At 70.8% G+C, this 40,384-nt stretch carries 37 protein-coding genes (1 of these 37 cut by a window edge); 31 read left to right on the forward strand and 6 right to left on the reverse strand.

Annotation, left to right across the window (positions count from 1 at the left end; all coding sequences use genetic code 11):
• Together ABZ078_RS22600 and ABZ078_RS22605 are read left to right on the forward strand one after the other, a co-directional pair.
• On the forward strand, positions 1-168 hold the 3' portion of the coding sequence (locus ABZ078_RS22600) for a hypothetical protein (RefSeq protein ID WP_356577763.1). 828 nt of this gene lie to the left of the window's left edge; 168 of the gene's 996 nt are visible here — the last part of the coding sequence; its start codon lies beyond the left edge, outside the window; the stop codon is at positions 166-168.
• Complete coding sequence (locus ABZ078_RS22605) at positions 161-433, forward strand: hypothetical protein (RefSeq protein WP_356577764.1); 273 nt, start codon at positions 161-163, stop codon at positions 431-433. The genes ABZ078_RS22600 and ABZ078_RS22605 overlap by 8 nt, the downstream gene beginning before the upstream one ends.
• A gap of 211 nt (positions 434-644) precedes the next feature.
• Here the strand turns inward: ABZ078_RS22605 and ABZ078_RS22610 are convergent, their stop codons facing one another.
• The 3 genes from ABZ078_RS22610 to ABZ078_RS22620 form a co-directional block, all read right to left on the reverse strand.
• Positions 645-1,889: a hypothetical protein gene (locus tag ABZ078_RS22610; RefSeq protein ID WP_356577766.1), complete on the reverse strand. Its 1,245-nt coding sequence runs from the start codon at positions 1,887-1,889 to the stop codon at positions 645-647.
• 285 nt (positions 1,890-2,174) lie between these two features.
• Entirely contained in the window at positions 2,175-2,879 is a 705-nt protein-coding gene (locus tag ABZ078_RS22615) for a beta-ketoacyl-ACP reductase (protein ID WP_356577767.1), read from the reverse strand.
• A gap of 44 nt (positions 2,880-2,923) precedes the next feature.
• The gene (locus tag ABZ078_RS22620; RefSeq protein ID WP_356577769.1) at positions 2,924-3,769 is read right to left on the reverse strand and encodes a helix-turn-helix domain-containing protein; all 846 of its coding nucleotides are present in this window, start codon (positions 3,767-3,769) and stop codon (positions 2,924-2,926) included.
• A gap of 130 nt (positions 3,770-3,899) precedes the next feature.
• Between ABZ078_RS22620 and ABZ078_RS22625 the strand changes: the two genes are divergently transcribed.
• The 18 genes from ABZ078_RS22625 to ABZ078_RS22710 all read left to right on the forward strand — a co-directional run bounded on the left by ABZ078_RS22625 (position 3,900) and on the right by ABZ078_RS22710 (position 21,979).
• Positions 3,900-4,772 carry a helix-turn-helix domain-containing protein gene (locus tag ABZ078_RS22625; protein WP_030381004.1) on the forward strand — a complete coding sequence of 291 codons (873 nt, stop codon included), beginning with the start codon at positions 3,900-3,902 and terminating at the stop codon, positions 4,770-4,772.
• Positions 4,773-4,841: 69 nt separating this feature from the next.
• Positions 4,842-5,813 (forward strand): MBL fold metallo-hydrolase, encoded by a 972-nt coding sequence (locus tag ABZ078_RS22630; RefSeq protein ID WP_356577770.1) that lies wholly within the window; start codon positions 4,842-4,844, stop codon positions 5,811-5,813.
• 306 nt (positions 5,814-6,119) lie between these two features.
• A complete protein-coding gene (locus ABZ078_RS22635) occupies positions 6,120-6,650 on the forward strand; it encodes a hypothetical protein (RefSeq protein ID WP_356577772.1) in 531 nt (176 codons plus the stop codon).
• 169 nt (positions 6,651-6,819) lie between these two features.
• The gene (locus tag ABZ078_RS22640) at positions 6,820-7,041 is read left to right on the forward strand and encodes a hypothetical protein (protein WP_356577774.1); all 222 of its coding nucleotides are present in this window, start codon (positions 6,820-6,822) and stop codon (positions 7,039-7,041) included.
• Positions 7,042-7,102: 61 nt separating this feature from the next.
• Positions 7,103-7,684 (forward strand): hypothetical protein, encoded by a 582-nt coding sequence (locus tag ABZ078_RS22645; RefSeq protein WP_030381008.1) that lies wholly within the window; start codon positions 7,103-7,105, stop codon positions 7,682-7,684.
• A complete protein-coding gene (locus tag ABZ078_RS22650) occupies positions 7,678-8,646 on the forward strand; it encodes a hypothetical protein (RefSeq protein ID WP_030819445.1) in 969 nt (322 codons plus the stop codon). Before ABZ078_RS22645 ends, ABZ078_RS22650 begins: the two co-directional genes overlap by 7 nt.
• A 17-nt stretch (positions 8,647-8,663) precedes the next feature.
• Positions 8,664-9,353: an SAF domain-containing protein gene (locus ABZ078_RS22655; protein ID WP_030819446.1), complete on the forward strand. Its 690-nt coding sequence runs from the start codon at positions 8,664-8,666 to the stop codon at positions 9,351-9,353.
• Positions 9,353-10,174, forward strand: a complete 822-nt coding sequence (locus ABZ078_RS22660; protein WP_030381011.1) for a hypothetical protein — start codon at positions 9,353-9,355, stop codon at positions 10,172-10,174. Before ABZ078_RS22655 ends, ABZ078_RS22660 begins: the two co-directional genes overlap by 1 nt.
• Positions 10,171-11,736: a CpaF/VirB11 family protein gene (locus tag ABZ078_RS22665; protein ID WP_030381012.1), complete on the forward strand. Its 1,566-nt coding sequence runs from the start codon at positions 10,171-10,173 to the stop codon at positions 11,734-11,736. Before ABZ078_RS22660 ends, ABZ078_RS22665 begins: the two co-directional genes overlap by 4 nt.
• Before the next feature lie 8 nt (positions 11,737-11,744).
• Positions 11,745-12,662: a type II secretion system F family protein gene (locus ABZ078_RS22670; protein ID WP_356577777.1), complete on the forward strand. Its 918-nt coding sequence runs from the start codon at positions 11,745-11,747 to the stop codon at positions 12,660-12,662.
• On the forward strand, positions 12,659-13,558 hold the full coding sequence (locus ABZ078_RS22675; protein ID WP_051707810.1) for a type II secretion system F family protein: 900 nt from the start codon (positions 12,659-12,661) through the stop codon (positions 13,556-13,558). Before ABZ078_RS22670 ends, ABZ078_RS22675 begins: the two co-directional genes overlap by 4 nt.
• A 27-nt stretch (positions 13,559-13,585) precedes the next feature.
• Entirely contained in the window at positions 13,586-13,783 is a 198-nt protein-coding gene (locus tag ABZ078_RS22680) for a hypothetical protein (RefSeq protein WP_030381015.1), read from the forward strand.
• Positions 13,780-14,202 (forward strand): TadE/TadG family type IV pilus assembly protein, encoded by a 423-nt coding sequence (locus ABZ078_RS22685; RefSeq protein ID WP_030381016.1) that lies wholly within the window; start codon positions 13,780-13,782, stop codon positions 14,200-14,202. Before ABZ078_RS22680 ends, ABZ078_RS22685 begins: the two co-directional genes overlap by 4 nt.
• Positions 14,199-14,636 carry a TadE family protein gene (locus tag ABZ078_RS22690; protein WP_355272681.1) on the forward strand — a complete coding sequence of 146 codons (438 nt, stop codon included), beginning with the start codon at positions 14,199-14,201 and terminating at the stop codon, positions 14,634-14,636. The genes ABZ078_RS22685 and ABZ078_RS22690 overlap by 4 nt, the downstream gene beginning before the upstream one ends.
• Positions 14,637-14,648: 12 nt before the next feature.
• On the forward strand, positions 14,649-15,086 hold the full coding sequence (locus tag ABZ078_RS22695; RefSeq protein WP_356577780.1) for a hypothetical protein: 438 nt from the start codon (positions 14,649-14,651) through the stop codon (positions 15,084-15,086).
• Positions 15,087-15,091: 5 nt separating this feature from the next.
• Positions 15,092-18,934, forward strand: a complete 3,843-nt coding sequence (locus tag ABZ078_RS22700; RefSeq protein WP_356577782.1) for a LysM peptidoglycan-binding domain-containing protein — start codon at positions 15,092-15,094, stop codon at positions 18,932-18,934.
• Positions 18,935-19,130: 196 nt separating this feature from the next.
• The gene (locus tag ABZ078_RS22705) at positions 19,131-20,579 is read left to right on the forward strand and encodes a DUF2637 domain-containing protein (RefSeq protein ID WP_356577784.1); all 1,449 of its coding nucleotides are present in this window, start codon (positions 19,131-19,133) and stop codon (positions 20,577-20,579) included.
• 116 nt (positions 20,580-20,695) lie between these two features.
• Positions 20,696-21,979, forward strand: coding sequence for a hypothetical protein (locus ABZ078_RS22710; RefSeq protein ID WP_356577785.1), 1,284 nt, complete (start codon positions 20,696-20,698; stop codon positions 21,977-21,979).
• Positions 21,980-22,001: 22 nt separating this feature from the next.
• Here the strand turns inward: ABZ078_RS22710 and ABZ078_RS22715 are convergent, their stop codons facing one another.
• The 3 genes from ABZ078_RS22715 to ABZ078_RS22725 all read right to left on the reverse strand — a co-directional run bounded on the left by ABZ078_RS22715 (position 22,002) and on the right by ABZ078_RS22725 (position 28,432).
• Positions 22,002-23,021 carry a helix-hairpin-helix domain-containing protein gene (locus ABZ078_RS22715; RefSeq protein ID WP_356577787.1) on the reverse strand — a complete coding sequence of 340 codons (1,020 nt, stop codon included), beginning with the start codon at positions 23,019-23,021 and terminating at the stop codon, positions 22,002-22,004.
• Positions 23,018-26,464, reverse strand: coding sequence for a DNA polymerase III subunit alpha (dnaE, locus tag ABZ078_RS22720; RefSeq protein ID WP_356577789.1), 3,447 nt, complete (start codon positions 26,462-26,464; stop codon positions 23,018-23,020). Before dnaE ends, ABZ078_RS22715 begins: the two co-directional genes overlap by 4 nt.
• A 585-nt stretch (positions 26,465-27,049) precedes the next feature.
• Positions 27,050-28,432: an IS110 family transposase gene (locus tag ABZ078_RS22725; RefSeq protein ID WP_356577790.1), complete on the reverse strand. Its 1,383-nt coding sequence runs from the start codon at positions 28,430-28,432 to the stop codon at positions 27,050-27,052.
• Positions 28,433-28,564: 132 nt separating this feature from the next.
• Between ABZ078_RS22725 and ABZ078_RS22730 the strand changes: the two genes are divergently transcribed.
• The 11 genes from ABZ078_RS22730 to ABZ078_RS22780 all read left to right on the forward strand — a co-directional run bounded on the left by ABZ078_RS22730 (position 28,565) and on the right by ABZ078_RS22780 (position 40,036).
• Positions 28,565-28,882 (forward strand): hypothetical protein, encoded by a 318-nt coding sequence (locus tag ABZ078_RS22730; RefSeq protein WP_356577792.1) that lies wholly within the window; start codon positions 28,565-28,567, stop codon positions 28,880-28,882.
• Between the two features lie 170 nt (positions 28,883-29,052).
• Positions 29,053-30,021 (forward strand): ATP-dependent DNA ligase, encoded by a 969-nt coding sequence (locus ABZ078_RS22735; protein WP_356577794.1) that lies wholly within the window; start codon positions 29,053-29,055, stop codon positions 30,019-30,021.
• A 155-nt stretch (positions 30,022-30,176) separates the two neighbouring features.
• Positions 30,177-30,863, forward strand: a complete 687-nt coding sequence (locus tag ABZ078_RS22740) for a hypothetical protein (protein WP_356577796.1) — start codon at positions 30,177-30,179, stop codon at positions 30,861-30,863.
• A gap of 155 nt (positions 30,864-31,018) precedes the next feature.
• Complete coding sequence (locus ABZ078_RS22745) at positions 31,019-31,501, forward strand: hypothetical protein (protein WP_356577797.1); 483 nt, start codon at positions 31,019-31,021, stop codon at positions 31,499-31,501.
• Between the two features lie 132 nt (positions 31,502-31,633).
• A complete protein-coding gene (locus tag ABZ078_RS22750) occupies positions 31,634-32,350 on the forward strand; it encodes an A24 family peptidase (protein WP_355272656.1) in 717 nt (238 codons plus the stop codon).
• 278 nt (positions 32,351-32,628) lie between these two features.
• Positions 32,629-32,988 carry an SH3 domain-containing protein gene (locus ABZ078_RS22755; RefSeq protein WP_355272654.1) on the forward strand — a complete coding sequence of 120 codons (360 nt, stop codon included), beginning with the start codon at positions 32,629-32,631 and terminating at the stop codon, positions 32,986-32,988.
• A gap of 232 nt (positions 32,989-33,220) precedes the next feature.
• A complete protein-coding gene (locus ABZ078_RS22760) occupies positions 33,221-33,616 on the forward strand; it encodes a tryptophan synthase subunit alpha (protein WP_356577799.1) in 396 nt (131 codons plus the stop codon).
• A gap of 78 nt (positions 33,617-33,694) precedes the next feature.
• Entirely contained in the window at positions 33,695-35,152 is a 1,458-nt protein-coding gene (locus ABZ078_RS22765; protein ID WP_356577801.1) for a recombinase XerD, read from the forward strand.
• Positions 35,152-37,110, forward strand: coding sequence for a hypothetical protein (locus ABZ078_RS22770; protein ID WP_356577803.1), 1,959 nt, complete (start codon positions 35,152-35,154; stop codon positions 37,108-37,110). The genes ABZ078_RS22765 and ABZ078_RS22770 overlap by 1 nt, the downstream gene beginning before the upstream one ends.
• Positions 37,107-39,635 carry a hypothetical protein gene (locus ABZ078_RS22775; protein WP_356577804.1) on the forward strand — a complete coding sequence of 843 codons (2,529 nt, stop codon included), beginning with the start codon at positions 37,107-37,109 and terminating at the stop codon, positions 39,633-39,635. The genes ABZ078_RS22770 and ABZ078_RS22775 overlap by 4 nt, the downstream gene beginning before the upstream one ends.
• A complete protein-coding gene (locus ABZ078_RS22780; RefSeq protein ID WP_189906304.1) occupies positions 39,635-40,036 on the forward strand; it encodes a hypothetical protein in 402 nt (133 codons plus the stop codon). Before ABZ078_RS22775 ends, ABZ078_RS22780 begins: the two co-directional genes overlap by 1 nt.
• Positions 40,037-40,384 lie beyond the last annotated feature (348 nt).

A 40,384-nucleotide genomic window follows, 5' to 3' on the forward strand; every position in this document is an offset into this window, starting at 1 on the left:
CCGGTCAGGCCCGCGCTGCCCGAAGGGCTGCTGCCCCAACATCTGCTGGATGAAGTGCGGCTGGAGCTGGAGGAGCTGGGAGAGGGGCTGCGCCATGCCCGGGAAGTTCTGGGTGGGGCTCACAACGACGGAACTCGGCATGCGACGAGCGGAGAGAGCAATGCGTGAGCACGAGCGGACCGGTCGACGTGTTTCCTGGCGGAAGGCGAATCCGGAGGCCTACGCCGAGCTGAAGCGCACCTGGGGGGTGATCGGGCACAGCAGTGTCCTGATGGTGCTCAGCCTGAGCCTGATCGGTACGTCGCTGACGTTGGGCTACCTGCACTGGCCGGGGTGGCTGGAGACTTCCGCGCGCCTGGGCGCCAGCACGGCGGCGGTCGGCTGCGCAGCTGTCGGTCTGTGGCGGCTGTGCGTGCCCTGTTCCGGTCGGTGAGGGCGGTCGTCCGCACGCGCCGGCGCGACGCTGAGGGCAAGGCTCAGGGGGAGACCGTCGAGGAGTCCGTTGAGTCCGCCGCCACAGCGGCGGGGTCGCCCTGAACGGGAAGAGGATGTCGTGTTCCGGTTCGAGAGCTTCACGGTCGGGTTCGTCATCGGTGCCGTGGCTTGGTGCGTGCCGTACGTGCGTGGCCTGGGTCGGCGCGGGGTCACCAGGGGGCTCGTTCTCTGGCGTCGCAGACGGATTCCCACTCGGCGAAGGTGAGGCACTGCTCGGCGGTGCGTGCGCGGCGGGCCCGGTCTGCCTGTGCGAGGGAGGCAAGGATCCTGTCGCGGATGACGAAGCCGGGCGGATCGGGTTCCGGCTCGACGGGCGGCGACACCCTGGTGAGGCGGGCACGGACCGCGTCCATGGCCGCCAGGAAGGCCGCGTTGGGCGGGACCGCGGAAGCCCTGTCCTCGCGGCTATCGGGGTCGGCAGCGCGCTTGTTCCGGCCCTCGGTCTCGCTCCAGCGGGCCATGATCAAGCTGGCTGGGGAGGCCGGCCGTCGGGGCACGCGCCAGACCGACAGGTCGGCGGCGATGTCAGCTGCGGAACGGCCGGTGGCGATCCAGGGGCGCAGGGCGAAGGCGAGGCGGCGCAGGCCCTCGCCCTGGGTCCAGGGCACCCGGGGGCGTACCCAGGCGGCGACCGAGACGGCGTGTGCGGCCTGGTCTGGGCTGGCCCGGTAGGGCTCCGGGATCTCGTGCCGGCGGCGGGGGCGCGGCCGCGCTCCGCGGGGCGCGCTGGTGTTGTTCTTCTTCCCTCTCATCTCAGCTGTAGGACGTGGGTGGTTGGTCTTACAGGAAGGGGTGTCACGGCATCGCGTCGGGCGGGCGCGGCGACGGGCGTCGGCGATGGCCAGCTGCCGTCCGTGTTCGGTGAACCCGATGTGCCGGGCGTGGTAGCCGTGGCCGCTGACACGGTGGCCGAGGGCGTCGTCCCAGGCACGGGGGACGACGGCGGCGTAGATGGTGGCGGTGCCTGCCCACTCGCCGCTTCCGGCAGGCCGGGTGTTGGTCCGGGTTCCGTGGACAGCCCAGACGAGCAGGCCGAGCTCGCGCAGGACGGCGATGTGCCGCTCCAAGGTGCGTCGGCTGATACCCAGGCGACGCCACATCGCGTCGCGGCAGTAGGCGACGTGCCCGTCCGCGTTCAGGCGGGCGGCGAGATCGCGGGCGACGCGCAGCGTGGTGTCGCCGGCCTTGGGGTGCAGGCGATGGGTAATGGCCCAGGTGGCCGCGCGCAGGAAGTCCCCGCGCCGGGTACGTCGGGACGCGGTTGTGTCGACCTCCTGGTCTGCATGCTCATAGACGAGGTCGAATCGGTTGTTCAGGGATATTCGGTTTTCTCCGCGCGTAGGGCACGGCGGAGCGGCGGCTGCGTGGACCGGCGCGTGGGCATGCTGCATCATGGGCAGGGCACGCCCTCCTTTCGGGCATGCGCGAGCCCCTCTTCGGTGGGGCTGGGTTCTTCGGGAACCAAGGTGATCCGCCCTGGCAGGGGCGGTGTTGCCCGGTCTTCGGACCGGGTTCTTCACCGGGCGGGCTGGACACTCGCCGGGTGGTGGCAGAGATGCGGCGCGCAGGCCGAGGTGCTGGACACACCAGGGTTTGCTGCCGCGGGGCAGCCCACGGGGGACTGCCTGCTGTCAGGTCATGCGCTCATGGGGCTCCAAGGTGGCGGGCGGTCGCGGTGGTCAGTGGCCCATGCCGGCGCCGCCGTCGACGGGCACCACGGCACCGGTGATGTAGGCGGCTTGCTCGGAGGCGAGGAAGGCGACGGTCGCGGCGATCTCCTCGGGGCGGGCGAGGCGGCCGAGGGGGATCTGGGTCTTGAGGTTCTCGAGCTGCTCCGCGGTCAACTGCTCGCTCATGGGCGTCTCGGTGAGGCCGGGGGCGACGACGTTGAAGGTGATGCCGCGGGAGCCGAGTTCGCGGGCCATGGAGCGGGCGAAGCCGACGAGGCCGGCCTTGGAGGCGGCGTAGTTGGCCTGGCCGCTCTCGCCGCGCAGGGCGACGGCGGAGGAGATGAAGACGACGCGGCCCTTCTTCGCGCGGAGCATGCCGCGGGAGGCGCGCTTGGTGACGCGGAAGGCGCCGGTGAGGTTGGTGTCGAGGACGGAGGTGAAGTCGTCCTCACTCATGCGCATCAGGAGCTGGTCCCTGGTGATGCCGGCGTTCGCGATGAGGACCTCGACGGGGCCGTGCTGCGCCTCGACCTCCTTGAAGGCGGCGTCGACCTGGTCGGTGTCGGTGATGTCGCAGCGGACGGCGAGCAGACCCTCGGGGGGCTCGCCCGAACGGTAGGTGGCGGCGACGCGGTCGCCGGACTCGGCGAGGTGACGGGCGATGGCGAGGCCTATGCCGCGGTTGCCGCCGGTGACCAGGACTGAACGGGACACGGGATGGCGCCTTTCTGTAGTGCTTTGCGGGTATCTGTCGTGAATTAACTGGCCCGGCGAGTGCCGGAACGGGTGAGGTGTCCACTCATCGCCGCGGCGGTGTCCATGACGGCGGTCACGTAGCGGGCTCGGGTGGCGGCCCGGCGCATGGGCACCTCCTTGGCCAGTAGCGCGACGGATCCGGCGACGGCCGAGCCGTACCAAATGGGCGCCGCGATCATGGTGCGACCCGCCAGCGGGGACGGACCGATGGCGTGACCTTCCTCACGGATCTGTGCGACGTCGATCTTGTTACCGCCGACGGAGCCGAGACAGGCGAAGATCGCCAGGCCGGCGGCGTCATCCTCCAGGGGCGCAGATTCAAGAGAGCGCAAGGCGGTCTGAGGCGAAGTAAGGACCTCGTCAGCGTGTGGCCCGTATGCCCGTTCCGCGCAGATCCTCATCGGAGTGCCGATCAGGTGGGGTCGGTAAACAAATGCGAGCTGGCCGGTTCGCGACTGTAGTGTGACGATCTCGGCCCTCACAGCAGGAGAGGGCGGGCCAGCCTGGAGGGGCTGGGCGGGTGTCGACGAGGGGGGACCGTGCAGCGCGTCAGTCAGCGCGTAGCCAGCGCGCGGCCCAAGCTGCTCCACGGCGCCCTCCCGCATCAAGGCCTGCAGATACCGGTGGGCAGTCGCCGCGGGAAGGTCCGCGGACTCGGCGACCGCGGCCAGGGGATGTTCACCCGGCCCAAGGCTGATCAGTGCTCTGAGCACCGCCATGGTGCGTCCCACGGCTCCACCGACGCCGCCGGCGCGGTCGGGCGGGGTGGCAACAGGCTGCAGCAACGCGAACTCCCCCTCGCGGTTGTGGAGGACCCTCGCGTCTCCCACAACGCGGATGCGATCCATGGCCGATTCTTCCCGGCCAAGATCTCGCCCACCAGGCTCTGAATTTTCCGGTCCCTGAATTTCAGGAGCGCGCACTTCCGGTATATCGCGTGGCCGGTACGGGGATGGCACCACGGGGAAGGGTTGAAAGTTGAATCAGAAGGAGGCCTTGCAGCAGCTGCTGCAATGGAAGCGGGGACAGATAGACCCGGTCGAGCTCGGCTGGCCCAAGCGCGTCGGCCGGGGCCGGCGCTCGCGCGGACTGTCGCAGGCGCAGGTGGCGCAGGCGCTGTTCGTGACCGAGAGGACCTACGCCGAGTTCGAGCGCGGGAACACACCCCAGCCGAGCACCGAGTTCCTCGACAACGTGGCCACGGTACTCAAGATGAATGAGCGCGAGAGGAACGTGCTCTACGTCTACGCGCTCGGCTACGAGCCCCCGTTCCCCATGGATCCGTGCGCGGGGACGAACGTCGACCCGGCATGGCAGCTGGCCGTAAACGGCGTCTCCGGGCAGCCCTGCTACATCAACGACGTCGCCTGGAACGTGCTGGCGGCAAACGACGACTTCAAGCGGATGTTCCCGCAGGTCGAGGGCAAGGCCCCGGAACTGCCCGAGCGCAACCTGATCCGGTGGATGCTCCTACGGGAGGACGCGCGCGAGCACCACCTGGTCGACTGGGACACGCGATGGGCCCCACAGGTCGCGGCCCAGCTGCGCACGGCGGTCGCCGCGCACCCAGAGAACGAAGATCTCCAGCTGCTCGACAAGGAGGTCAACGACGACCCGGTGGCGGGGCCCATCTACCGTGACCACAGCCTCGCGTACATCCACCCCGACGGCGACGCCCGGCCGATGCGGCACGCCGGCTACACGCCGCCGCGCGACGGCGAGGACCACCGCAGCCGCTGCTGCGAGCGCCACGCACCGTCTCAGCTGGGCACGGTCACCATGTGCGCCGCCCAGCCGTTCGGCAGCCCGGGCGCCCGGTTCTTCCTCCTGCCGTTCGCACCCCACCACTGAGGTCGCGCCCGCGGCTGCCCTGGCGGAGGGATTTCCTCGGGGCGGCCGCGGCACGCACAATGCATGCCCATGGCAACCACTGACCTGAAGCAGATCGCCCCCGGCGTCTTCGCCTGGCAGCCGGGAAACAAGGCGACCTGGGGCATGGCCAACTGCGGTCTCGTCGTCTCCGAGGGCCAGGCCCTCGTCATCGACACGCCCTACACCCCCGCCCTGACCGACGCCTTCCTCACTGCAGCCCGCACGGCCGCAGGGCCGGATGCCCTACTGGACCGGGTCGCCGTCACCCACGCCAATGGCGACCACACCTGGGGCCTCCAGCAACTGCCCGGCGCCGACATCTTCGCCACTCGCGCCGCTCTTGAGCACCAGTGCCTCGAGCCGAAGCCTCAGCAGCTTCAGGCACTCATCCACGACACCGACCCCGGCCAACCGCTCGGCTGGTACTTCCGGGAGCACTTCGGCAACTTCGACTTCACCGGCATACAGGTACTGCCGCCGACCACGACGTTCACCGGACGCCACGACCTCACGGTCGGCCAGATGCCCATCGAGCTTCACGAGGTCGGCCCCGCCCATACGGTCGGCGACCTCATCGTCCATCTGCCCCAGCAGCGCGTGGTCTTCGCCGGCGACATCGTCTTCGCCGGAGACCACCCCTCGCACTGGGCCGGTCCGCTGGAACACGTCTCCGCCGCCTGCGCCCGGATCCTGGACCTCGCCCCCGAGTGGATCGTCCCCGGCCACGGCCCGCTCATGACCCCGGCCGACCTCCAGGACTACGTGGCCTACCTCGACGACCTCGCGGACCAGGCCTACGTGATGCACGGCCAGGGCCGGACCGCCGTCGAGGCGGCACGCATCCTGATCAAGGAGGACCGCTACCCTGGCCTCGGTCTCCCCGAGCGGCTCGCCATCACCCTCAGCACCGAGTACCGCCACCTCGACCAGGACTCCACCGCCCCGGACCTGCTAGAGCTGATGAATCACGCGGCACACATCGCCTGGGACCGCTCCTCCACCGGCCCGACCACGCTCTGAGCCCTGCCCGGCAGCCGCACCTCGCCTATTCCAGCAGGTGAAACAGCGCGGCCCCAGCGTTCCGGTCATTGAAATATGAACCGCTTGCGCGGCGTGCGGGCTTGCACTGCGCTCCCCGGGGCCGGTCAACTACCGACGTCGGCGCGCCGTGCACGCACGGGGGAGCGCCGCCCAGGCACCGAGGGCACTCCCACGCCCGTTGACGTGCGCGGTCGAGCAGCACGCGTTGCTGGACTCGATTCCGGATGCCGCCGCTGGCCCCCCGGCGGCGGCATCCGCTCGCAGCCGCCTCGACCAGGGAGAGTTATGACGCCCGCCGCCAGCACCTTGCCGGTCCCCGCCGCCGTCCCCGAGTTCCTCGCGCCCCGCATCCAGAACCTCCGCCACACCCTCCTCGCCGGTGGGCGCGAGGAAGCCCTCACTCTCGCGCGGATCCTCAGCGAGGAACTCGCCGAGAGCCATGGCCCCCTGCACAACTACACGCTCCACGCCCTCGAGCTCGTCGCCTTCTGCGCCCAGCTCGCCGGGCACCCCACCATGGCTACCGAGGTGTCGGTCTACACCGCCGCAGCCTGGCAGCGGGTCCTGGAACCCAAGCACCGCCAGATCCGCCGGCAGGCCCGCAACGGCGCCGCCTCCTGGCTCACCATCACCCACGCGCCCGACGCCGTCAGGACCGGCACGGCTCTTCTGGCGCTGCTGCAGTCGGTTTACGGCAAGGACCACCCCTCCACCCCCTTCGTCGAACGTCGACTTAACGCCATCACCGGCTCAGACCGCGAGGCCGCCGAAAGGGCCCTTAGGGCTTCCGGTCCGGCCCTCATGATCAAACCCTGAGGCCCTGATCAAGGCGTTCCCAAACCACCTACGCCGGAGGCATATACCGGAAGTGCGGCTACAGGAAAAAACGGGACCTGGCTGCATCTGATCTTTCTGGCCAGAATCAGGCTCGGACTGATCGCGTTGTGGGAGACGCCCAGTCCCGGACCGCGAGGGGGATTTCGCGTTGAACCAGACCACCGTCGGCTTCACGACCTGGAACGTCAGCTACGCAGAGACGGCTGGCGCCATTCCTGTCGTGCCCTTCGGCGTGCCCGAAAACGGCCCCCCGCCCGCAGCGCCGCGGCACCTCGCCGGCCTGCCGATCGGCGCCCAGTGGCCGGCGAAGTCCAGCCTCGCCGTACGCGCTGCAGGTGCCGCGACCGGCTCCGGCCGCGCCCTGGCCTGAGGCAGCTCCTCCGTTTCCTACGATCCAAGCCGTCACCACTACTCACAAGGGGGATACGCCAGTGTCGATCTCAACCGCTCACGACACGACTCGCTGGCTGCGCCGAGCGGTGGTTGCTGCCACGGCTCTCAGCGTCGCGGTCACGGCTACTGGCTGCGGAGGCGGCGGCGAGGAGAAGAAGCCGAAGGCCTCCGCCAGCCCCAGCGCCACCAAGAGCTCCGACCCACAGGCCACGGCCAAGGCCGAGGTGTTGGCGGTCTACCGCAACTACTGGGAGGCGCAGGTCAAGGCATACGCGAAAGCCAGCCCCGTCGACACGGGCCTGGACAAGTACGCCTTCGACAAGGCCCTCGGCAAGGCCGAGTCCGAACTCGTCGCGCTCAAGTTGAACGGCAACGTCATCAAGGGTGAACCGAAGCTCTCCCCGGAGGTCACCGCGGTCAGCCTTGACGAGACGCCGAAGAAGGCCACCATCACCGACTGCGTCGACGTGAGCAACTGGAAGCTGGTCAAGGAGAAGACCGGCGAAGAGGTGAAGCTGCCCAAGGAGCGGCTCACCCGGTTCGTCACCACCATCAACGCCCGGACTGTCGGCGACAAGTGGATGATCACCGAGACGCAGCAGCAGGACCGCACATGCTGACCCGCAAGACCGCAGCCGTCATATCCGCGCTCGCCGGCATCATCTACCTGCTCCTCCCCTCCCAGGCCTGGGCAGATGGAGGTGACACGGACGTCGGCTCCTGCAACAGCGCCTGGATCTGCGCCGGTGTGGAAGTCCCCGGTGGAAACGGCGGAGGCAACGGTGGCGGTGGCGGTGGCGGCCACAACGGCGGCGGAGGTGGCGGCGGCGGCAAGGGCGACGGCAAGACCTGCGAGACCGGCGCGAAGGAGCGCCCGGGAAGCCCGGGCTGGGAGTGCTACATCCCTGGCGTCGGCACCTGGAGCGAATCCTACGGTTGCTACATCCGCAAGCTCGACCCGCAGCCGCCGAAGTCCGACCCCATCTGGGAAGGCCACACAACCGGCGCGATCTACGCCTTCGCATGCATGTCTCAGATCCACGCCCGCCCCACTCCCACCGACGGATTCGCCCGCTGGTCCGAGACGGACCCGCTCGGGCAGACCGGTCCGTCGGCAGCCGAGCTGGCCCAGCGCGCGCTGAGCATGATGCGCCTGGACGGCGCCAAGATCGGCAGCGCTCCCCCGGCCGGCTCCAAGGGTCTTATCGGCATGCCTGTGTGGCTGTGGACCGAGCAGACGCCCAACACGTGGGGACCGCTCTCGACCACCGCGTCGGCCGGCGGCCTGTCGGTGACGGCGACCGCACGCGTCAAGTCCATCACCTGGGCCATGGGTGACGGCACGTCCGTGACCTGCACGAAGCCCGGAACGCCGTACGAGAAGTCCTACGGGAAGCAGGAGTCCCCGGACTGCGGCCACACCTACACCAAGGTGCCCGACGGCGGCTCCTACAAGATCACCGCGACGAGCACGTGGGTGATCGACTGGACCGCCACCAACGGTGAGACGGGCACGCTGCCGAACGAGACACGCACCGCCGGAACCGCGATCAACATCGGCGAGCTCCAGGTCGTCAACTAACGAGGAAAACAGCAACCATGGCGACGACGTTCGCGAACAAGAAGCCAGCCGAGAAGGCGCCCGCAGCAGCCCCCGGGCCGCTCCCGATATCCCAGGACGCCCCCCGCCGCCGGCGACGGCCGGTCGTCGTCGGCGCCGGCCTGGCGCTGGCCGCGGTCGGCGCGCTCCTCGCCGTGTGGCAGGTCGACGAGGCCGGGAACCGGGTTCCCGTGATCGCGTTGGCCCACGACGTCAAGGCGGGCCAGACCGTCAAGAAGAGTGACCTGGTCGTGGCGCAGATCGCTCCCGACGCCGCGCTCGCACCGGTGCCGGTCAGCCGCAGCGGCGACATCGTCGGCAAGACCGCGGCCGCCGACCTGCCCAAGGGAAGCCTCGTCACCGACGCCTCGGTCCACGAGGGCACCCCTGTCGCCAAGGGCCGTGACACCGTGGGCATCCTGGCCAAGCCCGGACAGCTCCCTGCGCAGCGGCTGCGCACCGGCGACGCGGTCGCGCTCGTCCACACCCCGCAGGACGACGCCGAGGCGGCGAAGTCGGGCACACAGAAGGCTCCGGACAGCATCAACGCGGTGGTCGTCGGCCTTTCGTCCCCCGACGCGAACGGGGCCGTCGTCGTGGACGTCGCCGTTGCGGGAACGGACAGCCCGTCCCTGGCCACCTGGGCGGCCAGAGGCGCGGTCACCGTCGTGCTGAAGGCGGCCGGCTGATGTCGGTCATCGCGCTGGTCTCCGGCAAGTCCGCCGGCGTCACCTGCTCCGCACTCGCCCTCGCGCTCTCCTCGCCGAAGCCCTCCCTGCTGGTGGAGGCCGACCCGGCGGGCGGCACGATCCGGGCCGGCTACCTCGGTGGCGAAGGCAACGCGTCCACCGGCCTGCACCGCTTGGCGGCCGCGGACCGACAGGGCACGCTCGCCCGCGAGTTCAGCCAGCACTTCGTGAGCCTGGACCGAGATAACACCGGGCAGCGGCTGCTCCTGCCGGGCCTGACCGACCCCACCCAGGCCGCCTCGCTCAGCCGCACCTGGGAGCCGATCTCCCGGCTGCTCGGCGTGATGGACCAGACCGGCCACGACGTCATCATCGACGCCGGACGCATCCTGACGGAGTCGGAGACCCGGCTGTCCACGACCCGCTACCCGACACCGCTGCTCCACCGTGCCGACGCCGTGCTCATGGTGGTGCGCACCACCCAGGCCTCCATCACGGCGGCGGCGCCGGCCATGCGGGTCCTCAGGGAAGAGCTGGCGCACCACGGAACGGGCTCCGATGCACTGGGCCTCCTGCTGATCGAGGAAGGGCCCTTCAACAGCAGTCAAGTCCAGCAGTACCTTCAGGCCCCCGTGGTCGGCATGCTCGCGTGGGATCCCGACAGCGCCGACGTCTTCACCCACGGGGCTTACAAGAAGCTGCCGCGCACGCTGCTGCGCTCAGCCCGTACGGCCCACCAAACGATCAATGAGCTGGTGACCAGGCGCCGCGTTCAGCTGCAGCCGGCCGCAGTGCCGACGCTCGCCGGGAGGGCATCATGACCGACACCCGGCCGGAATCCCCGGCCACCGACTACACCGCCCTCTTCACCCAGGCCCTCAGCGAGCACTCCGCGCAGGGCGCGCCGGTCCTTCGGCCGGTTCCCGCACAGGTGTCCCCAGCTGGCCTGCCCCAGAGCGTCGCCGCCCTCGCCGACGCCTCTGCCCCGGCCACGCTCCCGGTCGGGCACGAGGTGCTGGCCGAGCTGCGCTCTCGCGCCAGCGTGAAGATCGGCGAGGCCGCAGGCGCCGATGCGTCCATGACCGAGCAGGACCGCCGGCAGCGCGGACAGTCGATCATCAGGCAGGTCGTCTCGGAATGGGCGACGAAGTACGCCGCCAGCGGCCAGGACCTGACGCCCCAGCAGGAGCGTGCCGTTCGTGAGGCCGTGTTCGACGAGCTGTTCCGCGCCGGCCGTCTCCAGCCGCTCCTGGACGACCCGAACGTCGAGAACATCATCATCTACGGCGACAAGGTCCGGGTCGACTATGCGGACCGTCCAACGCGCACCTGGGACCCGATCGCGAAGACCGACCGGGACCTCATCAACCTCATCAACCACCTCGCGCGTATGCAGGGGCAGGGCGAGCGTGCGCTGACGCCCGCCACGCCGAACCTGAACCTCCGGCTGGCCGACGGCTCCCGCCTGGCGGCCTCGGCGTATGTCACGCCGCGGCCGAGCATCGTCATCCGCCGCCACCGCACCCGCGGCCAGGGCCTGGACGACCTGGTGCGGTGGGGCACGATCGACGCCTCGCTCGCCCACTTCCTGCGGGCTGCGGTCAAGGGCCGCAAGAACATCATCGTGGTCGGCTCCCAGGGCGTAGGGAAGACGTCCCTGTTGCGTGCCATGGCCCGGGAGATCCCGCGCAACGAGCGGGTGGGCACGCTGGAGTCGGAGTACGAGCTCCACCTCCACGAGGACCCCGAGGGCCCGGAGGTTGTCGCCTACGAGGGCCGCGAGTCCAACGGCGAACGCGGGGCGGACGGCAAGCTCCAGGGTGAGCTGACCCTGTCCGACCTCTTCCCGCAGCTGCTGCGTATGTCGCTGCGGCGTGTGATCGTCGGCGAGGTCCGCTCCAAGGAAGTCGTCCCGATGCTGCACGCGATGAACGAGGGCGAAGGCGGGTCGATGGCCACGCTCCATGCCCGCAGCCCCCAGCTGTCGATCGAGCGTCTGGCCACCCTGTGTCTGGAGGCGGGCATCGGCATGACCGAGGCCTTGGCCTACCGGCTCATCGCGCAGGCCGTTGACTTCGTCGTCTACGTACGTCTGGTCGACGAGACCGAACTCGTCGGCCCGGACGGCAAGCCGGGACGCAAGCATCGCTTCGTGTCGCACGTCATGGAGATCACCGGCATCGGTGAGGGCGGCCGCCCCTCGTACCAGATGGTCTTCGCCCCGCGTGAGCAGGACGGCCGCCGTGAGCCGCGGGCCGTGCCGCACGGGAACATCTCCCAGGCCTGCCTGGAGGACCTGGTGCGGGCCGGGCTGGACCGCAGCGTCCTGCAGCGGCCGTGGGGAAGCTGGGGTGCTCCGTTGGAGACGGTGGTGCCGCTGTGACGCTCACCTTGAGCTCTCTGATCGCCGCGCTCGGCGGACTGGCCGCCGTCGGCGGCCTCGTCCTGGCTGTGGCCGGTGGCGTCGGCTGGGCACCCTCGACCACCGTGCGCCGCCGCAGTCGCCTGGAGCGCAAGGTCCGTGCCTTCTTCGTCAAGGACGCCCGCACGCCCACCTCTTGGTGGGCCCGCGGCCAGGCCCGGTTGGCCGGCGCCGTCCTGGCGGGCCTGGGAGTGTGGCTGTTCACCGGCTGGCTGACCGGTGGGCTCGTCACCCTCGCCGTCGTGCTGGGTCTGCCCTGGCTGCTGAACACCTCCGGCAGCGGCAAGTCGCAGATCGACAAGCTCGAAGCGATCGAGGAGTGGGTGCGGCGCATGTCCGACATCCACACCGTCGGCGTGAGCCTGGAGGCCACCATCCAGCGCAGTCTGGAAACCGTCCCCAAGGCGATCCGCGAGGACGTACGGCTGCTCGTCTCGCGTCAGCAGTCGGGCTGGGTGCCCCAGGATGCCTACCGGGCATTCGCTGACGACCTCAACGACGCCATGGTCGACGAGGTGGCCGCCCTGCTGATCCTGCACGTCGAGGACCGCGGCAGCGGCCTGAGCAAGGCCCTGCGCGAGCTCGCCGATGCCCTCCAGCACGAGGTCCTGGCGCGCCGCGAAGTCGAAGCCGACAGGCAGAAGCCGCGGACGAACGACCGCTGGGTGACCATCTTCTGCCTGGGGATCTTCGGCATCACCGCGTTCTCCGGGACGTATGTCGAGCCCTACAACACGCTCACCGGGCAGCTCGTGCTGGCCTTCGTCGGCGTCGCGTTCGTTCTGGTCAAGATCTGGATGCGTCGCATGGCGATCATCGAGCCCGCGCCCCGGTTCCTGTCTCCTGCCGACCGCTCCGGCGGCCCGATCGCCGAGGAGGCGCCGTGATCTTCTCCCCTTATGCCGTCGTCGGCGGCGCCGTCGCCGGCCTCGGCCTGGTGATCGCCGCCCGCGGCATCCTTCCCGGCCGGCCCGACCTCGGCGACGTCCTTAACCGGATGGACGCCACCCGGCTCGAGAACCTCGACCGTAACCGGGACAGCCAGCCCAACACGCTGATGGAGAAGGCCGGCGCGTTCCTGCTGCGCACCGCCGGGGAAGGCACCCTGCGCCTGCCCCGCCAGCAGCTGGAACTCGTGGGCCGGTCCCCCGCCGCCCACCTCGGCCGCAAGCTCGGACTCGCCCTGTACGGGCTGCTGCTGCCCCTCCTGGTGGTGACCCTGGCGGCCTTGGCCGGCTTTCCACTGCCATTCGCGATTCCGGCGATCGCCAGTCTCGGTCTCGCGGTTGTCTTCTGGCTCCTGCCCGACCTCCAGCTCAAGCAGCAGGCGGTGGAGGCGAAGGAGGACTTCCGGTATGCCGTCAAGGCTTACCTGCGCTTGGTCCAGCTCGAACGTGCCGCGGACGCGGCCCCGACCCAGGCCCTGAAGAAGGCCGCCGAAGTCGGGGAAGGCTGGGTCTTCGCGAAGATCCGGGACACCATCACGCGCGCCGAACTCGAAGGCATCAGCCCGTGGGAAGGCCTCAAGCGTCTGTCCCTCGAGCTCGATGTCCCCGAGCTCGGAGCACCGGCCGACATCATCGCGATCGCCGGCGAGGAGGGCGCGGCCGTCGGCGACACCCTCGGCGCGCAGGCCAAGTCGCTCTCCGGCGCCCTGGTCACCGCCGCGAAGGCCCAGGCGAACATGGCATCCGAAAAAATGGTGATGCCCGTCGCGATGCTGGTCCTGATCATGACTGTCTACATCGGCTACCCCGCGCTCTCGCGGATCATGGCCAGCTAATTCCGTTAAGAGACAAGGAAATTCACGATGGGTACCGACCCGAACTTCACCTTCCTGAAGGCATTCTTCAGCGCCCGGATCGACCGGCTGCGCAACGTCCGCGACGACCGCGGCGCCATATCGATCGAGACCATGATGATCATCGCCGGTCTCGTCGTCGCTGCCGGCGTGGCCGTCGCCATCATCGCCACCAAGGTCAGCGAGAAGGCGGCAACGATCAAGTGACCCGCCTCCGCAAGGCCGTACGGCGCTGGTCCCGCGCGCTCGCAGAACGCGACGTGCGGGACCGCGGAGCCTTGTCCCTGGAGATGCTGATCGTCTTTCCCGTCGTGCTCCTGGCCATCCTGCTGGTCGTGCACGTCGGGCTGTGGTGGCACGCGCGCAATGTGGCGATGTCGGCCGCCCAGCTGGGAGTGGAATCGGCCCGCGTCCGGGGGGCGTCCGCAGGCACCGGCACCGCCGAGGCCCGCGACTTTCTCTCCCGGGCTGGCAGCAGCATCTCGGGTCTGTCCGTCAGCGGCAGCAAGGGGGAGACGGTGCGGATCCGCGTCACCGGCTACGTCGACACGATGATCCCCGGCCTGAAGCTCAAGATCGACCAGCACGCGGACGCGGCCACCGAGCGCATCACGGAGGCCCGGTGACCATCGCCCGAAGGCTCAGGGACGACCGCGGCGCGCTGTCGTTGGAAGCCGTCATCCTGTTTCCCGTCCTCATCATGGTGCTCCTGCTGGTCATCGCGTTCGGCCGCATCGGATCCGCCAGCAACGCCGTCGACACCGCCGCCCGCAACGCCGCCCGCGCCGCCTCGCTGGAACGCAGCGGCGGCTCGGCCAGCAGCGCCGGTTCACAGATGGCGCGCAGCGTCCTGAGCCAGCAAGGGCTGGAGTGCACCTCCACGTCCATCTCCATCTCCACCGGCGGGTTCTCCGCACGGATTGGCGAGCCGGCCTCCACCACCGCCACGGTGACGTGCACGGTCCGCCTCTCCGACATCGGACTGCCTGGACTGCCCGGTTCCAAGACTCTGACCAGCAGCTTTACCTCGTCAATCGACTCCTACCGCCAGCGCGGCTGACAGGACCACCGCATGACACCCGCCCGCTTCGCGTTCACCCGCCGGATCCGTCGCGCCCTGCGCGACGACCGCGGGTCGATGAGCCTGTTCGTTCTCGTCACCGTCGTGGCGCTGTTCCTCGTGGCAGCGCTCGTCTACGACGGCGCCGGCAAACTGCGGGCCCTCACTCACGCCGAGGGCGTCGCGCACGAGGCCGCGCGGGCCGGCGGCCAGGCCGTCGATGCGGGCAAGGCCATCTCCGGCGGAGGCATCACCGTCGACCGCAACGCCGCGGTCGCCGCCGCGCGGAGCTACCTCAGCCGCGAAGGTGTCAGCGGCACGGTAAGCGTGAGCGAGGACGGCGGGTCCCTGGAAGTGACCGTGACCGAGTCGTACCGCGCCCTCTTCCTAGGCGGCGCCAGCGGCACCGTCACCGGCCACGGCATCGCCAACCTGGTCTACCGAGGGTGACGATCATGAGAAACCGCAGTACCGCAGCCCGACTCATACGTGCCCTCTTCGCCCTGGTGGCCCTGGTCGCCCTCCTGGCGGGCGTGCCCGCTGTTCTGCTCGGCATCGGGGTCCTGCCCGACCACGTCCCCGGCTTCGACGAGATCACCGCCGCGCTCACCAGCCCCGACTCCGGCCAGCTGTTCCTGGGCGCCGTCACCCTCATCGGCTGGTACGGCTGGCTGAGCTTCGTGGTCTCGGTCGTCTTGGAAACGGGCGCCGCGCTGCGGAACGTCCGCGCGCCCCGGATCCGCATGCTCGGCGGATCCCAGCAGCTCGCCGGCGCCCTCGTCGGCGGCATCCTCGTCCTGCTGCCGACCGGCACGGCGATGGCATCACCTGCCAGCGCCGCCCCCGCCACCGTGGCCACCGTTACCGCCGACGCCCACTCTGCGGCGGCCACCGCCACCAAGGCCGCGGCTTCTTCTTCCGCCGCCTGGGACGGCCCCGTCCACCACGTTCAGGACGGCGACACCCTCTGGGACATCGCAGAGAAGCGTCTGGGCGCCGGAATCGAGTGGCACCGGATCGTCGACGCCAACGAAGGCGTACGCCAGGCGGACGGCTCCCTCGTCACCCCCGACACCACCGTCCTGCAGCCCGGCTGGATTCTGCGCCTGCCGGCCGACGCCTCGCCCGCGCCTTCCACCGATCAGGACGGAGCCCGTCCGCAGACCTCCGGCTCCACGGCCGCCACCGACCAGACCCACACTGTCCGCGCGGGCGAGACTCTCACCGGCATCGCCGAGGACGAGCTCGGTGACGCCGACGCCTACCCGAGGATTGTCGAAGCGAACAAGGGCGTGAAGCAGGACGACGGGCGCGTCCTCGCCGACCCCGACGAGATCTACCCCGGCTGGAAGCTGCAGATTCCCGCCGCGGCCAGCACCGACGACAGCGACCAGAGCGACTCAGCTCCGGAGAAGGCGCAGCCGCCGCACGAGCAGCCCGCCGCCCCGGACCAGGCCGAGGAGCGGCCCGGCGCAGAGCAGACGCAGCCGCCCGGCCAGGGCGCCGATAAGGGAGACAAGGGCGAGACTGCCCAGACCCCCGGTCAGGGCGCGGACAAGGACAGGCAGGGCGGTGGGCAGCCGACCGCCCGGCCGGACACCCCGACCGAGCAGCCGGCCGTGCAGAGCCCTGCACCTGACCGTGAGCGGGAGCAGCACGGCACGCCCACCCAGACACCCGAGACGGACGAGACCGCGGAGACCGCCGACAGCGGTGACCAGAGCGTGCGGACCATCGCCGCGACGGGGAGCATCCTGGCCGCGGCCGTCCTCGCGGTCGTCGCGACCCGTCGCGCCCGCCAGCAGCGCCGTCGGCGCCCCAAGCGGCGTATCCCGATGCCCTCCGGTGCGACCGCCGACTTCGAGAAGCAGCTGCGTGTGGCGTCCGACATCACCGGCATCGCGCTCGCCGACCGCGCCCTGCGCACCCTGGCCGCCAACTGCCTCCAGGCCGGCCGGCCTCTGCCCGAGGTCGAGGCGATGCGCATCACCGCACGCGGCATCGAGCTCCACCTGGCCGCCGTCACCCCGCCCGTTGCGCCGTTCACTGAGAACGAGGGCAACCCGACGGTGTGGACTTGCCCCGCCCGCGGTGCGGCTCTCCTCGACGAGGACGAGGCCGCCGACGTCACGGTGCCCTATCCGGCCCTGGTGAGCCTGGGCGAGACCGAGGACGGCGACGCGGTCCTGGTCAACCTGGAGGCCATTGGCCTGCTGCGCCTGGCCGGCAGCCCGGCCGACGTGCGTGCGGTCATGCTCGCCCTCGCCGTCGAACTCGCCTCCTCCCGGCTGGCGCCCGACACGCAGATCGTCCTCGCCGGCGCCGGCAGCGACCTGCACCACCTCTACCCCGACCAGATCGAGCACCACGCAGACCTCGGCACCGCCACCACCGACCTCCAGGCGCATGACGCCTTCCAGCGCCAGGCCCTCGCCGACGGCGGGCACGACCACCTGCGGGCCGCCCGGCTCAGCGAGGACGGCGGCGACACCTGGATCCCCCGCATCCTCATCGCCACCGCGCCGCCCACCAGCACGGCGGCCACCGAACTCGAGGACCTCCTCACCTCCCGGCCCCGCACCTCGGTCGCGGTCGTCACCGCCGCTGGCGGCGAACTCGACCTGCCGGGCGCCTGGACCCTGCCCGCCCAGCCCGGCAGCATCGTCGAACTGCCCGACCTGGGCCTCGCGGTCAAGCTCCAGCACCTGGACGCCGACTCCTACGACCGGCTCGTCCAGCTGATCGCTACCTCCAGCCGCACCGATGACGTCGCCCCGCCGGCGTGGACCGGGCACACCGGCCCGGCTGACACCAACGGCCCCCGCCCCGCGGCGCCGGTCGCCGAGGCCTCCGCGCTCGCGCCGGAAGCCACTGCAGCCCCCCGGGTGAGCACCACAGTCGCCGTCCAGGGCAGCAACCTGGCGACCGCCCTGCCGAGCTTCACGGCCTCCTCCCACCTCTCGTCCGACGAGGGACCGGTCGACGGTGACCGCCCGGGCGACGAGGACGAGGGCAGCGCTCTGTCCCCCGCGGTCGCCGGGCCTGCCGCCGACGAGGCGCACGACGAGGAGAGCGACAAGGAGAGCGACGGCAACGCGCCGGCCGAGCCCTCCGGCTGGGACGACGAACCTGAGCCGGAGGAGGACTCCGAGGCTGCTTCCGCGCTCGGTGCGGACGTCTGGGGCGAGCCCGAGCCGGACGAGGACTTCGACACGGTCCTCGAAGAGGTGCTGGCGGAACAGGATGACGACTCGCCCCTCCAGCCGGAGGACGACGACGAGGCGGGATCTGGCCTGTCCGCGGCCGCGCTCGGCGAGGACCTGGCCGCCGAGGAAGCAGCAGAGGCAGGCCCGGCGCTGCCTGGGGAAGACGACGACGCGGAGTCCGCGCTGTCCCCAGCCACCCTCGCCGATGCCACGGCGACCGCGGCGGCACCGCCCGCGCGGATCATCCCCCGGCCGAGCGCCGCGACGTCCACCATCCTGGCCGCGCTGGCCACTCCGCCTGCCGAGCCCGAAGGCCCTCAGGTCCAAGTTCTCGGCCCGGTGGCGCTGACGGGTACGCAGGGCCGCGTGAGCAGCGGTCGGCGCAACCACCTCATGGAGATCGCCGCCTGGCTCGTGCTCCACCCGGGCCTGGGCCGCCAGGAGTTGGACAACGCGATCTGGCCTGGGCTGCGCAGGACCGCCAGCACCCGCAACACCGCGATCTCGCGCTTGCGTTCCTGGCTGGGCCGGGACCCCAACCTGCCCGCCGAGGACCCCCGCGGCGCCTACCTCCCGGACGTCACGGACGGTGTCTACCAGCTCGGTCCCGCCGTCACCTCGGACTGGGACCGGTTCAAGGAGCTGTACCAGCAGGGCATGCACCACGACGGGCAGGACGCCGACATCGCCCTCGCCCATGCCCTGGCCCTCGTACGCGGCCGCCCCTTCGCGGACGTCGACCCGTCCAAGTACACCTGGGCGGAGGCCGACATCCAGGAGATGATCAGCGCGATCGTCGACGTCGCCCACGAGCTCGCCGAACGCCGCCGTCACGTCCGCGACTACCGGGCCGCGGCCCAGGCCGTCACCAAGGGCATGCTCGTCGACGCGCAGTCGGAGCTGCTCTACCGGGACCTCTTCACGATCTGCCACGAGATGGGCGACCGCGAGGGCCTGGAGCGCGCCGCCGCGCAGCTGGCCCGGATCAACGCCGAGGAGGGCGTCGACTCCTCGCCCGAGACCGTCGGGCTGCTTCGCACGCTCCTCAAAGGGGAGAGGATCCAGCCCACTTTGGGGTCCGCCGCCTCATGACCACGATCCGTCCGAGATTCACCGACCTCCGGTGTCACACCGCACCGCTCGATCACACCTGTAGAGAGCGAGGGGCCTCTTCGGCCGACCATCCGACGAAGGAGACCGCGCACATGAGCCGCCGCCGGCAGCACGCCGCCGTCCCGCCCGCCGAGCCCACCACCCCGGCGGCCCGCTCCAGGGAAGGGAGCTGCCGATGACCACCTTCCAGTGGTCGCTGTCCGCCGGCCTCGCGGTGGCAGGGATCGGGACCGCGACGACCGCTGCCCTGTTGCTGGGCAGTCGCCGCAGGGCCGCCGAGCAGAACGCCACCGCCGAGGAGCGCGCCGAACTCGCCCTCCAGCGCCGCCACGCCTGGCAGCGCCGCCTCGCCGTGATCGCGCTCGGCATCGGCTGCCTGATGATGTTCGTCCTCGCCGGCATCGCCGCCTGGCTCTCCTTCGGGGCGCAGCGCGAATATGCCCACGCGCACAACGGCGGCGACTGGGACGCTGCGACCGGCTTCGCCTTGCTCCTGGACGCCGGCGCCCTCAGCCTCTCCCTCATCCGCTTCTTCGAGGCCCTGACGCTGCGGTCCAGCGCGATCACGCGGATCCTGCTGCTCGCGTTCGTGTCCGCCTCGGCGGCGATGAACCTTCTCCACGCCCCCGGAACGGGAGCCGGCAGCGCGTTCCTCGCCGTGGTGCCGCCGCTGGTGTACGCGATCCTGCTCGAGATGCTGCTCTACAAGATCGAGCAGGTCATCATGGGCCGGCAGAAGCGCCGCAAGGCCGACCAGGACCGCGGCTACAGCCTGCTGCTGTGGCTGCCCTGGCCGATCGGCGCACCGGTCAAAATGTGGAAGGCGTGGCGGTCCGAGCTTCTGGCGACCGTCGACAACGTCCGCGTGATCGGCTCCCAGCGCCCCCGACCGTCCGGCCCGGCGGAGGTGACCGTGGAACGCGTCGCCCCGGCCGAGATGACGTCGGTGAACGCGCTGGCGGCCGGTGCCCCGCGTGCCGCCACCGTCGAGGAGATCGAAGAGCCCCTGGTGAGCGCGGTGACGCCACCGGCCACTGCTGCGTCGGCGCCGGTCATCAGCTCGCAGGGCGAACAGGTGTCGGCTGCGGAGGAGACTCCGGAAGCTCCCACGGCGGAGCCCCGCCCGGCGGCCATCCCGGAGCCGAAGGCAGAGCCGGAGCCGGAGCCGGAGCCGGGAACTGAGCGAGAGCCTGTCGAGTCTGCCGCCAAGGGCGCGCCCGCCAGCGAGCCGGATGAGAAGTCACGGCCAGGTGGTGGCGAGGACGCGCACGAAGACAAGGAGCAGGAAGAGAAGCGCGAGCGCGAGAAGCCCGTCGCCGAGCAGCACACCCCGCCGAAGGACGAGGAAGACGAAGAGACTCAGGAGCTGAGAATCGACATCGACCTCTCGGTGTTGCCGAAGAACCTCACCCATCGGCAGCGCGCCGAGCGGATCTACATCGCCCACCAGGCCGCCGGCGTCGCCCTGTCGCAGGCCGACCTCGGCAAGTGGGCCGGGTACAAGAACCCGAACTCCGGCGGCAACGAGTACCGCCGCCTGGAGAGGGAGCACGGCCCCATCGTGGTCCGCGAGGGTGCCACCCACGTCGACCTGAACTGGTCCCTCGAACCGGTGGCGGCCTGAACTGGTCTGACTCGCACCTCCCCGGCCGGTAGGGCCGAGCCGGGGAGCGTGGCGTGTCGGACCATGCGGGTAGCCTCACTGGGCGACACCACACCGGGTACAGAAGGGGGCGGCCGGTGAGCAGCCGCTGGCATCGAGCGATCGCCGAGCTGAGCGCCCAGGGCCATGCCGCCCGGGCCGCCGCCCAGCGCGTGGACGACGCTCCGAGCGAGGAGCGCACGACCGCTGTAGCGATCTCCTACACGGCCGAGACCGACTATCTGCGCAGCGCGAGCACGCTGCTGCGTGCGCACCTCACCGACCGGCGTCCGCCCCGGCGACTGCCGGTCGCCCGCGTCTGGCCGTGCTTGCGCGATGTGTGGAAGGCGCGGGCCCTGGACCGGCTTGGCGGGGTGTGGCGGGCCATCCCCGGGAACGCCGCGCTGCGGCAGCTGCGCAGCGCCCCTTCCGACGCTCTCCTTGCCGCTGTCGTCGAACAGGCCGAGGCGTTGCAGGCCAGCCTCTACGGCGACCGGAACGTTGATCGGCTGTATGAGTCGTTCAACCCCGAGCGGACTGGCGACCCGGTCGCCGACCTGGTCGGCGGTGGCAGGTCGGCGCCCACGCTGCCCGGGTTCCCTGACCCCGGTCACCCGCTCAACCGCGCCTTCCCCCGGGGCAGGGGCATGCGGATCCAGCCTGGCCGTCAGGACGAGTTCAATCAGCTCTCGCGCGACCGGTTCGCGGTGCACACCAGGGCCCTCGCGTTCGGTGATGCGGTCCTCGCCCTTCTTATCGATCGCCGGGCTGGCGGCGTCGCTCCGGAGCCCGGGCGGCTGCGCGGGGCTGGGCGCTGGGTGGGACGCGAGCGGCAACTGGTGCCGGATCGGGCGAAGTGGCCGGCGAAGCTCAATGGTTACCAGGCCGCGACGCTGGCCGGGTTCGGCTGGCTGGTGCTCGCGTGCACCGGGCTCCCGCTCACCTTCGGGCAGCGGGCCGACCTGCTGTCCCACTACACGCTGGTGTTCCTGGCGGCCGGTCTCGTCGCCTCCACCGGGACAGCTCTGGTCTACCGGCACGGACCAAAGCTGATCACCGCGCCCGGGCCCCGGGCCGCGTTGCCCGGGGTCGCCGCGGCTGTGATCGCCTTCATGGTGTGGCAGGGCCAAGGGCCCGTCGCCGATTACTACTTCGCTGGCCCGTACGACCGCTACGACCGCCAGTACGCGGATGGGTGCCTCGCCGCCAGCCCCTACCGGCACGACGCCGTCCAGGCCATGGTCGACGACGGCGTACTGACCGTCACCCCCGTTGAGGGGGGTACGACGCTGCGCCTGGGGCCGGCCGAGGACGGCAGTACGCACCCGCTGCGCCCGCTCGACCGGGCGACCCGGGCGGTGCTCGACGAGTACGGGTGCTGACCCGGCCCGCATAAGCCAGACGTCAGGCTGTCGGAACGCTTCTGAAGGCGGAGGCCGCGCCGGCGATGCCGGGCCCGTAGCGGGCGCGTGCCTGGTCGAGGGCGGCCTCCAGACGGTGGAGCTTGTCGTCGCGGTAGTCGAGGGTGAGCTGGTGGGTCGCGTGTTCGGCGGGGCGCAGTCGTTCGGCTCTCAGGCCGATCCCCCGGACGCGGGCGCGCTGGAGACCGAGGTCGGCCAGGAGCTGGCGGGCGGTTCCTACCAGAGCGGGGGTGTGGGCGGTGGCCTCGGCAAGGGTGAGTGTGCGCGTGGTGTGGGTGTGATCGGCGTACGTCACGGTGAGCGTGAGGGCCTGGGCAATCTCGGAGGCTGCGCGCAGGCGTGCGCCGAGGTCCTCGGCGAGAGCCAGAGTGATGCGCTGGTGCTGGTCGGTGTCGAGCTCGTCCCGGTTGAAGTGATGGGTTGCGCTCATGGAGCGAGGAGCGGCGGCCGGGACGATCGGGCGTTCGTCTATGCCGCGGGCGAGGTTCTGGATCTGGCGGGCGGCAGCGCCGAGGATCCTCTGCAGGGTCGCGGGCTGGGTGTCGGCGAGATCGCCGACGGTGGAGATGCCGTAGCGGGCGAGCGTCCGGGCCGTCTTCGGCCCGATCCCCGGGAGGGCGGCGGCCGGCCGGGGGCGGAGGAAGGCGGCGATCTCGTACGGGGTGCCACCGACGATGGTCGCGGCCCCGGGCGGCGTGACGGCAGCGGCCATGGCGGCGATCGACCGCGTGGGCCCCGCACCCGCCGAGCTCTGCACGCCGTGGAGGGCAAGGAGGCGCAGGCGGACCACTGCGACGAGGCCTTCGACGTCGCGATCCCAGAATCTCAGCGAGCCGGTGACGTCCATGTAGGCGGACCAGTCAGCGGGCAGAGGTTCGATGGTGGGGCTGATGTCGCTCAGCACGCCCATCAGCTGCGCGAACAGCGCCTCGCTGCGCTGCTCTGTGTGGAAGTGGATGCGGACGATGGCGCGCGGGCGGCGGGGTGGCTGCGTGTTGCTCAACCTGCGCTCCCTTGACTGCGGTGGCCCAGTCGGGTCAGGTCGGCGGAGCGGCTGCCGGCGGGCTCGAGGTCCGCGTAGGGGTGGAGTCGGGCGCCGGCGGTGCCGTCGGGGATCGTCCGCGAGGGTGTGGGCTGGGCGGGTGTGGGCACGAGCTTCTGGCCGAGGAGGTCAAGGACGGCCTGGGGGCCGTGGGTGGCGCGGGTGGCGGCGAGGGAGCCGAGGTCCCAGACCATCTCGCCGACGACGGTGCGCCGCGGGCCGCGGGCTTCGACCGTGCCCCGGACGAGAAGCAGTCCGTTGTGGAAGATCGTGTGGGCGCACTGCTCGTGGGTGTCCTCGAAGAAGGCGAGGTCGACCAGGCCGGAGCCGTCTTCGAGGGTGACGAAGATGACCCGCTTCCCGGATGGGATGGGCGGGGTCTGGGTGGAGGCCCGGACGCCGGCGACGAGGACCTTCTGCCCGGGGTGCATGACCTTGAGGTGGGCGGCGTCGGTGGCGCCGATCTCGCGCAGGAGGCGGTGGTGGTCCTCCATCAGGTGCCGGGAGACGTCGATCTTGAGGACGCTGAGCTCGGCGTCCAGTTGCTCGCGGGAGGTCATCTCCTTCAGCCCGGCCGGTCCGGCGCTCACCAGCGTGGCGTCGAGGGGCAGCTGGCCGGTGCCGGGACGAGTGCGGGCGTGGCGGTGCAGCTCGGCTGCCTGCAGCAGCAGGTCCCGCCGTGACGCCTCGCCCTTGAGCTGGTCGAGCGCGCCGATCCGGATCAGCCGCTCGGCGGTCGGCAACTTCGGCCGGGCCCGGGCCCAGAAGTCCTGGAGGGAGGTGTAGGGCTGCGCGGCCGCGATCCTGGCCACCTCGTCCTCACTGATGCCGTGCACCGTGGACAGGGAGATCCGCACCCCCCAGCCGTCCGGCGTCGCCTCGACCGTGTACGTGGGCTTCGAGGCGTTGATGTCGACGGGCAGGACGGGCACGTTGTGGCGGCGGGCGTCGGCGACGATGACCCGCAGCGGCCACATGCCGGGGTCGTGTTCAAGCAGGCCGGCGTACAGGGCGGCGGGGTGGTGGGCCTTGAGCCAGGCGGACTGCAGGGCCGGCACGGCGAACGCGACGGCGTGCGCGCGGCAGAAGCCGTACGCGCCGAACGAGGAGACGATGTCCCAGACCTCGTCGAGGACCTTGGTGGTGTAGCCGCGGGCTCCGGCCAGTTGCCGAACCCAGCCCTCGATCTTCGGGAGGCGGTCGGCGTCGCCCAGGCCGCGGCGGGCGACCTCGGCGAGCGCGCGGTCGCAGCCGGTCATCACGGCGAAGATGTCGATGATCTGCTCGTGCCAGATCGTCACGCCGTACGTGTCGGCGAGGACGGGTTCGAGGTCGGGGTGCGGGTAGGTGGGGGCGGCGCCGTGGCGGGCGGCGATGTAGAGGGCGGGCATCCCGCCGGCCACCGGGCCCGGCCGGAACAGGGAGATGTCGGCGATGACGTCCTGCGGGCCACGGGGCTGGAGCCGGCCGACCAGGTCCTGCTGCCCGGGTGACTCGAGCTGGAACATGCCCACCGTGTCGGAGGCCTGGATCAGCGCGAAGGCGAACCGGTCGTCCAAAGGCACGTGGTCGGGGTTGTCCAGGTCGATCGCACGGCCCGTGGTGCGGCGGATCTCCTTCACCGCGTGAGCCATCGCCGACTGCATCCGCACCCCCAGGACATCGAGCTTGAGCAGGCCGAGGTCTTCGACATCGTCCTTGTCGGCCTGCACCATCGGGTACTCGCCGCCCGGCGTGGGCTGCACGGGCAACCGGTCAAGCAGGCTGCTGTTGGACAGGATGACGCCGCAGGGGTGCATCGCGATCCCGCGCGGCAGCTTGTCCAGGCCCTCCGCGAGCTCCCACAGCGGTCCGTACGACTCGGCCTGTGCTGCCAGCGAGCGCAGTTCGGGCAGTTCGACGAGCGCCGCGCGGATCTCGCTGGCGCGGAAGTGCGGGAACGACTTCGCGATCCGGTCCACGGTCGCCGGCGGCAGACCGAGCGCGAGCCCGGTGTCCCGCAGGGCGTGGCGGGCGCGGTAGGTCTCGGGCATGCCGGTGACCGCGACCCGCTCCTTCCCGAACCGCTGGATGATCCGGTCGTAGACCTCCAGGCGACGGGCGGACTCGACGTCAATGTCGATGTCCGGCAGCGATGCCCGCCGCTCGGACAGGAACCGCTCGAAGAGCAAGTTGTGCTCGAGCGGGTTCGCCGTGGCCACCCAGAGGCTGTGGTTCACCATGGAGCCGGCGCCGGAGCCGCGGGCGGCGACGCGGATTCCCATGTCGCGGGCGTCGGCAACGACCTGGGCGACGGCGAGGAAGTACGGCTCGTACTTCAGGCGGCCGATGATGCCGAGCTCGTAGTCGAGCTGGTCCATCGCCCGCTTGTCGAGGTCCAGGCCGCGAGCGATCATGCCGGCCTCGCACCGCTGTCGCAGCAGCCGCATCGCGCCACCCGGCACTGGGTCGGCGCCGACCACCTCGGGCTCGGGGAAGTGCGGCGCGCCCAGCCCGAGATCCGTGACGGCGTCAACTGCGCAGGCCTCGGCGACGGCGATCGTGTCGGCGATCAGCCGCCCGGCCCGTCGCGCGTCGGCGCCGGCGGCCGCGGCGACCCGCTCGGCGATCTGGAGCATTGCCGGCGCCTCCTTGAGCCAGCGCTCGCCGCAGTCCAGCCGCCGCCGGTCGATCGGACGCAGCAGCCGCGCCGCGTCCAGCACGTCCGCGAGCCGGTGCTGCTCGGGATCGGCGTAGCGGACCGCGTTGGTCAGTACGGCCGGGATGCCGAGACGGTCAGCGAGCGCGAGGGTGTGGGCAGCCAGGCGGACCGAGCCCGGGCCGGTGCCGGACAGGCCCCAGCACACCACCTCGAGTCGGAGGCCTTCGCCGACCACCTCCCGCCAGGGGGTCAGGAGCTGCTCGGCGATGTCGGGGCGGCCGGCGGACAGGGCCCGCAGCGGCTCGGATGCCGGACCGAGCAACACCGTCAGGTGATCGCCGGCGCGCTCCTGCAGCCGGGGCCACGCCGCGGCCACGGGTGCCCTGGTGGGGAAGGCGTCGCTGTGGGCGGCGGACACCAGGCGGCACAGGTTCGCCCAGCCGCGTGCGTCTCGGGCCAGGAACGTGGCGCGGTACGGCGCCTCCGCCACGTGCGCGCCGCCGCGCACCGGGGTTCGGCGCGGCATCTCGGTCGGCACGGTGGAGGAGGCGATACCCAGGTCGACGCCGAACACGGGACGGATCCCGTTCTCCATCGCGGCTTTCGCGAACCGGACGGTTCCGGTCACCATGTCGCGATCGGTCAGAGCCAGGGTCCCGATGCCGCGCTCTGCAGCTCTCGCGACGAGAACGTGCGGGTGGGAGGCGCCGTAGCGGGCGGAGAACCCGCTCGCGACATGGAGGTGGGGAACGCTGTCACGCATCACGAACTCCGGTCTAATACCCCCAAAATCGGATCAACCGCCCTGGCTGAAACTCCACGCTACTCGAACTAAAATCGAACATGCGAGTCCGATCCGCCTTCTCTCACCCACTCGGGCATGCACCGCGTCCGGACGCCGGTTGTAGCCGGACCATGCGACCCGCGGGCCACGGGCCTAGAAGCCGGTGACCAGGCGCGTGCGGGCGGTGTTGACGCAGCGCCCAGCCCAGGGTTCGGTACGCGAGCGCTGCAGGGCGATGGGGATGAGCGGGAGAAGGTTGCTCGGAGAAGCCGTAGGGCCGTGCAGGGCGGCGTGCCCGACCAGCAGGTCGGCCAGCGCGGCTCGGAAAGCCTCGCCGCTTCGGGCCGCCTTGCCCCGCTGCGGTCGTGGCGGGCGCCGGGCTGGGTGGAGGGTGGTGCGAGGTGGATGGGCGGTGCGGCCGCCATTCCCGCGTAGGGGCTCGCGGGCCCTGGGATAAGCGGGCGTACCGCGCGCCCACCCACCTCTCCCGCCCGGGCCGAGGGCGGGGGCCTTCGCCGCTTCAGGCGGCGGACGCCTCCGCCCTCGGGCCGGGCGATTTGCCGGTCAGGCTGCCCGGGGGCGGCCGAGGACGTGCCGGTAGATGGTCTGGGTGCTGACATTGAGGAGCTTGGCCACTGCCACGACGGTGGCACCGGGTTCGGCGAGCAGCCGACGGGCGTGGTCGATCTCATCGGGGTCCAGCGGGCTTCTGCGCTGCAGCATGGGAGCGTCCGGCCGCCCTGGGTCGTAGTTGAAGGCGACCGCGTCGTCGTATGGCAGGCCGGTGGACATGCACCGGTACAGGCACAGGACCAGGCGGCGGCCGACCTTGCGCAGGGCGGTGGCGTGCGCGTCGCCGGCGGCGCGGCGCCGGCGGTAGTAGTGCTGTGCTCCCGGCGACTGCATGGCCAGGCTGAACGCCGCCGTGTGCAGTGTGCTGCGGAGGTGGATGGAGGAGGCCCGGCGGAAGGCCACCCGGGTGGTGGAGCCGGAGGCCCAGGTGACCGGGGCGACGCCGGCGTAGGCGGCCAGGGAGCGCCCGCTGCCGAAGCGCTCCTCGGGCCGGTCTCCGATCTCGGCGAGCAGGTAGGCGCCGAGTACGGGGCCGATCCCCGGGATTCGGGCGACGAGCGGGTAGTGCCGCTGACGCGTGTAGTGCTCGTGCATGTCTTCCTCCAGGGTTGCGGCTCTGGAGACCGCGCGGTCCAGGACGGCCACGAGGTCCTTGATCCGCACCGACTCGGCCTCCTCCACGTGCGGGTCGAGGAGCATGGCGGGGCGGCAGAACAGCAGGTGTAGCCGCTCGGCCTCGTCGTCCACGGTCCTGGTCCGGCCGGCCTGGCGCAGGAGTTGTGCCAGTTGTGCCCGGGTGAGTCTGCTGGCTGCGCGCGGTCCGGGAGCGGCGGCCAGCACCGCCCTGGCTTGGGCGTTGCGCAGACCGCCGAGCGTGGAGGGCCAGGCCGCCGTGGCTGCGGGCCAGATCCGGATCAGTGCGGCGCGCAGACTGTGCGCGGCTTCCGCTCGGGCTGCGACGGCGTCGCGGTGCGCGTGCGTGAGGGTCCGCAGCGCCTGGGCCTCGGGACTGCTGTTGACGACCGGCCGGTAGACCCCGGCGCGGACCATGGCGGCGAGCATCCGTGCGTCGGCCCTGTCCGACTTCGCGATGCCCAGGGCGCTTCGGTGGCGGGCCGCGCGCGTCGGGTCTACGTGGACCACCGTCATGCCGGCTGCGGCCAGGGCGCGCGCGAAGAGGATGCCGGTGTCCTCGATTCCGGTGACGGCCGACCTCCACCGCCGCGCCAGCGGGGCGAGGAATGCCTGGTACTCGGCCACCGGGTCCGGGGTGTCGGCATAGGTGATGCGGCGTTCGGCGAGCACGGCGCCGGTGTCGCTGAGCACGGCGAAGTCGAGCCATTTGTCCGACCAGTCGCATCCCACGAACAGCACCGCACAGTCCCCTTCCCCACAAGATCGATGGTAGAAAAAATTACCACCCGAGATCGTTCGGGTCCGAGACGGGGATCAGGGAAAATGAGGCGTTCAAGGCACCAGGCGATAACAGTCACAGCGGGGTGGGAGATGGCGCGGGAGGTGATCCCCCGGGACCACCTCGCCCAGGGTGAATGGCCATCCGGCGACCTCACGGACGACGCGCCACCTGGTGCCCACCTCGGCCAGGCGCTCGCGAAGAACCTCAAAGCAGCCATGAGCCAGCGGCACCTCGGCGTGCGCGAGCTCGCCCGGCTGGCCCAGGCAAGCCACCCCACGGTCAAGGCCGTCCTGGACGGGACCCGGCTTCCCGCCTCTCACACGGTCCTTCTGCTCGAGCTCGCGCTGGACCTTCCGCTGTACCCCGCGGGTCTCTTCGAGCAGCTCCGGCCCACGCCCGACGACTGACCTGGCCGCGCCAGCTCCGCCCTCCACTCGGACGCGCACGCGGAGGAGCCCCGCGCACCCGTGCCGCCGCCCGAGGCCGAGACCGCCGGTCCCCCTCTCCGGCACCGTTACGGACCGAGCGGTCCAAGCCCGACGGGCGCGCGCGGCGCGCCGGGCGTAGGAGTGGAAGAGTGCACCTGTCTCCGCCCATCGAGCCGATGCTGGCCCGCCCCGTCACCGCGCTGCCGTCCGTGGGGGCGACGCCCGCGCTGTTCGAGCAGAAGGCCGACGGGTTCCGCGTGCTGCTGTTCGCCGCTCGGGAGCCGTTCCTCCAGTCCAGGCGGGGCGCGGATCTGGGCCCCGCGTTCCCGGAGGTCGTCTCAGCCGCGGCCGCGCTCGGCGTTGAGGCGGTCCTTGATGCCGAGCTGGTCGTGTGGGGAGCGGATGGGCTCGACTTCGCCGTGCTGCAGGAACGGGCCCGGCGCCGGGGTGCCACGGCCAGGCAGGCGGCGCTGGAGCGACCGGCCCACCTGATCGTCTTCGACGTGCTCGAGATGTCCGGCGCGACTCTCCTGGATGAGCCGTTGCGGCGGCGCAGGGCTGCCTTGGAGGAGTTGTTCGCAGAACGCCGGCTGACGGCACCGTGGGCACTGTGCCCGCAGACCTCTGACCGGGAGGTCGCCCTCGGCTGGCTGGACCCGGTCTGGGGGGCGGCCGGGATCGAGGGTGTGATGATCAAGAATCCCGACTCCAAGTACCGGCCCGGGGAGCGCGGGTGGCTGAAGCTGCGGGCCCGCATCACGGTGGAAGGGATCATCGGCGCGGTCACCGGCGCCGTGACCGCGCCCCGGAGCCTCCTGCTGGGCCGGCTCGACGCGGCGGGCCGGCTGCGCCTGGTCGGCCGCTCCACACCGCTGCCCAGGAAAGCGGCCGCCGAGCTCGGTGCCGCCCTGCGGCCGGCGGGAGCGGAGCATCCCTGGTGGGGGCGGACCCTCTCGGCTGGTTGGGGAGCGAAGCAACCGCTGGTGTTCCGGCCCGTGGTGCCCGACCTTGTCGCCGAGGTCGAAGCCGACACCGCCCTCGACCTGGGCCGGCACCGTCACCCGGTGCGCTACCTGCGGCTCCGGGACGACATGACCGCCGGCGACGTCCGGGCCTGATCCGTCACCGCGCGGCCGGTCACACGCCCAACACCTGGCCCGTCCGCGGCGCCCTGATCCTTCGGGACCGGTGGGCGGAGGTGAGTACGCGTACTCACGCCGAGCCGGTCACCGCCCCCATCCGCCGTGCCGCCACGTCTACATAGGGTGCTCGTATGCCCGACCAGACCATGCCCAGCCCCGCCACCAGCCCCGACGCGCCCGAGCCGAGGGCTTCCTCTCGCGCCCTGGGCGCTCTGGGATGCGGCGGCGCCGCGCTCGTCGGCGTCTTCCTTCTGATCGGCCTGCTCGCATGGGGTTCGTGGGCGTCGACGGACTTCCCCCGCGTTGCGCCCGAGGAGATGGCGAACCGCGCCCTCCAGCGTTCCCAGGAGGCCTACAGCGTCATGGGCTTCACCCGCACCATAGAACCCGGAGTCGAGAAGATCGGCGTCAGCACGGAGAACACGCTCGGCTCCAGCTTCTGTTACGACGGCGGCTTGCTGGGGCTGAAGGACGAGACCATCGACGGCGCCTACTCGATGAGCCACAGGTGGGCGCTAGACCACGTGCCGGCGGGCCAGGCGGTCCCCGGTCTCCGCCACCTTCGCCGGTTCCTCCAGGATGAGGGCTGGAAGGTCACCTCCTACCGCGAAGGTGAGCATGGCGGGTCCTGGGACCTGTTCGTCCAGCGGAACGACGGCAACGAGCGGATGTCCTTCACCTGGTACCCGGACCGCGAGTACTTCACCGGCGGCGCCTCCGTGCCCTGCGCCTACGACCCGGAGTGGAAGCACGGCGATGTCGGGCCTGCCGGAGACGACCAGCGGCCGCCCGTCTTCGGACCCACACCGAGGGACTAGCGAGGCCCCTTGGGCGCCACCGCGCGGAAGCCGTCGCCCACCCCGCTCCCAGCATGAGAGCTGGGTCACAGCAGTAGCGTCCAATCGTGGACGACGGCTCTTCCCCTCGCCGGTCATGATCGAAGCCTCAGCATCGACCAGGAGGGGGTGCCGCTGTGCCGGTCCTGCGCCAGATCACCACGTGCACCGAGCCGTCGACCGTCGTCATCGAACGCCGCGTCCGCACACGCGACCGGTCAGTGGACTACCGGCTGGAGGTCTGCCGGCGTCACAGGTGGCTGGCGAGCAACTGGACCGGTCGGCGCAGCGCCGAGGGATCGGGCGGACGGTGCGGCACCGTCATGGACTACCGCCCCTACGCCCAGATCGTGCAGTCCCACGCCGACCTGTGGCTGCGGCCGTTGGCCGCCAACGGCCCCGAGGACCACGACGGCGACCTCGCGGCCGCGCTGCGCGCGGGGTTCGAGTTTCTGACCGCGCACCGAGAACCGACCGGCGTGGCGATAGCGCTGGAGCACGCGGCGCGGATCACCGAGGCGATCGCCGCCGGCGCCCTGCCCCTGGTCGAGGGCCAGGCCCAGGTCTTGGCGGCCCTCAGCGCGGCGGAGACCCTCGACGCCGGAGCACGAGGGGCCTGACCGGCTGCCGCACGCCAGCCACGGCCCGTCCGTTGTCACGGGGGCGTGGCGAAGGGAGCGGTCGCGCGGGCCGTAGGGTCGAAGCCGACCGGCCCGTAACGGGGAGGCCGGGCTGTGAACGAGGAGTCTGTCTTGCCCGCCCTCAGTGTTGCCCTGACCGCTGCCATCGGAGCCATGGCCGGCGCTGCGGCGCGCCCCGTCGTCTTCGCCCGGTCGGTACCGGCGCCTGCGGCCGCACGCAACAGCTGTCCGCACTGCGGCGGCACCGTTCTCGACCGCCGGCTGCCGGTCCTGCCCGCCTCCGGGCGCTGCCCGGCGTGCGCACAGGCGATCGGTCCGCGCCCGCTCGTGCCGGAGGCGGCGGCCGCCATCGCGTTCGCCGCCATCGCGTCGGGCGGAGCGAACGGCTGGTTCGCCGCCGCTCAGTACTGGGTGGCCGCGTGCGGGGTCGCCCTGGCGCTGATCGACATCGCCGTACAACGACTCCCCGACGTTCTCACCCTTCCAGCCTGTGGCGGAACGCTCCTTCTGCTCACGGCGGCCGCGATGGCGGGCGAGCCCGGGAGCCTGGGCCGCGCGGCGGCCGCCGCCGCCGTGCTCACCGCCGTCTTCCTCCTCATGGCGTTCGCCGGCGCCATGGGGCTCGGAGACGTCAAGTTCGCACCGGCCGTCGGGGCGCTCCTGGGCTGGAGCAGCTGGACGGTCCTGTTTTGGGGAGCGGCTGCGGGCTTCATCGTCGGCGCCGTCTCGGAGGTGGCGCGGATGGCGGCCGGCCGCGCCCGCCGCTCGCACGTCTCCTTCGGCCCCTACATGGTCATCGGGGCCCTGGCGGTCTCCGTCACGTCCTGACCTCACCCGGAATTTCCGGAAACGCCGCTTCCTGTAATTAGCCTTCCTGCATATCAATTTCCTGAGCGGCTTCTACCTGGCCCCGATGTTCCGGAATGCGTTTTCCCGGAATGAACCAAGCCTGGTCAAAGCTTCTGCGCGACACGAAGATCGAATCCCGAAACGAGACGAATCGATTCTTCGCCGCCTTCGCCAGCCTCATCGGCACCGCGATGGAGAGGCCTCGCGCAGGCCGCCGGCGAGCGAATTCTGGCCGACGACACCAGGAAGAGCCGCACATGAACACCCTCACCCGCCGCGTCGCGACCGTGGCAACCACCGGCGCGCTGCTCCTCGGCGGCGCCGTCGCAACCGCCTCCACCGCCAGCGCCGCGACCGTCGGGGCCGGAGCCTGCACCCACCAGATCAGGCTCAACACCGACGTGTACACGACCGTGAAGTTCCGCACGGGCCCTGGCACCGGCTACACCGCCACCGGGCAGCTCTCCAGGGGCACCGACGTGTACTGGCAGTGCAACAAGGGCGACAACGGCAAGCCCGGCGCCTGGGGCTACGTCACCGTGAAGTCCGGCGCCCACAAGGGCAAGAAGGGCTGGGTCGCCGCCCAGTACATCAACGTGCCGATGCAGCTGGACTGACCCCCACCCTGTCGGCAGAGACGCCCAACCCGAGCTCTCCCGGCCCATCCAACGCCTGAGCCGTCACTACGAACAGGCCCAGGACGACGCGACGGCGGCCCGGCCCCCTGTGAACCCGGGCCGCCGTCCGCGTACCCCGCGCACGGAACCCGGCTCCCATCCCGCAGCTGGTCTTCCGCCGGTCCGAGCCCGAGAGCCGCCGACCGGGCGATCGAGTCCCAGGACGGGCACCTTGAATCTCACTTCCTCGCCACTCCGCGCACCGGCGTCCCGCCTGGAGTGGGCAGTAGCCCGTGCCCGCGGGCAGGAGCGGGCCGCCCTCGCTGCCTACCTCCCCGCCGGCTACCCCACGCTCGACCAGAGCCTCGACGCCCTGCACCTGCTCGCGACCACCGCCGACGTGATCGAGATCGGCCTGCCCTACAGCGACCCCCTCATGGACGGTCCGCTCATCCAACGAGCCGCCGAGCAAGCCCTCCGGGCCGGATTCCGCACCGAGCACCTCTTCACCACCGTGCGGGAACTCGCCGCGGGCTCCAACGCCGCGCTCGTCGTCATGACCTACTGGCAGCCCGTCCACCACTACGGCCCCGCTTATGCAAAGGAAGTCCAGATGTCTCAGCCGTGATCCCCGAGTGACATGAGGCCCCAGCTGCGGCTGTTAGGTTCCTGCCGCTTGGATGTCTCATGATCATGGTGGTACGGAGTGGACTACTTCTTTGTCTCGCGCAGCAAGGTGCGTCGCTTCTATGAGGCTCCGCCAGGCGTCGATCTCGACGCTCTGGCATACGTGTCACGGAAGGGGGCGCTGAAGGAGGGAACTCCGTTCTTCCTCGACTCTGAGATGCGCCCGGCGGAGCCGTTGGTCTCCTTCTTCCTGGAGATGGCCAAGACGCTGAAGGCGAAGTCGCTGCAGGACTACACGTACGACGCCCTCGATCTGACCGAATTCTTAGAGAACGAACTCGACCCGCCGGTCGATCTCTTGTCGGCGATCGAGGAAGACCTCATCGCGTACCGGGAGGACTGCACTGAGCATCGCGAGTCGCCGGATGCGCCGGCGACGTGGAAGCGGCGCCGGGCCGTGATCAACGGTTTCTACGACTGGGCCGAGGGCGAGAAGCTGATCGAGAAGCGCCCCTACTTCCGCCGCCGGAACGGCCGCGATGTGCTGTCCTGGGGTGCCACCACGCAGCTCGACGTCCGTCATCTGACGTGGCGGCAGTGGGCCTTCCTCAAGCAGGTAGGACTGCGCGGCTACCTGCCGGACGGACGGATCGATCGCTCGTTCCGCGGACGGTCCCCGCTGCGCGATAGCGCAGCACCCGAACTCTCGATCACGACCGGCATGCGGCTGCAGGAGTTCAGCTGCCTGCTGGATATCGAGGTCGGGCCACCGCGACGGGAGGCTTCCCCGGCGGAGGTGCCGCTGCAGGCGATCGCGAAATTCGGACTGCCCCGCGTGGTTACGATCCAGGATCCGACGCTGCGGGAGCTGGACATGTACCGGCGTACCGAGCGTGCGGCGCAGGTGCGGGCCGGGGGGAAGGCGTTGTGGCGACGCCGCGAGGAGCTGTTCATCGTGGATGACATCGACCTGCGGCGGATGAAGGTGAGCGGGATCCTCGATGGCCGGCGCCGCGCCTTCCGGGTCGAGAGCATGAACGCGGACAAGCGCCGTCGCGCGGTCATCGAGGGTGATCACGGGTTGGAGCCGATGGCGCTGTTCGTCGGCCGCGGTGGGAGAATGCCGACCAGGCAGCGGTGGGAGCAGATATTCGATGCCGCCCATCTGCGTGCTCTGCGGGTGAGCGAGGAGCACAAGGTCGACCTCGTCCTGCCGCGCAAGGTCCACATCCACGACGCCCGGCACACCTTCGCGGTCTACATGCTGCGATTGCTGACCAAGCTGATCCTCCAGGAGGAAGCCGAGGAGTATCTCGCCGGTCGGCACACCGGCTACCTGACAGACCACGTTTCACGGAACCCGCTGCTGATCCTGCAGGGCCTGTTGGGACATCGCCGCCCACAGTCGACTTTGCGGTATCTCCGGTACATGAGGGACACCAACGCACTGGTGGCGAAGGCGATCGCCGAGTGGAACAACAAGGACGCCACCTACGCCGACTACGCGGCCGCGATCGCCGAAGCGAGGGCCGCCTGATGCCCCGCCGCGGTGAGCGCAAGCAGCGTGTGCGCAGCAGCGCCCCGGAGCCGCTGCCCACCCGGGACCTGGACCACATCGGGATTCGGACGTTGACCTGGACCCGCCGGGGCGCGAAGGCCAACCACTTCATCAATCCGGCGAAGTACCGGTGCAGCGTCCTGGCCGCCCAGCTGGCCGACGAGTGGATCACCTACACCCGATCCATGGCCCTGGCCAACGGCGGAGCGGACATGGCCAACGCGGTGCGGGGCTTCGCCAAGTTCGTCGACAAGCATCTGCCTACGCTCGGCGTGGACCCGGCAAAGGCCCGCCTGGACGGGTACGTGGTGGATCTGGTCGAGGTCATCCACGCGTGGGAGGAAGACCTGCGTCAGCACCACGGTCTGCGTTCCAACTCCCCGTACGCGAAGACCAACAGCCTGCTGACGCTGCTCGAGCAGCGCGCGCTGAAGGACACGAGCATGCCGGAGGCACTGCGGGTGCGGGCGCAGGCTCCGCCCGCCTATCCGCCGCACCCCGGCGAGCCGCTGGATGAGTTCTCCAACGCGGAGCGGATCGCTCTGCGGGACGCGGCGCGTGACGCTGTCCGGGCGCTGGAGTCCCGCCTGGCCCGGGGTCGTACCCTGCTGGAGAGCGGGATCGATCCCCGCGAGGGTGGGTGGCACGAGCCGGCGAACCTGCTGTGGGCGGCGACGCACCCTTCGCTGCTGACGGTGAAGGTCCTCAAGCCGCAGTTCCGGCAGAACGTGCTGAGCTGGCCGGAGCCGGTGAAGGCCCTGTTGCCCACCGCTGCGGACGGCACTCTGCTCAAGCGCGGGTTCCGCTATCTCGTCGCCGAGGTGGGCCGCCTTCTGTTTCCGACCGAGATGGACCTGCAGGCGTTCCGGGTGCTGTTGCTGCTGGGCATGAGCGACACGAGCCCGGAGGAGCTCCACTACCTTCAGCTGCCCGACATCGAGTTCACCGACAGCGGTGTCCGCCTGGTCCAGCGCAAGATGCGGGCCCACCGTGTCCGTGCCGACCTGCACCCCGATCCGGAGGCGGAGGAGGAGGCGCCCGAGTTTGCCGGGGACGGGGCCTGGGACGTCCCCGGCCTGCTGCGGCGGCTGCTGGCTGCCACCGAGCTGTCCCGGAAGGTCTTCCCCGACGCCGATCCATGGCTGTTCCTGGCGGTGGAGCGGCGACGTCGGGGAGTCCTGGACGCCGAACTCGCCGACTTCACCGACCGGGAGCGGCGCTTCGGCGGCTGGATCGCCGAACAGCGCGATGCCGCCGGGAGACCACTGAAGATCTCCAAGCCGCACGAGATCCGGCGGCTGCGCAAGACCGCGAAGGTCGTCCGCGCGGTCGCGCTCGGCGGCACCGTGAGTGACCTGGCGGGAGACGACCACCACGTGGAGGTCTACCGCCTGCACTACGCGCACGGCACGACCGCGCACGTCCTGGCCGGCCGGTCGATCAACCGGGCCCAGAAGTGGGTCTTCGACCGCATGACTCAACCCGCCCGGCCGGTGCTCGTGACCCAGGAAGCCGAGCAGCGCCTGGAGGATCCGGAGGTCGCCGACGACCTCGGCCTGGATACCGAGCAGGCCAAGGCCCTGCGGACCGGGGAGCTGGACATGGGCCTGGTGAACTGTCGTAACCCGTATGCCTCGCCGCACCGTAACGACGCCAAGGTCTGCCACGTCGCGCCGGCGATGTGCATGCTGTGCCGCAACGCCGTCGTGTTCACGTCCCAGATTCCGCGGCTTGTGCTGCTGTCCGATCACATCGAACAGATGCGCGCCCGCCTCACCCCGCGCCACTGGCATGCCCTGTGGGGCCGGCAGGCAGCCGCCCTGGCGGAGGTCTTCTCCGAGTGCGCCGACCTCATCCCCGCGGCGCGCCGCGAGATCGCCGAACTCGGCCTGCGCCTCGACCTCCCCCTGGGCATGAGGACGGAGTTCGACCGATGATGGCCCGGCCCGCGCCAAAGCCGCTGACCTCGTCGGCCTTCCGCGACGACGAGAAGGTCTTCAGCTACGGCGGCTACCAGCTCCTCGACGACATCTTGGTGCCCCGCTTCGGCGAGCCCCACCGGTGGCCCGCCGACTGCCTCGGCCGACCAGCCAGCCGGAAGCCCGGCGAGTGGCGGTTCGTCTTCCCGCTGGAGGACCCACTGATCAACCTGCAGCTGCGCGAGTACTGCTTCGCGCTGCTCAACCCCTCCCACCCCGTCCTGCGAAAATTCCTGATCTTCCTGCCTGCTGTCCCACCGTCCGTGGCCACCATCCGCCCTTCCATGCTGGAGATCAGAAAGGTCATGGATTGGGGCCGCGAGCAAGGGCTGCCGACCGATCTCGGCTTGTGGGACCCGGAGGACTGGCATGCGGAGATCACCCACAAGGCATCCCAGGTCGACGGCGTGAAAACCGTCGCCTTCCACGTGACAGCCATCCGCCGCTTACGTCAACTCGCCCCGGTGCTCACCGGGATCAGCGCCTTCGATGACCCCTGGGGCGGCGAGCCAGCCTCTAAGGTCGCGGCCAAGGCGTACGACGAGGAGGTACCCAGCCGCGACACCCTGGCCACTCCCGCCATTCCGCCGGAGACCTGGTGGCCGCTGCTGCGCGGGGCCTGGACGTACATCCACGCCTTCGCCTCGGACATCTTCCGCTGGCGGGAGCACTTCGCCAAGCAGCGGGAGGCTCCTGTCGGCCAGCCGCGCTCCACGAAAGCCCGGCCGGTGGATCCCCGGGAAACCGACGTCCTGCTGGAGAAGTGGCTCACAACACCGGGCAACGCCGTACCCGTCCACGAGGTCGACTTCCTGACCACCAAGGCCGGCACCCCGATGTGGACCGCTCTCAGCAAGATGATCACCGAAGGCAGGACCATGAACGTCTTCGCCGACAACCAGAGCGAGCGGCCCCGCAAGCGGCGGGCCACCGTTCTGGCCGCGGTCAGCGAGGGCCGCGTCGAGACCGTCACGGCGAGTGTGGGACGCGGCAAGGGCACCACCGCACCCCGCTACGTAGCCCCTGGCACCAGCACGGGCGTCACCCAAGAGCAGCTGGACGACGACGTACGACAGTGGCTGGCCAACCCGGACACCCTGGTGCCCGTGTACGCGACCGACGAGCAAGGGAAGACGGGTGAGCCGATCTGGGCGATGGCCGCCCGCACGATCTGGGGACCCACCCCACCGGGCGTCAACCGGCACCGGAACACCAGGCGGTTCGACCCGCGCAACCGCAGCGGCGCGGCACGCGCGCGCCTGGTCATGCAGGCGGTAGCCGACGGCCGAGGCATTCCCGTCGAATCGGACCTGTGGGGCGGCTGGCGCGCCTACCCCCTTCAGTGCCCGGACGCCGCTCACATCCAGCGCGCGGACGGCACTACAGCGCCCTGGCGCACGCAGATCAGCGACGTCGAGCTCGCCTTCGAACTGCACATGCTAAGAGCCGCGATCTACGTATTCGTCACCGCCTTTTCCCTGATGCGTGACTCGGAGGTCCAAGAGATCCAGCGCGACGCCGTGCGGACCTACTTCGGCTCCCCGGCCGTACGCTCCCGCAAGACCAAGCTGGACCCCACGCGCCCGGAACTCTACTGGTGGATCATCGAGCCGGTCGCCGAAGCACTCGCGGTCCTCGAGCAGCTGTCCTGGCACCCCACCCACCTGTTCGCCACCCTGCGCCCGCCCACCGGCAAACAGACCCATACCGAGCCCGGCATCCATTCCGATGCCGAGATCGACTTCTTCATCAACGGCATCAATACCGTCGCCCACCGGCGCGGGTTGGCCAAGATCCCGACCGCGCACGTCCGCTCCCACATGTTCCGCAAGACCATGGCGCAGCTCGCCGGACGCGAACCGGACTCCGAGATCGCGCTCGGCCTCCAGCTCAAGCACGCCGCCCGCCGTGCGCTGGCCAACCGCACCACGCAGGCATACGCGCAGATGGACGCCAGCTGGGCCAAGGAGTTCGACACCGAACTGCAGCAGGCCGCCGCCCGCAAACTCGTGGACCTGCTCCGCGGCCGCCGCCAGGGCGAACGCGTGGCGGTCGGACCCGGCGCCGCCCGCCTCCATGCCGGCCTCGACAAGGTCATCGACACCCTCGACAACAACCCGCAGCTGAGGGCACAGATCGCCGACCAGCGGGTCGAAGAGACCCTGCTCGCCGCCGAATTCCCCAACCTGCACCTGGGCACCATCAACCACTGCATGTTCGACGCCCCGCAGGCCGAGTGCCAGGGCGAACTGCAGGAAGACCAGCGTGGACTGGCACCGCTGCTCGGCGCCTGCCAGCCGGCCCGCTGCCGCAACTCGACCATCACCCGCACCCACGCACCCTTCTGGGTCGCGGAAGAGGACGACCTGACCGCGCGGGCCAAGAACCCGCGGCTATCGCCGCCGAACCGGGAGGCGGTCCTCGTCCGCCTCGCCGAAGTCCAGCGCATCACCCGCGCACTTGAAGAGGAAGGCACCGCCTGATGCCGGTATCCGCCGCATCCGCCCAGAAGCTGCGAGCGGCCATGGCCCGGCTGCTGGCCGGAGAGCCCCTGCACACCGACGGCGCCCTGACCAAGGAGAACCTCGCACGTGAAGCCCAGGTCAGCCACGCGACCGTCCATCGCGCCGAGGACATCCTCGCCGAATGGGACGCACAGGTCGCCCGTCCCGTCCTGCGCACGCCCGGCGAGGTCCAGCGCGACGACACCATCGCTAAGCTCCGGAAGCAACTTCGCGAGGCACGGCAGCAGGCATCCGAGGTCCAAGGCAAACTCGACGCCCTCGCCACGGTGACAGCGAATCTCTACGCCGAGAACCTCACGCTGAAGAAGCGACTCGGCCGCAAGGGCATCGTGGTACTGCCTGGATCGGAACAACAGTAGCCTCCCTGCCACTGCCGTGAGCGCCAGCCCCGGTAATCGGGGCCAGCGGCCTATAAGTGGTCACCGCGTCGTATGCGGAATGCCCAGATTTTGGGCCAGCGGCTGCGGGGTCGATGCGGAGGCATGGTCCGGCGATCTGGGATGCCTTCGCATGCCACGGCTGCGCTGCCCTCGTTGTTCGAAGGGTCATGGGAGACTGCCTCGCAGGCGCGATGTGGTCGGTCGATTCCAGCCGCACCGCAGTCACCTTCCTGGGCCGCACCCTGGCCCGGGGAGCGGCTGTCGGCGACGCCCTCGGCCTGGGCCTTGGTCAGCCCGTAGCTGCGGGCAGCCTTGATCGCCTCAGCC

Source organism: Streptomyces sp. NPDC006385 (assembly GCF_040612485.1).
Classification (GTDB): domain Bacteria; phylum Actinomycetota; class Actinomycetes; order Streptomycetales; family Streptomycetaceae; genus Streptomyces.

Excerpts from the sequence above, each read along its gene's own strand:
- ABZ078_RS22650 (WP_030819445.1), top strand. The coding sequence starts at position 7,678 with ATGCTGACCCGCAAGACCGCAGCCGTCATATCCGCGCTCGCCGGCATC.
- ABZ078_RS22620 (WP_356577769.1), bottom strand. The coding sequence starts at position 3,769 with ATGGATCGCATCCGCGTTGTGGGAGACGCGAGGGTCCTCCACAACCGC.
- ABZ078_RS22770 (WP_356577803.1), top strand. The coding sequence starts at position 35,152 with ATGCCCCGCCGCGGTGAGCGCAAGCAGCGTGTGCGCAGCAGCGCCCCG.
- ABZ078_RS22680 (WP_030381015.1), top strand. The coding sequence starts at position 13,586 with ATGGGTACCGACCCGAACTTCACCTTCCTGAAGGCATTCTTCAGCGCC.
- ABZ078_RS22705 (WP_356577784.1), top strand. The coding sequence starts at position 19,131 with ATGACCACCTTCCAGTGGTCGCTGTCCGCCGGCCTCGCGGTGGCAGGG.
- ABZ078_RS22630 (WP_356577770.1), top strand. The coding sequence starts at position 4,842 with ATGGCAACCACTGACCTGAAGCAGATCGCCCCCGGCGTCTTCGCCTGG.
- ABZ078_RS22775 (WP_356577804.1), top strand. The coding sequence starts at position 37,107 with ATGATGGCCCGGCCCGCGCCAAAGCCGCTGACCTCGTCGGCCTTCCGC.
- ABZ078_RS22695 (WP_356577780.1), top strand. The coding sequence starts at position 14,649 with ATGACACCCGCCCGCTTCGCGTTCACCCGCCGGATCCGTCGCGCCCTG.
- ABZ078_RS22665 (WP_030381012.1), top strand. The coding sequence starts at position 10,171 with ATGACCGACACCCGGCCGGAATCCCCGGCCACCGACTACACCGCCCTC.
- ABZ078_RS22730 (WP_356577792.1), top strand. The coding sequence starts at position 28,565 with ATGGCGCGGGAGGTGATCCCCCGGGACCACCTCGCCCAGGGTGAATGG.
- ABZ078_RS22610 (WP_356577766.1), bottom strand. The coding sequence starts at position 1,889 with ATGATGCAGCATGCCCACGCGCCGGTCCACGCAGCCGCCGCTCCGCCG.
- ABZ078_RS22605 (WP_356577764.1), top strand. The coding sequence starts at position 161 with ATGCGTGAGCACGAGCGGACCGGTCGACGTGTTTCCTGGCGGAAGGCG.
- ABZ078_RS22700 (WP_356577782.1), top strand. The coding sequence starts at position 15,092 with ATGAGAAACCGCAGTACCGCAGCCCGACTCATACGTGCCCTCTTCGCC.
- ABZ078_RS22740 (WP_356577796.1), top strand. The coding sequence starts at position 30,177 with ATGCCCGACCAGACCATGCCCAGCCCCGCCACCAGCCCCGACGCGCCC.
- ABZ078_RS22655 (WP_030819446.1), top strand. The coding sequence starts at position 8,664 with ATGGCGACGACGTTCGCGAACAAGAAGCCAGCCGAGAAGGCGCCCGCA.
- ABZ078_RS22755 (WP_355272654.1), top strand. The coding sequence starts at position 32,629 with ATGAACACCCTCACCCGCCGCGTCGCGACCGTGGCAACCACCGGCGCG.
- ABZ078_RS22635 (WP_356577772.1), top strand. The coding sequence starts at position 6,120 with ATGACGCCCGCCGCCAGCACCTTGCCGGTCCCCGCCGCCGTCCCCGAG.
- dnaE (WP_356577789.1), bottom strand. The coding sequence starts at position 26,464 with ATGCGTGACAGCGTTCCCCACCTCCATGTCGCGAGCGGGTTCTCCGCC.
- ABZ078_RS22780 (WP_189906304.1), top strand. The coding sequence starts at position 39,635 with ATGCCGGTATCCGCCGCATCCGCCCAGAAGCTGCGAGCGGCCATGGCC.
- ABZ078_RS22660 (WP_030381011.1), top strand. The coding sequence starts at position 9,353 with ATGTCGGTCATCGCGCTGGTCTCCGGCAAGTCCGCCGGCGTCACCTGC.